The following is a 57,671-nucleotide window of genomic DNA, read 5'->3' on the forward strand; positions in this document are numbered from 1 at the left end:
GGAACGTCGTGATCACTTCCCGTCACAGAATCGTGGATCTCAGCGAGGTCGAGCCCAACACCCGGCGCGGCGGCGACCTGCGCGCCATGCTCACCCCCGCCACGGTCGGCGCCACCAGCGGTTTCATGGGCCTCGCCCTCATCCAGCCCGGCGACCGCATCGCTGAGCACTACCACCCGTACTCCGAGGAGTTCGTGTACGTCGTGTGCGGGCAGCTCGAGGTGGACCTGGACGGCGAGCCGCACCCGCTCCAGCCGGAGCAGGGGCTGCTGATCCCGCTCAACGTGCGCCACCGCTTCCGCAACGTCGGCAAGGTGGAGGCCCGGATGGTCTTCCACCTCGGCCCGCTGGCCCCGAGCCCGCCGCTGGGCCACGTCGACACCGAGGAGACCGTCGCCGAGCCCGTGGTCGTCGGGGCCGAGGCGGCCGGTGGACGTCAGGTCCGGTCATGACGAGACGAGTGGCGGTCACCGGCATAGGCATCGTCGCCCCGGGCGGCATAGGCGTACCGGCGTTCTGGAGCCTTCTGGCGGCCGGACGCACGGCGACGCGTGCCATCACGTTCTTCGACCCGGCCGGTCTGCGCTCACGGATCGCCGCCGAGTGCGACTTCGACCCGGCGGCCCACGGGCTGGACGCGCGCGACGTCGAACGCTGCGACCGCTACATCCAGTTCGCCCTGGTCGCGGGCGACGAGGCGGTACGGGACGCCGGTCTCGACCTGGCCGCCGAGAATCCCTGGCGGGTCGGCGTCTCCCTGGGCACGGCGGTCGGCGGCACCACCCGGCTGGAGAAGGACTACGTCCTGGTCAGCAATCGCGGTCAGCGCTGGGACGTCGACCACCGCGAGGCGGCGCCGGACCTGCACCGCGCGTTCACGCCCAGCACCCTCGCGTCCACGGTGGCGGAGCGGTTCGGGGCGCGCGGCCCGGTGCAGACCGTCTCCACGGGCTGCACCTCCGGGCTCGACGCCGTCGGATACGCCTTCCACACCGTGGAGGAGGGCCGGGCCGACATCTGCATCGCCGGCGCCTCGGACTCGCCGATCTCCCCGATCACCATGGCGTGCTTCGACGCGATCAAGGCCACCTCGCCGAACAACGACGACCCGGCCCACGCCTCACGTCCCTTCGACGCCGACCGTGACGGGTTCGTCATGGGCGAGGGCGGCGCCGTGCTCGTACTGGAGGAGCTGGAGCACGCGAGGGCCCGCGGCGCCCACGTCTACTGCGAGCTCGGCGGGTACGCCACGTTCGGCAACGCGTACCACATGACCGGCCTGACCAGCGAGGGACTGGAGATGGCCCGGGCCATCGAGGACGCCCTCGACCACGCCCGGATCGACGCAGGCTCGATCGACTACGTCAACGCGCACGGGTCGGGCACCAAGCAGAACGACCGTCACGAGACCGCCGCGGTGAAGCGGGTCCTGGGCCCGCACGCCTACGACACCCCCATGAGCTCCATCAAGTCGATGGTGGGTCACTCCCTCGGCGCGATCGGAGCGATCGAACTCGTCGCCTGCGTACTGGCCCTGGCCAACCAGGTGGTACCGCCGACCGCGAACTACGAGACCCCCGACCCCGAGTGCGACCTGGACTACGTCCCGCGCGTGGCCCGCGAGCGCAAGCTCTCCAGCGTCCTTTCGGTGGGCAGCGGGTTCGGCGGCTTCCAGTCCGCGGTGGTCATGAACCGGCCGAGGGAGAAGACACGATGAGCGAACCCCATGCTCGGCGCGCGGCGGTCACGGGAATCGGTGTGGTCGCGCCCAACGGAGCCAGTACCGAGACGTTCTGGAAGTCCACCCGGGAGGGCATCAGCGTCCTCGACCGGGTGACCCGCGAGGGCTGTGAGGAGCTGCCGCTGCGGGTGGCGGGCCAGGTGCGCGACTTCGACCCGTCGGCCGCGATCGAGGAGCGCTTCCTGGTCCAGACCGACCGGTTCACGCACTTCGCGATGGCCGCGGCCGACCTCGCGCTGGACGACGCCCAGCTGCACCGGCCCGAGACCGACGCCGCGCCGTTCTCCGTGGGCGTGGTCACCGCGGCGGGCTCCGGCGGCGGCGAGTTCGGACAGCGCGAGCTCCAGCAGCTGTGGGGCAAGGGCAGCCGGTTCGTCGGCCCGTACCAGTCCATCGCCTGGTTCTACGCCGCCAGCACCGGCCAGATCTCCATCCGCCGCGGCTTCAAGGGACCCTGCTCGGTCGTCGCCGCCGACGAGGCCGGCGGTCTGGACGCCCTCGCGCACGCGGCGCGGGCCGTGCGGCGCGGCACCGACGTGATCGTGGCCGGGGCGACCGAGGCCCCGATCGCGCCGTACTCGGTGGTGTGCCAGCTCGGCTACGACGAGCTGAGCACGGTCGACGACCCGACCCGCGCCTACCGTCCGTTCACCACCGCCGCCTGCGGGTTCGTGCCCGCCGAGGGCGGCGCCATGGCGGTGGTGGAGGCGGAGTCCACAGCCCGGGCGCGTGGCGCGCGGGTGCGGGCCCGGCTGGCCGGACACGCGGCGACCTTCACCGGGGCCTCCCGCTGGGAGGAGTCGAGGCAAGGGCTCGCCGAGGCCGTACGCGGAGCCCTCGCGGAGGCCGGCTGCGCCCCGGAGGAGATCGACGTGGTCTTCGCCGACGCCCTCGGGGTCCCGGAGGCAGACCGGGCCGAGGCGCTGGCGATCACCGACGCCCTCGGCGCCCACGGCAGGCGGGTGCCCGTCACCGCGCCGAAGACCGGGATCGGCCGCGGCTACTGCGCGGCGCCCCTGATGGACGTGGCGGCGGCGGTGCTCACGATGGAGCACGGCGTGATCCCGCCCACCCCGAACGTGTTCGACATCTGCCACGACCTCGATCTCGTGACCGGCCGGGCCCGTACCGCCGAGGTGCGCACGGCACTGGTCCTGAGCCGGGGACTCATGGGGTCGAACGCGGCGCTGGTGCTGCGGCACGGCGCCACCGACGCCTCGTGACGAGGTGTCACGGAGCAGCAGAGGAAGGGAACGGCAATGACGGACCGCATCACTGTGGAAGAGCTGGCTGGTCTGCTGAAGAAGGCCGCGGGGGTCACCGTCCCGCCGGCCGAGCTCACGGAGCGGGCGGACGGCGGCTTCGACGAACTGGGTGTCGACTCGCTGGGTCTGCTCGGCATCGTCGGCGAGCTGGAGAACCGGTACGGCATCGCGATGCCGCCGGACGCCGAGCGCTGCAAGACCCCCAGGGAGTTCCTCGACCTGGTGAACAGCACCCTGCCGACAGGAGCCTGACATGACCGGACACACGCAGAACGAGATCACCATCGCGGCACCCCTGGACCTGGTCTGGGAGGTGACCAACGACCTGGAGAACTGGCCCCGCCTGTTCAGCGAGTACGCCTCCGTGGAGATCCTCTCCCGCGAGGGGCGCCGTACGACGTTCCGGCTGACCATGCACCCGGACGAGAACGGCACGGTGTGGAGCTGGGTCTCGGAGCGCGAGCCGGACCGCGACACGCTCACCGTCAAGGCCCGCAGGGTCGAGACGGGGCCGTTCGCCCACATGGACATCCACTGGCGGTACGAGGAGGTACCGGCCGGCACGCGGATGGTCTGGACGCAGGACTTCGCGATGAAGCCCGAGGCGCCGGTCGACGACGAGTGGATGACCGACAACATCAACCGCAACTCCAAGGTCCAGCTGGCCCTGATCCGGGACCGCATCGAGAAGACCGCCGCCGAGCGCGGCGCCACCCCCGGTCTGACCGGCTGACCCGGACGGAGGACAACCCCATGCACCAGGCACTGATCGTCGCCCGGATGGCCCCGGGATCGGCCCCCGACATCGCCAAGGTGTTCGAGGAGTCCGACCGGGGGGAGCTGCCGCGGCTCGTCGGGGTGCACCGGCGCAGCCTCTTCCAGTTCGGCGACGTCTACATGCACCTGATCGAGTCCGAGCGCGATCCGGGACCCGCCATCGCCAAGGTCGTCGGGCACCCCGAGTTCCGTGACGTCAGCGAGCGGCTGGCCTCCTACGTCAGCGCGTACGACCCCGAGACCTGGCGTTCCCCGAAGGACGCCATGGCGCAGCGCTTCTACCTCTGGGAGCGCGAGCCGGCCGGCTGACCGCAGCCTGCCCTCACCGGTCGCCGGACCCGCCACGCTGCGGGCCCGGCGACCGGTGTTTCGGGGGGAAGAGCTCTCGGTGATCCGGGTCGGGTCCGGATCAGCCGTCCACGTGGCAGTCGAACGCGTGCAGGTACGGGTTGACGGGACTGATGTCGTCGATGACCAGGCCGGCCTCGGTCAGCCGGTCCACCATGCTGCGGGTGGTGTGCTTGGCCCCGCCGACGTTGAGGAGCAGCAGCAGGTCCATCGCGGTGCTGAACCGCATCGAGGGGGTGTCGTCGACGAGGTTCTCGATGACCACGACCCGGGTGCCCGGGCCGCCCGCCTCGCGGACGTTGCGCAGCGTGCGGGCGGTGCTCTCGTCGTCCCACTCCAGGATGTTCTTGATGACGTAGACGTCGGCCTTCACCGGGACGGCCGTGCGGACGTCGCCGGGCACCACGCGCGCGCGGCCGGCGAGGTCGCCGCCCGGGAGCAGGCGCGGCACCGCGTTCTCCACGACCCGGGGCAGGTCGAGCAGCGTGCCGCGCATCGCGGGGTACTTGTCCAGCAGGCTGGCCACCACGTGCCCCTGGCCGCCGCCGATGTCCGCGACCGAGGCGCTCCCCGACAGGTCGAGGAACTCCGCGACGTCGCGTGCCGACTGCACGCTGGAGGTGGTCATGGCGCGGTTGAAGACGTCGGCCGACTCCGGGGCGTCCTCGTTGAGGTAGGGGAAGAACTCCTTGCCGTAGAGGCCTTCCACCACGTTGCCGCCGGTGCGCACCGCCTCGTCGAGCAGCGGCCAGGCGTCCCAGGTCCACGGCTCGGTGCACCACAGGGTGATGGCCCGCAGGCTGTTGGGGTCGTCCTCGCGCAGCAGCCGGGAGACGTCGGTGTGCTCGAACGTTCCGTCCGGGCACTCGGTGAAGACGCCGTAGCAGGACAGGGCCCGCATCAGGCGCCGCAGCGGGCGCGGTTCGGTCTTCACCGCGGCCGCGATGTCCTCCACCGGCATGGGGGCGTCGCCGAGGGCGTCGGCGACGCCCAGCCGGGCGGCGGCGCGCAGGGCGGCGGCGCAGGCCGCCCCGAAGGCGAGTTCACGCAGCCGCATGGACGGCGGAGGGGCGGACTGGGCGGTCGTCATGGGCCGTCTTCCTTCCTTCTCTGGGTTCCGGGTGTTCAGCACAGGCCCGCGGGCTTCGACGACCGGCAGTCGTTGCCCTCGAAGGCGTTGCCCTTGCCGGTGTCCGTGTTGACCAGGTCGGCGGGGGAGTTGTCGCGCAGCAGGTTGTCGCTGATCCGGTTCCGGTCGCTGGTCGTGCCGACGAAGCTCTTGAACAGCACGATGCCGCCGGACAGCGGGGACTTGCCGGCGTTGTCCTTGATCACGTTCCGGGTGATCACGCTGTCCTCGGCGCCGGTCAGGACGATGCCGGACCCCTGGAGGGCGTCCAGCCGGGCCGTCTTCGGGCAGGACTTGTTGTTGTGCTCGATGCGGTTCTCGGTCACGGTCACGAAACCGGCCTTCGGCTTGTTCTCGTCGCCGACGACGAACACCGCGGCGCAGTTGTCCGTCAGGAGGTTGTCCGCGACGGTGAGGTTGCGCAGCCTGCGCACGGTGACGCCGATCCGGTTGCCCGTCAGCCGGTTGTGCTCGACCACCGTGCCGTCGGTGTCGGTGGCGCCCATCTCCTCCTTGACCGAGTTGGCGAGGAAGAGCCCCGCGTCACCGTTGTCGCGGGCGGTGTTGTCGCGGAACTCGCCGTGGAGGGAGCGTTCCGTGGCGATGCCCCACACGCCGTTCTTCACCGCGGTGACCCTGCGCACGGTCAGCCCGTCGGCGTCCGTGGCGTAGACGCCGTTCTTGGTGAAGCCGGTGACCGTCAGGGACGCGAGGGTGACGCCGTCGACGTTGTGGTCCTTCGTGCCCGTGACGCAGATGCCGTTGCCGCTCGCGGCACAACTGCTCGCGGACCTGGCGGGCTTGGGAGCCTTGGCGGGCTTGGCGGGCTTGGCGGGCTTGGCCGGCTTGGAGGGCTTCGCCGGTTTGGGGGCGGGCTTCGCGGTGCCGGTCCCGGCGGCCGGGGCGGTGGTGGCGGTGCCTGCCGCGGGCCGGAGCACCGTGCCGCGGCCCATGCCGCGCAGGGTGAGTCCGGGCGTGCTGATGTCGACGCTCTGGCGGTACGTGCCGGCCGCCACCAGGACGGTGTCGCCCGGCCGCGCGGCGTCCACCGCCTTCTGGATCGACTCGCCGGGGTGGACGATGTGGACCCGGTGTCCGGCGTCCGGCGCGGCGGCGCCGAGTCCCGTCCCGAGGAGCGCGGCCGTGCAGGCCAGATACGCGATATGGCATTTCTTCATATTGTGCACGGTATGACCGTATGGTTCGGTAACCGCCGGGATAGGCCGTCCGGCGGCGTGTCCCGGGCCGGCCGCGTGCCGCACCGGTCGGCGCGGACACGCCGCCGCGGCGTCAGCCGGTACGGGGACGGCGGTCGCGCCGGGGCGCCCGCCGGGACGTCCTGCGCGCGCGGCCGGACGCGGGCGAGGCGGCCGGTGATTTTTCGTCGGCCGGCCGCTTCCCCGCCGCCGGTGACTCCTGGTCGCCCGGCCGCTTCCCCGCCGGCTCGTCCTGCCATGCCTCGTACCCCGAGAAGGCGTCCCCCGGGTCCTCGCCGCCCGACAGGGCGGCCGCGAACCGGGGCCCGGGGACGGTCCTGAGCAGGGCCAGCGCCAGGGTGTCGGAGTCGGGCAGCGCGTTCTCCGGGGGCCGGACCACCGAAGCGGGCAGCATGACGAGGGAGATGGTGCCGGACTCCTCGCCCGAGGGCCGCAGCCGGACGTTTATGCCGTGCCGGTCGGCGAGCCGGCCCACCACGAACAGCCCCATGTGCTGGGCGATCTCGACGTCCACCGTCGGCGGATCGGCGAGCTTGCCGTTGATCTTCGCGAAGTCCTCGGGCTCCAGGCCGATGCCCTCGTCGTGGATCTCGACCATGATCTGGCCGTCGGGGAGCCGCTCGGCGCTCACCCGCACCTGCGAGTGCGGCGACGAGAACACGGTCGCGTTCTCCAGCAGTTCCGCGAGCAGGTGCACGAGGTCGGGCACGACGGAGCCCTCGATCCGCGCCTCGGGCAGACCGGCCGGCCGGATGCGTTCGTACTGCTCCACCTCCGAGGAGGCGGCACGGACGACGTCCACCAGCGGCAGCGGCTGGTCCCACTGCTGGGCGGGCTTCTCGCCGCCGAGCACCAGGAGGTTCTCGCCGTTGCGGCGGACCCGGGTGGCGAGGTGGTCCAGCCGGAAGAGGTTCTCCAGCTGCTCGGGGTCGGTCTCGTTGTCCTCCAGGCTGGTGATCAGGGCCAGCTGCCGTTCGATCAGGGACTGCCCGCGGTGCGAGAGGTTGATGAAGACGGTGTTCAGGTTGCCGCGCAGCCGCGCCTGCTCGCCGGCCAGCCGGACGGCCTCGCGGTGGACGAGGTCGAAGGCCCGGGCGACCTCGCCGATCTCGTCGGTGGTGTCGATCGGGATCGGCGCGACCCGGGTGTCCACCTCGCCCGGGTCGGTCCGGGACATCTGGTCGATGAGCTCGGGCAGCCTGCGGCCCGCGATCTCGATGGCGGCGGCGCTGAGCCGGCGCATCCCGGTGCTCATCGTCCGGGCGAACCAGGAGGCCAGCAGGAAGGCCACGAGTGCCGAGGCCAGGACGAGTGCCGCGTTCACGACGGCGTCCCGGCGTGCCCGGTCGGCGATGTCGTGGGCGTTGCCGAGCGCGGTGTCGGTGAGGTCCACCTGGATACCCCGGTAGGCGTCGAAGCCCAGGGTGGAGGCGGCGAAGAAGGACTCGGGGGTGATGCCCCGCGCGGCGAGTTCCGCGACCGGTGTGCCGTCGCCGATCGCGGTGATCATCTCCTCCATGCCGGGCGGGGCGGTGAACGTGCGTCCCGCCGCCTCGGCCTGCGCCTCGGCCTGCGCGCTCTGCTGCCTGCCCCGCTCCTCGGCGGCGGCCAGTGCCTGCCGCAGCCTGGTCATGTCCTCGGTGGTGCCGGCGCCCGCGTACTCCTGGAGTCCCACCTTCTCCAGGTAGGCGTACGAGCGGAAGGAGGCGAGCTGGGCGGCCAGCTCGCCGGGAGCCAGCCGGTCGCGGTCCTCCACGAGCAGATGCGTGCCGATGGACCGGATCAGCGACTCGGCCGCCTGCGTCAGGGACACCGCGTAGAGCGTGCGGCCGAAGCTCGCCTGGTTGCTGCTGCCGAAGCCCAGTTCGTTGGAGAGCTCCATCAGGGGGTGCTGGACCGTGTGGTAGCTCTCCTCCGTGCTCACCCCGGTCATCCGGGAGGTGAAGGCGTTGGCCCGTACGGCGGCGAGCTGTGCCTCGCCCGCCCGGACCAGCTGGACGCGCCGCAGCAGGCCGCTGGTCTGCGGCATACGGGCGACCGCCGCGTCGAACACCCGGGCGTCCGCGTCGGTGACGGCCCGGGCCCGGGCGACCGTGTCCGACCCCTTGGCGTCCGTCAGCAGGGGGACGACCGACAGGTCGCGCTCGTTGATCGCGTCGCTCGCGTACTTGTTCGCCGCCCGGACCAGTTCGGCGACGCGGACCGCGTCGTCGGCGTCCTGCCAGACGTCGACCGAGCGTTTCACCCGCAGGCCGCCGAGCACGAGGGCGACGAGCACGGGGATCAGCAGGACGGCCCGGAGCCGTCTGGCCACCGGCCAGTTGCCGGTGAGGGGCGTTCTTCGTCTCTCGACCGCGGTGGAGTTGTTCGGCACTGTCGACCTATCGCCTCTGGAGCGCCTCGCGCGTGAGCGCCCGTACCCCTCACTACGCGGCGCCGGTGCCAAGGCGTTCAAAAGTGGTGCAACTTTCACCTAAGTGGGTCGGGTTTCCCCGTCAGGCCCGTCCGTGCACCTCGTGGGAGCGCCGGGACAGCGAGTCGATGACGACCGCGGCGAAGAGCACCCCGCCGGTGATGATGAACTGCACGGCCGGGGGAGTGTCCGTGATCGCCATGCCCGAGGCGATCGACTGGATGACCAGCATGCCGAGCACCGCCGACCAGGTCGTGCCACGCCCGCCGAACAGGCTCGTGCCGCCGATGACGGCCGCCGCGATGGCGTTGACCAGCAGCACGCCGGACCCCGAGCTCTGGCTCACCGAGGTGATGCGCGAGGCCAGGAACAGGCCTCCGACGGCGGCCATCGTGCCCGAGGCCGCGAGCACCGCCGTCTGCACCCACGTCACGCCGAGACTGGCGCGCCGGGCCGCCTCGACGCTGCCGCCGAGCGCGTAGACCTGCCGTCCGTAGCGGGTGCGGCGCAGCAGGAGGTCGAGGCCGGCCACCACCACGAGGAAGATCAGCAGGGCGAGCGGCAGGCCCTGGAACCGGTTGAGGAGATAGGCGGCGCCGAACGCGATCACCGCGAGCGACCCGGAGCGCACGGCGATGGCCCGCAGCGAACGGTGCGGCATGCCGATGGCTCTTCGCCGTCTGCGGTCGTGGTCGCTGACGAGGAACACCGCCCCCGCGGCGACCGCCGCCAGGGCGTAGGCCACCGCGTCGTCGGTGAAGTAGTAGCTCGTCAGCTTGGCGACCAGGCCGTCCTCGTCGAGGTTGAGGGTGCCGCTGTCGCCGAGCACGGCCAGCATGAGGCCGTTCCAGGTGAGCAGCCCGGCGAGGGTGATCACGAACGCCGGTACCCGGGTGCGCGCGATGGAGTAGCCCTGGACGGTCCCCGCCGCGGTGCCCGCCAGGACCGCGATGACGAGCGCCAGCCATTCCGGCACCCCGTGGTTGACGTTCAGCACGGCGAAGACGGCCGCGGCGAGGCCGCTGATCGAGCCGACGGACAGATCGAGCTCGCCGAGCAGCAGGACGAAGACGATGCCGACGGCGATCATCCCCGTGCCCACGATGTCCACGCTGAGGTTGGACAGGTTGCGGGGCGAGAGGTAGTTCGGGTTGAGGGACTGGAAGGTGATCCAGACGACCGCCAGGACCAGGACGACGGGAAGCGAACCCAGCTCGCCCGCGCTCATCCGGTGCCGCAGGGCCGTCGACGCGCTCCGCACGGCACGGGTGGCAGCCCGCGCGCCGGTCACCACCTCGTCTCCCGGGCGCCCGGCCCGCGGGGCGCACCGCGCACGGCGCCGGCGGCGGTCCGGACGGTCCGCTCCCGGGGCGCGGTCCCCCTGCGGCTGCCGCGGCCGTGGATCTCGGCCGGGCCGCGCCTCCTGTGCGCGGTCCGCGCCGCCGGTGAGGGGGGATCCGGCACGGAAACCATCTCCTTCCCGGGGCGTCGGGCCGTGCGGCGCGGGCCGTGCCACGAGAGCCGTGCCCAAGGTCCATGCTGCGACAGGTCGCGGCGGCGCGCAGTCGGTGCGGTGCCCGGCGGGGCCGGTCGCGGCCGGCCGGGGTCAGATCAGTCCGGCCCGGACGCAGGCGGCCCGCAGCTCGGGGGTGCAGATCTGCCGGACGGTGTGCAGGCCGCTCTTGACCACCGTGTCCCGCATGTTGTCCGCGGTCACCGACACCGGGGTGAGCAGGACGGCGGAGACCGCCTTCCCGTCGTGCGTCGGCACCTCGGCGGTGGCCAGGCGGTCCAGGCGCTGCCCGCGGGCCGCGGCCACGGCCATGGCGGCGCCGGCGTCGGCCTCCGGCGCGAACGGCTTGAAGACGGTCATGTACTGCTCGCCGCCGACGATGCGCCGCAGCGCCGAGAGTTCGGCGTCCTGTCCGGTGACCGGCGGCAGCGGGTCCACCTTGTTCGCCTTGAGGGCGGAGATGCTCCCGGCCGCGAGGCCGTCGTTGGCCGCGTAGACCCCGTCGATGGACTCGACGCCGAGCGCCGCGATTGCGCCGGCCATGTTCATGTGCGCCGCTTCCGTACGCCACTGGAGGGTGTCGTAGGCCTTGCCGATCTTCACCTTCGAGCCGAGCACCGACCGGGCACCCTCCTCGAACGACTTGGTGTTCGGGTCGCTGGGATCACCGTTCATCATGACGATCTCGGCGCCGGGCACCTTGTCGCCCATCGCCCGGAGCAGGGCCCGGCCCTGGAGCCTGCCGACCTCCACCCCGTCGAAGGAGACGTAACCCGAGATGGGCCCCTCGGCGAGCCGGTCGTAGGAGATGACGGGGATGCCCGCCTCGCGCGCCTTGGTGACCGAGGGGCCCAGGGAGCGGGCGTCCACGGGCACGAGCACGATGGCGTCGACGCCCTTCGTGATCATCGAGTTCATCTGTTCCTGCTGGAGCGCCACATCACCCTTGGCGTTGGCGTGGTCGACCACGCACTCGGCGCACAGTTCGCCGATCCTCTTCTCCAGCAGGGGTCTGTCCTGGGTCTCCCAGCGGGCCGTGGTGGCGTCCGGCAGCAGCAGACCGATGCTCGGCCGGCCCTGCGTCCGCGGCTCGTCGCCGGTGTCCGCCCCGCAGGCCGCCAGGAGGACCGCGGTGCAGACCGCGGTCACCGCGGCGACCGTGTCCCGTGTACGGGCCTTCATGGGTGGTACCTGCCGTAGACGACAATAAGGTGGGAATGTTCGATTGATCCGTCTATGCGATTCTGGTCGGTAGGTGCCCCGATCTCAACCTGTCGGCACCTGCGGCAGGACGGGAGGTACGGTGCGGACCTGCGTCGACCGGGCCCTGACCTTCGCCGGAGCCACACTGGCAGCGGTCTACGCACCCGGGGCCGGGACAAGGGAACTCCAGTTGGTCGACACGTCCGGAAAGGCTCCTTCCGGATCGGCGCCGCCGGAGCGCCTGCCCCTGTCCGAGGACTCGCCCGCGGCCCGCGCCTTCCGCACCGACCGCTCCCTGTGGCTGACCGCCGGCACCCCGCTCGGCGCGCTGCCCCTCGGCACCCGGGGCAGCAGGCTCGGCTGCCTCGTCGTCCTCGGGGCCTCCGCCGACGGCTTCGAGTCGGAGCAGCGCCACTTCTGGGAGCGGTACGCCGACGCCGTCGCCGCGCTCCTGCCGCCGGACGCCGGCCCGCCGCGGCCGACCCCGCTGCTGGACCCGGCCCTGCGCAGTCTGCGCGTCGGCTTCTTCGTCCTCTCCCCGGACACCGGACTGATCGAGGCCGACGACACCGTGCTCGAACTGGTCGGCATCACACCGGACGACTTCGACGGCAAGGTCGACACCCTGCTCGCCCACGCCCTCCCCGAGGACATGCACGCCCTGATGTCGGTCCTCGAACTCGCCGCCGACCCCTTCGGCCGGCGCGACCTGGAGTTCCGGGTCCGCGGCCCCACGGGGGAGATGCGCTGGCTCAGCCTGAGCTGCCGGGCGGAGGCCGACGGCGTGGACGGAGCGCAGCAGGTCCTCGGCGTGGTGACGGCCACCTCGGTCCTGCGGCGCGGGGGCGACGACGTCTCCAGGATCCAGTGGCTGACGGCGGCCCTCGACGACGCGGCCACGGTCCGTGACGTCGGCCGCGTCGTCGTCGCCGCCCTGCGCGAACCGCTGGCCGCCGACCACGTCGCCGTCGCCGCGCTCCAGGACGACCGGGTCATGGTCACCGCGCTCGACCCGCCGCAGCCCGACGCGTGGCCGCAGGCGTGGCGCGGCGAGTGGCGCACGGAATGGCCCGAGGCGCCCCTGCGCGCCCTGCCCACCCTCCAGGCGGCCCTGGCGGACGGCCGGGTGGACCTGTGGCCCGCGGGAACCGACCTCGAGCCCGGTCTCGCCGGGATCGGCACCGGGGGACTGGCCGTCCTTCCGCTGCCCGCCAAGGGCCAGGTGGCCGGGGTGTGCCTGGTCGGCTGGGACAGGCCGCACGCGTTCGCGCCCGAGGAACGCTCCCTGCTCACCGCCACGGCCGCCCTCGTCGGCCAGGCACTCAAGCGCGCCCACGCGCACGACGCCGAGCAGGAACTCGCGACCATGCTCCAGCGCAGCCTGCTGCCCCGCCGGCTGCCCGAACTGCCCGGCGGGACGGCCGTCGCCCGCTATCTGCCCGCCCGGCGCGGACTCCAGGTGGGCGGCGACTGGTACGACGTGATCGCCCTGTCGGAGGACCGGGTCGCCCTGGTCATCGGGGACGTCCAGGGCCACAGCGCCGGAGCCGCGACGATCATGGGGCAGATGCGTACGGCGGTCCGCGCCTACGCCACCGAGGGCCATCCGCCCGACGTGGTCGTCTCGCACGCCAACCGGCTCCTCGTCGGCATGGAGACCGACCTCTTCGCCACCTGCTGCTACGCCGAACTCGACATGGAGGAGGGCAACGTCCTCTTCGTCCGGGCCGGGCACCTCGCCCCCCTGCTGCGGCTGCCCGACGGCACCACCGAGGAGGTCGAGGTGGCGGGCGGCCCTCCGCTCGGCATCCTGGCGGAGGCCGACTTCCCCATGACGGCCGTCGAACTGGCCCCCGGCACGGTCCTCGCCCTGGTCACCGACGGGCTGGTCGAGGCCTCCGACCTGCCGCTCGACGAGGGCATGCGCCGCACCCGCGTCGCGCTCGCCGCGGCCGACCCCGCCGACCCGGGCCGGATGGCCGACGCCCTCCTCGGCGACGCCGGCCGCCGGGAGGACGACGTGGCGGTGCTCCTGCTGCGCTACGACGGCATGAAGACCCGGCCGGTCAAGGTCGGCTGGATGGTGTGGCGGCTGCCCGACGCCGTCATGCACGCCCGCCGCTTCACCGCCCGCACACTGCGTCGCTGGAAGGTCCCCGAGGCGGCCGACGCGGTGCTGCTCGTGGTCTCCGAACTCGTCACCAACGCGCTGGTGCACACCCAGGGCCCGGTGCGCCTGGACCTGATCCTGCGCGGCGACCGGGTACGGGTCTGCGTCAGCGACTCCTCGCCGCGCGCGCCCGCCAAACCGGTGATCGTGGACTGGGAGTCGACCGGCGGCCGGGGATTGCTGCTGGTCGAGGCGATGTCGGACTCCTTCGGCTCCGTGCCCGTGGCCGGCGGCAAACAGGTGTGGAGCGAGATCACCGTACCGGGAGGAGGCGCACCGTGAGGACCGGCCGCGGGCCCGTCGTCGCGGTGCTCGCCGCGGCGCTCCTGACGGCACCCCTCGCCTCCTGCGGCTCCGGCGAGGAACCGGACCGGGAGGGCTTCACCGTCGGCCTGCTGCTGCCGAGCCGCGCGGTGCCCCGCTGGGAACACGCCGACCGGCCGCTCATCGAGGCCCAGGTGAAGAAGCTGTGCCCCGGCTGCCGGGTGGAGTACGCCAACGCCGAGAACGACGTCACCCGGCAGCGGGAGCAGATGATCTCCATGGTCACCAAGGGGGCCGAGGTCCTGATCCTCGATGCCGCCGACACCCGGGCGCTGCGCTCCTCCATCCAGGAGGCCCGCCGGGCGGGCGTGCCGGTCATCGCCTACGACCGCCTCGCCGAGGGCCCGATCACCGGCTACGTCGGGTTCGACGGCATCCAGGTCGGCAGGCTCCAGGGGGAGGCGCTGCTGCGGGCCATGGAGCGGCGCACCGGGAGCGGCGACGCGGACGTCGTCATGATGAACGGCGATCCGACCAGCCCGAACGCCGACTCGTACCGCAAGGGCGCGCTCTCCGAGCTCGATGGCGAGGTCCGCATCGCCCGCGCCTACAACACGCTCGACTGGAGCACCCAGAACGCCCACACCAACATGTCCGCCGCCGTCGCGGCCCTCGGCCCGGACGGGATCGACGGGGTGCTGGCGGCCAACGACAACATCGCCGCGGGCGTCATCGCCGCGCTCAAGAGCGCCGGGGTCACGAAGATCCCGCCCGTCACCGGCCAGGACGCCGACCTGGACGCGGTGCGGCGGATCGTCACCGGCGAGCAGTACATGACGGTCTACAAGCCGTTCGTGAAGGAGGCCGCCGCGGTGGCCGAGATGGCCGTCGCCGTGGGGCGGGGCGAGGACGCCGGCGACACCGCCACGACGACCGTCGACAGCCCCACCCACAAGCGCATCCCCGCGGTGCTGCTCCAGCCGACCGCGGTGACGGCCCGGGACATCCGGCGGACCCTGATCGACGGCGGCCTGTACACCACGGGCCAGATCTGCACCCGTGAGCTCAGGGCCGCCTGCGACCGGGCCGGGATCACCTCCGGGCCCGGCGGGTGAACGGCCCGCGGATCCTCAGTGCCGGTACGGCTGCTGCTGCGGCGAGCCGTACGCCGGGGCGCCGGGGCCGCCCGTGCCCTGCGCCAGGAGCTGGTCGGCCTGCTCCTTGGTCACCTTCTGCTCCGCGCCGCAGAAGGTGCACTGGGTCGCGTACTTCGTGGAGACCGGGAACAGGGGCACGAAGAACAGCGTGAACTTCGTGACGCGCTTGCGGAGCGTGTGGGCGGCGGGGTTGCCGCAGCGGCCGCACACGAGGGTCAGTATCGCCAGCTGGTAGAGGTACCCCTTGGTGCCGAAAATGATCACGCTGTGTTTCCTTCCGGGTGAGTTTCCGTCCGGCCGGATGCCGTCCGTTCGGATACCGTCCGTTCGGATGGTCGGACGATCCGATCGGCGGACCGGCGCCGGTCGCACCGCACAGTCTGACCCATCGCCGGGCCGACGGGGTGAGCGCCAGGCGGGTCCATGCCCTGGGCCACGCGGGCGACCCCCCGGCCATGACTGCGACCGCCGCCGCGGGACCGGCGTGATGGTCGTCTGGCCGCCGCACGGCGGCGTTCCCGGCTTCCCCGCAAGGAAGGGTCCCATGCCCCGAGTCCCCCGCTCGGCGGGTATCACCGCCGCAGCCCTCGCCCTGGCCCTGTTCGCCTCGGCCCCTGCCGTGGGAGATGCTCCGGTCGTCTCCGATCCGAGCGTCCTCGCCCACTTCGACCTCGCCAAGGGGGAGAGCCCCGAGAACATCGCGCTCGCCTCCGACGGTTCCGCCTACCTGACGCTGTCCTCCGCCCGGCAGGTGGTCAGGATCGACCGCACGGGCCGCAAGCGGGTCCTCGCGACGCTGCCCGCCGTCGCCGACCCGCACACCCCGATCGTCGGCGCGGCCGTCGTCCTCGGCATCGCGCGCGCCCGCAACGGCACCCTGTTCGTCAACTACGCCACCGGTACCGGCGCCACCGGCATCTGGCGGGTGCCCGCCCGCGGCGGCACGGCCCGGCAGATCGCGCAGCTGCCGGCGGACGGCTTCCCCAACGGCCTGGCCCTCGACGAGCGCAGAGGCGTGCTCTACGCCGCCGACTCGGTGCGGGGCGTCGTCTGGCGCGTCCCGCGGACCGGTGGCAGGCCGACGGCCTGGGCGGCCGGAGCCGCGCTGGAGGCCCGCAACCCGCGACCCGCGGCCCGCGTCGGAGTCAACGGACTCCGGTTCCACCGCGGTGCCGTGTGGGTGTCCAACACCAACGCGGGGACGCTGCTGCGCATCCGCGTGCGGAACAACGGTTCGGCCGCGGCGATCGAGACCCGGGCGACCAAGCTGTACGCCATCGACGACTTCGCGTTCGTCGAGCGCCACCGCGACACCGCCCTCGCCGCACTGACCGGCGGCAGCGAGGTCGTGCTGGTCCGCCCGGACGGCACCCGTCAGGTGGTCCTCGCCCGCAAGGACGGGCTGTCCAACCCGACCGCCGTGGCCGTGCGCGGCCGGACCGCGTACGTACCGAGCGCGGCCTACTTCACCCAGCAGGACCCGAACCTGCTGGTGGCGCGCGTGGACCAGCGCGACCGCGGCTAGCCGCACAGCGGCACAGCCGCACAGCCGTCCGGCCCCGTACCCGCACCGGGGTACGGGGCCGGACGGCGTCGGGGGCCGGACTTCGGAGGGCCGGAGTTCTGGGCGGCGGGCCGACGACGTCAGGCCGCCGGGCGGACCAGGCCGTACTCGTAGGCGAAGGCGACCGCCTGGACCCGGGCCCGGGCGCCGATCTTGGCCAGGATGTGGCTGACGTGGGACTTCACGGTGGTGGGGGCGATGGACAGCCGGGTGGCGATCTCCGCGTTGGACCACCCGGAGGCCACCGCGACGAGGACGTCGCGCTCGCGCTCGGTGAAGGCGGCGCGTCCGGGTGCCCGCCCGCCGGGTCGCCGGGGGTGCTCGTGGCGGACGGTCTCGATGAGCGCACGCGTCAGTCCGGGCGTGATGACGGCGTCCCCGGCGGCCACGACCCGCACGGCCGCGGTCAGTTCACGGGGCGTCGCGTCCTGGAGGAGGAATCCGCCCGCTCCCGCGCGCAGCGCGGCGTAGGCATGGCCCTCGTGGCCGGTGGAGGCCAGCACCAGGATCCGCGGGGGTCGCCCGGCCGGACCCTCGGGGCCGGGTGGCGGGGCGGGCCGCGCGGGGTGTGCCGGGGCCGCGGGGTGGGCGATGCGCCGGATGGTCCCGAGGTCGTCCGTACCGGGGCCGACGCCGCCCAGCAGGACGACGTCCGGCCGCAGCGCGGCGCTCAGCGCGACGGCTTCGGCCCCGCTCGCCGTGTCGCCCACGACGGTCAGATCGGGCTCGGCGGCCAGGAGCATGCGCAGGCCGACGCGTTGGAGGGACTGGTCGTTCACGATGAGTACGGAGGCCATGGCTTCGTTCTCCATGCGGTGGGGGAGTACGCCTCACATGAACGAAACGGTTTCGTTCAGTTGCTTGTCAGCGTAGCCCTCCGGGCATCGAAACGGAAGCGTTTCCTTGTGGCTCGGGTCACACCCCGGGGCGCGCCGTCACGGACGCACAGGGGTGCGCCCGGGGGTGCACTCGGGGGTGCCCCGGGAGGGCCGGTCGCCGTCTCCCGGGGTGTCCCTTCGCTACGCCCAGCAGCCGTTCACGGTCGCCGCCAGGCCGTCCATGGCGTCCTTGATGTCGCTCGGGTTGGCCGTGGAGTCGTTCTCGATGAAGGCGAACACCTTCCACCTGCCGTCCTTGCCCTGGGTCAGACCGCTCAGCGCGATGGCCCCGGTGAGGGTGCCGGTCTTCGCGTGCACCTTGCCGACCGCGCACCGGGAGTTCACGTCGTCGAAGCGGCCCCACTCCGGACCGAGCGTGCTGCCGGCCTCCCCGGAGACGGGCAGCCCGTCCAGGATGGAGCCCAGGGTGGCGGAGTTGCGGGGCTGCGTCAGCAGTTCCAGGATCTCCGCGAGCGTGGCGGCCGGGATGCGGTTGGCCCGCGACAGGCCGCTGCCGTCGTGGATCACGAAGTTGTCGAGCGGGACGCCGTACCGGGTGCTCAGTACCTGGCGCACGACGTCCGTGCCGCCCTCGAAGGTGGCCGGGCGGCCCGCGGCGAGGGCGGTCGTCCGCAGCAGGGTCTCGGCGATGTTGTTGTCGCTGACCTTGATCATCGTGTGGACGATGTCCGACAGTGGTGCCGACAGGTGCCGGGCCACGGGGAAGGCGCCGGGGTCCGCTTGCGCGCGGGTCACGGCGCCGTCGACGGTGACCCCGGCCGCGGCCAGCTGCCGGGCGAAGGCCTGTCCGGCGTCGATCGAGGTGTCCTGGACGCCGTGGCCGTCGACGACGAGGGCGCGCACCGGAGCGACGGAGTCCGGGTAGTAGCCGGTGTTCCAGCCCTCCGCCAGGGCCGGTTCGCCGAAGAGGCTGTCGTCCACCGCGACCTTCACCGTCGTCAGCCCCGCGGCCTTGAGCCCGGCGACCGCGGTCCTCGCCAGTTCGGCGAGGTCGGCGCCGGTCAGGGTGCGGTCGCCGCCGCCCACCAGGGTGAGGGTGCCGTTCCCGTACACGACCCGGGTGGTGAACCTGTGGTCCGGGCCGAGCACCGTCAGGGCGGCGGTCGCCGTGGCGAGCTTGGTGTTGGACGCCGGCATCAGCGCGGTCGCCCCGTCGTGGTCCCACAGGGTGGTGTCGGAATCCGGGTCGAGGACGACCCCGCCGACCTTGGAGCCCAGCCGGGCGTCGACGACCCGGGCCTCGAGGTTGGCGACCATCTGCCGGTCGTCCGCGCCGAGCGTCCGGCCCGCCGTGGGGTTCCCGGCCGTCGTGCCGGTGGGGTTGCCGGCGGCGAACGCCGAGGGGCCGGCCAGTGCGGCCGACGTGACGGGCAGGGCCAGCGCGAGCACGAGCGCCCGCCGCAGAGCGGTACCGCCGGGCCCGGTCCCGCGGTGCCGGCGCCGACCGCCCGGGACGAGGGGACGCTCGGGCAAGGACGCCGTCATATCGGTCATGAGGTATCTCAGGACTTTCGTGTGGGGGGTGCGCGAAAGAATTCGGGCGCACCTTATCACCCGTCATATTTGTCCCGGGCGGGCGAGGCCGGGAATTGACGGGAGTTCAACAGCCGTCAATTCCGGGCCTTTTCACCGCGAATTCAGAGTCCCGACCCCAGGCTCTGCGTCGTGTAGGCGCACTCCGTGTAGATGTAGCCCGACTGGAGCTTGGCCGTGTCCGAGGCGGGCGTGGCCAGGCTGTCGCCCTTGGGCTTGTGCAGGAAGTACGTCGTCCCGACCGGCAGGCTGATCGTGCGCTCCGGATAGTTCTTGCCGCTCGGGCACGGCTTGAAGGACGGGTTCAGGGTGCTGCCGAGCGAGTACGCCTTGCAGCTGCCGCAGGCCTTGAGGGTGAAACTGCCGGTGACCGGACCCGTGTACAGCACCGTCACCTCGTCGGGGCTGTCGTTCTGCACGGTGACGGAGATGCTGCCGCCGGTACGCGTCGTCGGCAGCTTCTTCCCGGCGGCCGGCACGGTCTGCGCGACCTCCGCCGCTATCGCGATCTTCTTCGCCAGCGCCGCGTTCTTGGCGGTCTTGTGCGCGGAGGCGTAGTCGGTCATGGTCTTCTGCGCCGAATCGAAGTCGCCGTCCCGGTACTGGTCCACGCCGCAGGTGTACGCGCCGGTGTCGGCGCTCGCCGCGGCCCGCAGGGCGTCTCTGTCGAGAGCCGCGCCCGCGTCCGACTGCCCGGCGTCCAGGCCGTCGATCTGCGTGCCGAGCGTGGTGAGCCGCTGCACCGCGGAGCAGGGCTCGGCCCCGCCGAGGTCCTTCTCCGTGCGCACGACGGCCGCCGCGACGGCCGGTTCGACCTTGGCGGCCTGCTCCGACCGCGGGAACGTGGACAGCAGCTCCCCGTACTGCGAGGCCCAGGTGGCCTCCCCGGCCGTCAGCGCCGTCGAGGCGCACTCGTACAGCGAGGTCGCGAGCCGGTCGTCCGGCCAGGTCCGCAGCGCGCCGAGATCCGTCCCCGGCAGGCTTTTGGGGACCGTGCGCAGGTACTTCAGCGGTTCCACCGCCTCGCAGTACTTGCCCTGCGCGTACGGGGCGCCGACCGTCGTGTAGAAGGCCTTCATCCGCGCGGGCACCTGTTCCGCGGCGCGGGAGCCGGGGTGGTCCGACCTGAGGTCCGCGTAGGCGTCCAGCGCCTTGCGGTAGTCGGCCCGGGCCGAGGTGAACGCGCGGTCCCCGGCCGCGCGCACCAGCCGGTCGGCCTCGTCGAGCCGGTCGAGGAGCATCTGCTGGGTCGCCTCGTCACGCGCGTCGTCGTACAGCACGACGCCCCCGGCCGGTCCGACGAGCAGGAGCAGTCCCAGCCCGAGTGCGAGCGGCGCGTTCCGCAGTCCCGCCAGCGGGGTGCGCAGGCCGACGTACGCGCCGTGCGCCGCCACCGCGGCGAGGAACGCGACGTAGAGGACGAGCGCGACGCCCGGCACGCCGTCCGGGTCGGCCGGCAGCGCCACGAACAGCAGCACGGCGGTGGCGGCCCAGCACAGCACCATCAGCACCCAGCGGCGCACCAGTGCGTAGCCCAGGCCGAGACCGCTGAGGTTGAGCACGGCCACCGCGACGGCCCGCACACCGTCCGCCGGAGCGGGCGGCGGGGACGGCGGCGCCGACGGCATGGGTGGTGCGTACGGGAAGGCGTGATGGTTCGTGTCACCGAATCTGCCGTACTGGTCCCCCGACATGGCGGCTCCCCCCGGTCAACTGCGTCCGCACGTCTACGATTTGTCAGTGTACGGGCGAACGGGACCGGCCGACAGGGGCGAAGGGGTTCCTGCATACGATCTGTGACCTGGGCCGATCCGCGCGGCGGGCACAGGACGCACACGAAACGGCCGGGCCGCCACGCGGGGGCATGCGTGGCGGCCGCGGCTGCGCTATCGCGTCAGGCATGGGTCAGGCCACACCCCCCACCGTCTTCTTGCGGCGCAGGGCGTAGAGGCCGGTGCCGGCGACGGCGAGGATGCCGAGTCCGGCCGCGGTCGTGGTGGGGGTGGCGAGGGCGCCGCCTCCGGTGTGCATGCCGCCGCTGGGCTTGTCGTGCTCCTTGCTCCAGCCGCCTTCGGACTCCTCGTGCCCGCCGTTCCAGGAGTCGTTGCCGTGGCCGCCGGAGCTGTCCTTGTCCTTGTAGGTCTCCGGGTCGAAGCGGGGGTCCTTGGCCGCGCCGCGGTCACCGCTGTCACCGGTCAGGGCCAGGGCCCCGCCGCCGGTGTGCATGCCGCCGCTGGGCTTGCCGTGCTCCTTGCCGTGCTCCTCCTTCTCCTCCTTGCCGTGCTCCTCCTTGCCGTGGTCTTCCTTGCCGTGGTCTTCCTTGGCGTGGTCTTCCTTGGCGGTGGAGTCCTCCTCCTTGGCGGTGGAGTCCTCCTGGCTGTCGTGGTCGGTGCTGTACGAGGAGGTGTCCTCCTTGCTGTAGGAAGAGTCGTCGTGGTCCGTGTCACCGGCTGCGTAGGCGCCCGGGGCGCCGATGGCGAGGGCGGCCGAGGCCGCCGCGGTGGCCAGGATCATGCGAGCTGAACGCATCTGATGGTCCTTCCGTCGCGACCGGGCAGCCGACACCTCGTCAGCTGACACGACCCGGTCCGACGTGATCCACCGTCAGTCAGGGCGTGCCTCTCCACCACTCGGGGCGATCAGCCGGGTGAACCCGGCGGCCCCTGCGCCGCCCACGCCGTCCAACCCTCATTCCCGCGGCGACCACTCCGCCGGAGCAGCGGTACGGCGGTCCCCGGGGTGAACGGCACCGGCGCCCCGGACTCCGCCGGCTCCCTCGTCTCCCGGGCTCAGTCACCGAGGGGCGCGGCGGGCCGGTCCAGGACGGCCAGCAGCCGGTCGGCGAACTCCCGCGGGCACTCGACGGCCCCGAGGTGGCCGCCGGGGAACTCCTCCAGGCGTGATCCCAGGAGCTCCGCGAGGCGGGCGGCCGGCCCGTACAGCGGTGTCTGAAGGCGGGAGTCGCGCCCCGCGGCGGGCACCAGCCGGTGTGCCACGGGCCGCAGGGACGCGAGATCGGGCACGGCCGAGGAGAACGAACGGAGCACCCTTCCCAGGAAGACCGGCAGGTTGGCGTGCATCCGCGGGGCCATCTCCGCTATTGCGGGCGGCAGTTCCGTCGCGGGGACGGGCGCACGCTCGACCGCTCCGTGCGCCAGCCCCTCACCCAGGCGGGCCATGGCCGCCTCGGCGCCCCGGGTGCGGAGCAGCTCGCGCACCTCGGCGAACAGGGCCCGGTGCGGGGCCGGGTCCGGCAGGAGCTCCAGCAGCGGCGGCTCGTGCGCGACGACCCGGCGCAGCCGCCGCGGATGCCTGGCCAGCAGGTCCACCGCGACCACGGCGCCGGAGCTGCAACCGAGGACGACCGCCTCCTCGTCCGGGGCGAGCAGGTCGAGCAGCCTGCGGGCGTCGTCGCTCCACACCGAGACCTCCTCGTCGGCGCCGATCGCGTCCGGCGGGGCGGTCAGCGGGCTGCGGGACAGGCCGCGCGGGTCGTACGAGACCACCGTGTAGCGGGTGGCCAGCAGCGGTGCCATCCCCGCGTACAGTCCGGCGTCCCCCGCGCCGCCGGGAATGAGCAGCAGGACCGGCCCGCTGCCGAGCGTCTCGTAGTGGAGGGTGGCGCCGGGCACGGCCAGAGTGCCGGTCCGCTGCGGATGCATCGCTCGCTCCAGTGAAGGTCGTGGGTCATGGGCCGTGCGGGCTCGCCGCCCCTCGGCTTTTCCTAGTATCCCTAGGTTTTTGACTAGCTCTACCAGGTTTCTGGATTCCGCTGGTTCCATGACCCCTGAACAGGGCGAACGGATTGCCCGTAACTCTGGGTAACTCCTCGGCTGTCGTACAGTCGGAGCCGGGGAGGAAGAGCGGAGGGGGGCGACGTGCCGCTGGAGCCGGTGGAGCCGGTGGAGCCGGTGCGGTTCACGGTCCTGGGGGCCGTGCGGGTCCTCCGGGGCGACGCGGAGCTGGAGCCCGGGGGACCGCAGGAGCGGGCCTTCCTGGCGCTGCTGCTGGTGGCGGCGGGACGTCCGGTGGCCCTGGGCGAGATCGTCGACGTGCTCTGGGGCACCGATCCGCCGCACAGCGCGGTCAACGTGGTCCGGCGGCACGTGGGATCGCTGCGCCGGCTGCTGGAGCCCGGCCTCGCCGCCCGTGCCGAGGGGCGCTGGCTGCTGCGGGAGGCGGGCGGCTACCGGCTGGTGACCGACGCCGGCTCGTCGGACCTGGTGCGGTTCCGCGCGCTCGGCGAGGAGGCGCGGCGGAGCGCGGACCGGTCACCGGCTCGGGCGCTCGAACTCCTCACCACGGCGCTGTCGCTGTGGCAGGGGCCGCTCGCCGCCGGTGTCCCGCAGCGGGCCCGGGCGCATCCCCTGTTCGAGGCGGTGGACCGCGAGCGGTCGGCGGTCCTGCGCCGCGCGACGGACCTCGCCCTGCGCGTCGGCGCGCCGGACCTGGTCCTGGACGAACTGCGGACCGCCGCCGCACGGCACCCCCTCGACGAACCCCTCCAGGCGGGACTGCTCCTCGCGCTCACGGCGGCCGGCCGCCGCCCGGAGGCCCTGGCCGCCTACGAGGCCGTACGCGCGCGACTGGCCGAGGAACTGGGCATCGACCCCGGCGCGCACCTGCGCGAAGCGCACGACGCGGTGCTGCGCGAAATGCCCGGCACCGGCACCGGCACCGGCACCGGCACCGGGCAAGGCGCCCCGGCGCAGGCGGCCCCGCCCGCTCCGCCGCAGCCGTCGCCGTCACCCTCCGCTCTGTCGTCGGCTCTGCCGCCGCCCGCCCAACTGCCGCACGACATCGTGGGTTTCACCGGACGCCGGGCCGAGCTCGACGAGGCCTTCGCGCTGTCCGGAGCGGACGCCCCGGGAGCCGGGACCGTCGTGATCAGCGCCATCGGCGGTATGGCGGGCATCGGCAAGACCACCCTCGCGGTGCACTGGGCGCACCGGGTCGCCGACCGGTTCCCCGACGGGCAGCTCTACGTCAACCTGCGCGGCTTCGACCCGTCCGGTGCCGTCCTGGACCCCGGTGAGGCCGTACGCGGCTTCCTCGACGCGCTCGGCGTGCCGCCCGAACGCATCCCGCACGGCGTCGACGCGCAGGCCGCGCTGTACCGCGGCGTGCTCGCCGGCCGACGGGTCCTCGTCGTGCTCGACAACGCGCGGGACACCGAGCAGGTACGGCCGCTGCTTCCGGCGTCACCCGGCTGTCTGGCCATCGTCACCAGCCGCGACGAGCTGGCGGGCCTCGTCGCGGCCCACGGCGCCCGCTCACTGACCCTGCGTCCGTTCGACGCCGTCCAGGCACGGGCGTTCCTGGAGCGCCGGCTGGGCGCGGAGCGGGTCGCGGCCGAGCCGGGGGCGGCCGACGAGATCAGCGAGCTGTGCGCGGGACTGCCCCTCGCCCTGGCCTGCGTGGCCGCCCGGGCCGCCGCGCACCCGCACTTCCCCCTCGCCTCCGTCGCCGCCGAACTGCGTGAGGCGCACGGCAGTCTCGACGCCTTCGCCCGCACCGACGCCTCGGTGGACGTCGGCACGGTCTTCTCCTGGTCCACGCGCGCGGTCTCGCCCGCGGCCGCGCGGCTGTTCCGGCTGCTCGCCCTGCACCCGGGCCCGGACTTCTCCCTCCCCGGCGCGGCCGCCCTCGCGGGGCTGACCGTACGGCGGACGCGGCCCCTGCTGGCCGAGCTGACGGGTCTGCACCTCGTCACCGAACACCAGCCGGGCCGCCACGCCTTCCACGACCTCCTGCGCGCCCACGCCGGTGAACTCGTCCACGAACGGGACACCGCGGCCGACCGCGCGGCGGCCCTGGAACGGCTGCACCACCACTACCTGCACACCGCCCACGTCGCGGACCGGCTGCTGGCGCCCAACGCCGATCCGCTGCCCCCGCCGCCCGCACCCGAGGGCGTCCACCCCGAAGCCCTCGCCGACGACGACCGGGCCCTGGCCTGGCTCACCGCCGAGCACGCGGTGCTGCTCGCCGTGGTCGAGTCCGCCGCGGCGTCGCGGCACCCCGCGCAGGAACGTATCGCCTGTCAACTGGCCTGGTCCCTGGAGCCGTTCTTCGACCGGCGCGGACACTGGCACGACGGGCTCGCCGCGCAGCGCACCGCGCTGGACGCCGCCCGGCGGCTCGCCGACCCGGCGCTGGAGGCCCGCGGCCTGCGCGGACTGGCCCGCGTGGAGGGCCGGCTCGGGCTGCACGCGCGGGCCGTCCCCCGGCTGGAACGGGCCCTGGACCTGTTCGCCGAGCTGGGCGACGACACCGGCCGCGCGCACACCCACCGGAGCCTCGGCTGGGAGTGCGACCAACGCGGCGACCTGACCGGCGCCCTGCGTCACAACCAGGTCGCCCTGGAGTTGTTCCGCGCCCTCGGCGACCGCGCCGCGCAGGCCAGTGTCCTGAACTCGGTCGGCTGGTACCACGCGCTGCTCGGCGAGTACCGGCACGCCCTGACGCACTGTTTCGAGGCGCTCACCATGCTCCAGCAACTCGGCGACCGCTACGGCCAGGCCGCCACCTGGGACAGCATCGCCTACGCCCACCACCATCTCGGCCGCCACCCGCACGCGCTCCTCGGCTACCGCAACGCCCTCGCCCTGCTGCGCGACCTCGGAGTGCCGTACGTCGAGGCCGACATCCTGGTCCGGGTCGGCGACACCCACCTCGCCACCGGCGACCACGAGAGCGCCCGCGCCGCGTGGCAGGAGGCACTCGTCCTCCTGCGGGGCCTGGACCACCCCGACGCCGAGGCGGTCGAGGCACGGCTCGCCGCACGGGACGGTCACGCCGGTGCCGTCTGATGCCCGGGCCGCGTCCCCCGCGGCCCGGCCCCGGCAGGGGATGCGCTTCGAACTGCTGGGCCCCGTACGGCTGTGGCGGGACGGGCACGAGCTCGATCCCGGCTTCCCCCAGCAACGCGCCCTGCTGGCCCTGCTCCTGATCCACGCGGGCCGGCCGGTGCCGACGGCCGAGATCCTGGACGTGCTGTGGGCGCAGCGGCCGCCCGTGAGCGCGCCGAACGTGGTGCGGCGCTACGTCGCCGCGTTGCGGCGGCTGCTCGAACCGGGGTCGCCGCCGCGCACCCCGGGCCCGCGTCTGCCGCGCCGCACCGGGGGCCACCTCCTGGAGGCGGACCCCGACGAGGTCGACCTGCTGCGCTTTCGCGAACGGACCCGGGAGGGCAAGCGGGCGGCGGCCACCGGACGTGCCGGGACGGCGGCCCGGCAGTTCGTCCTGGCGCTGGGGGAGTGGCGGGGGCCCGTCGCGATGGGCGTGCCGGCCTCCGTGCGCGACCACGCGCAGTTCGCCGCCGTGCAGCGCGAACTCCTCGAGACGGCCCGGCTGGCGGCCGACGCGGCGCTGCTGTGCGGGCGCGCGGAGCAGGTGCTCCCCGTGCTGCGCCGGGCTGCCGTGCACGATCCTCTCGACGAGCCGCTGCACGCCAGGCTGGTGCTGACCCTCGCCGCGAGCGGGCTCCAGGCGGAGGCACTGCGGGCCTACGACGACGTCCGCCTCCGCCTCGGCCGCGAACTGGGCCTCGCGCCGGGGCCGGAACTGGCGGCGGCGCACGCGCGCGTCCTGCGCCAGCAGGCGGGACGGCGATCAGCCCACGCCCCCCTCCCCACCCCGCCCACGCCCTCGAACCCTCCCCCCGCCACCCGGCCCCCGGCGAACGCCGCCCCACCCCCGACCCCACCGGCACTGACTCCCGCCGTGCGGCCCGCCTGGCTGCCGTCGGACCCGGCGGTCTTCGTGGGCCGCGAGGCCGAGTCGCGTCGGCTGGACGGTGCCGCCGGTGCGGGGGTCGTGGTGGTCGCCGGAGCGCCGGGCGTCGGCAAGAGCGCCCTCGCGCTGCGCTGGGCGCACCGGACCGCCGGCCGTTTCCCGGACGGGCGGTTGTTCGTGGCGCTGCACGGATCCGATCCGGCCCGGCCGGCCGTGCGGCCCGCCGACGCGCTGCGCGCGATGCTGGCGGCGCTCGGCGAGGACGGGCCCCGTCTGCCGGACGGTCTCGACGCCCTCACCGGCAGGTACCGCACCCTGCTGGCCCGCCGCCGTGTCCTCGTCGTCCTCGACGACGCGGCCGGCACCGCGCAACTGCGCCCGCTGCTGCCCGCCGGGCCGGGCTGTCTGGCGCTGGTCACCGGCCGCCAGGCCCTGCCCGGCCTGCTCGCCTCGGGAGCACGCCAGCTCCGCCTCGGACCGCCGTCCGCCGAGGAAGCGCTCGCGCTGCTGGCCGCACGGGTCGGCGCCGGGCGGGCGGCCGCCGAACCCGGGGCCGCCGACGAGATCGTCGCCCGCTGCGGCAGGTCACCCCTCGCGCTGACCCTCGTCGCCGAGCGCCTCGCCGGCCGGCCGGACGTCCCGCTCGCCTCGGAGGCGGCCGTCCTGCGCGACACGCACGGGACCCTCGACGCCCTGGACGCCGTCCGGGAGGCCTTCCTCGGCTCCTACCGGCTCCTCCCGCCGGAGCAGGCGCGGCTGTTCCGGATGCTGCCCCGGCTGGGGGACGACGGCATCACCGCGTCCCGGGCATCGGCACTCACGGGCCTCCCGGTGCGCCGGGCCCGGCTGCTGCTCGGCGCCCTCGCCGACGCCCACCTGCTCACGGAGGCCGCCCCGGGCCGCTACACCCTGCACGTCCTGCTGCGCGTGTTCGCCGCGGAGCGCGCCGCGGCCGAGGGCGGCCTGCCCGGCACGTGACGGCGACGTCACTTCGGCGACGTCACTTCGTTGTCACTCTTTTTGCACATCCGCCGAACTACCGTCCGAGCACGTGATCGACGGTCCCCGGAGGCTATGGCGGAAGATGCCCAGCACCAGCACGCGTACCTGTGACAACGCCCGCACGACCGACCCGTCCGCGCACCGGTCCGCGCCCGGCGTCGAGATCGTGACGGGCACGCGGACCCCGGACCGGCTGCCGGGTGATGCGGACGCGCACCCCGCGCACCGGCTCCTCGCCCGCGACGGCGGCGAGTACCTCTTCGTCGGCCTGCGCGCCGGCGGCCGGCCCGCCCCCGCCGTCCGGGAAGCGCCCGCCCCCGCCGCCGACGAAGTGTCCGCCGCGGCCGTGTCCCTCGAGCCGCTCGACATCCCGCGCCTGCGTCTGGCACCCGGGGACGTCTGCTTCTACGCGACGGACCGCGCCCCGGCGCTCGACTTCCGTGAGCCGTTCCGGGCGACGACGTTCCTGCTCCCGGCCGACCTGCTCGGCCTGACGGACTCCGACGTGCGGCGGATCGCGCGGACACCGGTGGCCCGTTCCTCCCGGCTCGGCACCCTGCTGTCGCCGCTGCTGTCCGACCTGGCCGAGGCCGCCGCCGAGGCCGGACCGCCGGTCGGCGAGATGCTCGCCCGCAACGCGGTGAACCTGCTGGCGACCCTCGCCGCCGAGCAGTTGGGCACGGCGCCCGCCACGGCGGACGGGGAATCCGGGACCCTGGGGCCGGCCGCGGCGGCGGGCCCGGCCGACGGGCGGCCTCCCGTGCTCGGGCGGGTCCTGGAGTACGTCGAGCTGCACCTGACCGACCCGGACCTGTCGCCGGAGGCCGTCGCCCGGGCCCAGCACATCTCCGTGCGCTATCTGCACAAGCTGTTCAAGGACGAGGGGACCACGGTGGGCCGGTGGATCCTGCGCCGCCGGCTGGAGGAGTGCCGGCGCGATCTGGCGCGCCACGGCCGCGGCGGCCGCACCATCGCGGCGGTCGCCGCCCGATGGGGTTTCCTCAGCGCCACGCATTTCAGCCGGGTCTTCCGCTCCGCCTACGGAATGTCGCCCCGTGAATGGCGGGACACCGCGGGGAACGGCCCCCGGCCGGTATCCCGTTGAACGGATCGAATTCACCGGGAATTCGACCGGATCGTATACAGCGAATTACCGCGGTGCGCCGGGTTGCGGAACCCGGGTTCTGTGCACTGTGAGCACAGCGTCCGTGCACGGGTGGACAAATTCCACCCGCATGGCAGATTTAGCGTGACGGAGCAAGACAGCGCACATCGATAACAGCAGGAGATGCCATGTCCGACGTCGTCGAGCCGGTCACGCCGGTGCTCGAACCGGAGGCCGCGGCGTTCGCCGAGGCGACCGCCAACCCGCCGTACCTCTTCGACCTGCCGCCGGCGGAAGGTCGCAAGGCCGTCGACGAGGTCCAGTCCGGCGAGATCGACAAGCCCGCCGTGGACGAGGAGTGGATCACCGTCTCCGGCGGCCCGACGGGCAGCGTCCGGGCCCGCATCGTCAGGCCGGCCGGTGCCGAGGGCACCCTGCCGGTGATCCTCTACATCCACGGCGCGGGCTGGGTGTTCGGCAACGCCCACACCCACGACCGGCTGGTGCGCGAGCTGGCCGTCGGCGCCGAGGCCGCCGTCGTCTTCCCCGAGTACGACCTCTCGCCCGAGGCCCGCTACCCGGTCGCCATCGAGCAGAACTTCGCGGTCGCCCGGTGGATCGTCGAGGAGGGCGCTTCCCAGGGTCTGGACGCCGCCCGGCTGGCCGTCGCGGGCGACTCCGTCGGCGGCAACATGACCGCGGCCCTCACGCTGATGGCCAAGGAGCGCGGTGGCGTGCCGCTGGTCCAGCAGGTGCTGTTCTACCCGGTCACCGACGCGAGCTTCGACACCGGTTCGTACCACCAGTTCGCGACCGGCTACTTCCTGCGCCGCGACGGCATGCAGTGGTTCTGGGACCAGTACACGACCGACGAGGCCGAGCGCGCCCAGATCACCGCGTCCCCGCTGCGCGCCACCACCGAGCAGCTCAGGGACCTGCCCCCGGCGCTCGTGATCACCGGCGAGGCCGACGTGCTGCGCGACGAGGGCGAGGCCTACGCCAACAAGCTGCGCGAGGCCGGCGTGCCGGTCACCGCGGTGCGCTTCCAGGGCATCATCCACGACTTCGTGATGCTGAACGCCCTGCGTCCGACGCACGCCGCCGAGGCCGCCATCACGCTGGCCGTCGGCACCCTGCGCGACGCCCTGCACGTCTGACCCCGAGGAGACAGTCCCGTCATGACCACCACCCCCACCGTCGTACTCGTCCACGGAGCGTTCGCGGACGCGGCCAGCTGGTCCGGCGTCGTCGCCGAGCTCCAGGCGCACGACGTCCCCGTGATCGCCCCGCCGAACCCGCTGCGCGGCCTCGCCTCCGACGCCGCGTACGTGGCCTCCGTCGCCGCCCAGATCGACGGTCCGGTGATCCTCGTCGGCCACTCCTACGGCGGCGCCCTCATCACCGTGGCCGGCACCACGGAGAACGTCGTCGGCCTCGTCTACGTGGCCGCCTACGCCCTGGAGGAGGGCGAGAGCCTCGGCGAGCTCCAGGGCCGGTTCCCGCTCTCGCCGCTGGTGAGCAACCTCAAGCAGTGGACGTACCCGGTGCCGGGCGGCGACCCCGCCGTCGAGGTCACCATCGCCGAGGACGCCTTCCCCTCGGTGTTCGCCGCCGACCTCCCCGCGGGCGTCACCAAGATCCTCGCCGCGAGTCAGCGTCCGCTGGCAGCCGCCGCGTTCGAGGAGACCGCCGCCGCGGCCGCCTGGCACACCAAGCCGTCCTGGGCGCTGATCGCGGGGGCGGACGAGGCCATCAACCCCGAGGTGGAGCGCTTCGGTGCCAAGCGCGCCGGGGCGACGGTCGTCGAGCTCGACGGCGCCTCGCACGCCGTCGCGGTCTCGCAGCCGAAGGCCGTCGCGGACCTGATCCTGGAGGCGGTCCGCGCGACGGGCTGACGCCCGGGCCCACGGCCCGCGCGGACGCGACCCCTGTGCGCGTCCGTGCGGGCCGTGGTGTCAGCGGCCGCGTGCCCGCCGCACGAGGTCGGCGGCGGCCGGGGACCACTCGGGGTGGTCGAAGGCGAAGCCCGCGTCGAGCAGCCGACCGGGCACGACCCGCCTGCTCTTGAGCAGCAGTTCGGTGTCCGTGCGCAGGGCGAAGGCGCCGATCTCCGCCATCCACCTCGTCGCCGGCAGGCCCACCGGCACTCCCCACGCGCCGCGCAGCGCGCGCATGAAGTCCCGGTGGGGGAGGGGAGCCGGAGCGCACAGGTTCACCGGCCCGCTCAGGTCGTCCCGGTCCACGAGGAAGCCGACCGCGCGGACGAAGTCGTGGTCGTGGATCCACGAGACGTACTGACGACCGCCCGCGACGGGGCCGCCGAGCCCCAGGCGGGTGAGCCGCGACAGGACGTCGAACACCCCGCCCCGGTCCGGGCTCATCACCATCGCGGCCCGCAGCGCCGCCTTGCGGGTGTGCGGGGTGTCGGCCGCCTCCTGCTCCGCCTCCCAGGCGGTCGCGATGTCCACGCTGTGGCCCCAGTAGCCGGGTACGCCGGGCTCGGTCCCGCCGATCACGCCGGTGGCCTCGTCGTGGGGGGCGTCGAACCGGTGGGCGTACACGGTCGCGGTGCTCATCTGGAGCCAGACCCGCGGAGGCCGTGCGGCGGCGGCGATCGCCCGGCCCACGACCCGTGTCGAGTCCACCCGCGACTCCATCATGGCCCGCAGGTTGTCCGGGGTGTAACGGCAGCCGACGCTGCGGCCGGCCAGGTTCACGACGACGTCGCTGCCGTCGATCGCCCCGGCCCAGGGGCCGAGGGTACGGCCGTCCCACGGGATCTCGCCGTCGCCCGCGGGCCGTCTGCTCAGGACGACGACCTCGTGTCCGGCCGCGGTCAGCGCGCGGCGCAGGACGGTCCCCACCTGTCCGGTCCCGCCGGGCAGCACGATCTTCATGACGGGCATCCCCTCCCTCTCGGAACGGGACCCTACTCCTCTTTTGAACATGTTCAAAACGCGGTGCGGGCGACGCTTCACCGTCCGGGGCGGGCCGGCGGCGGGCAGGGGCCCGGACCGCGCGCCCGGTCAACCGGGAGGCGGAGGTGGCGGGTTCGGGTCGCGGACCGTGCGCAAGGGTGATCGCAGGGGCGATCAGGTCAAGCGTCCCGGACTATTGACTCGGTAGGGGATCCGGCTCGATCCTCGTCCCACTGTCTTGCGCCGGTCATGACAATCCCAAGGGTGGTACAAAAGCCCTCGTCGACCGAGCGTTCCCCCCGACCGAGGGACGTGGGCTGTGACCATGACCGGACGCCCGTACCGCAGACGCCGGGATGTCACCGTCGTCTCCCTGCTCCTGCTCGTCCTCGCCGCGCTCGTCGGGCCGACGCCCAGTTCGGCGGCCGGCGCGGACTGGTGGACCCCGACGGCCAGGCCGAACCCCGACTCCGGGATCGACGTCACCGGCGAACCGTTCACCGGAACCGACGCGGCGGGCGACGTACGGGGATTCGTCGACGCGCACAACCACCTGTTCTCCGACGAGGCGTTCGGCGGCCGGCTCATCTGCGGCAAGGTCTTCTCCGAGGCCGGGGTCGCCGACGCGCTCAAGGACTGTCCCGAGCACTACCCCGACGGCACGCTCGCGATCTTCGACTACATCACCCACGGCGGTGACGGCAAGCACGACCCGGCCGGCTGGCCGACCTTCAAGGACTGGCCCGCCTACGACTCGATGACCCATCAGGCGAACTACTACGCGTGGGTCGAGCGGGCCTGGCGCGGCGGCCAGCGGGTGCTGGTCAACGACCTCGTCACCAACGGCATGATCTGCTCCGTCTACCCCTTCAAGGACCGCAGTTGTGACGAGATGACGTCGATCCGCCTCCAGGCGAAGCTGACGTACGACCTCCAGGCCTACATCGACCGGATGTACGGCGGCCCCGGCAAGGGCTGGTTCCGGATCGTCCTGGACAGCGCGCAGGCCCGTGAGGTCGTGAAGCAGGGCAAACTGGCGGTCGTCCTGGGCGTCGAGACCTCGGAGCCCTTCGGCTGCAAGCAGATCCTCGACATCGCCCAGTGCAGCCAGCAGGACATCGACAAGGGACTGGACGAGCTCCACGCGCTGGGCGTCCGCAGCATGTTCCTGTGCCACAAGTTCGACAACGCGCTGTGCGGCGTCCGCTTCGACGAGGGCGGCCTCGGCACGGCCATCAACGTCGGCCAGTTCCTGTCCACCGGCACCTTCTGGCGGACCGAGAAGTGCACCGGACCCCAGCACGACAACCCCATCGGCACCGCCGCCTCCGCCGCCGAGTCGGACCTGCCGGCCGGCACCGAGGTCCCCTCGTACGCCGCGGACGCCCAGTGCAACACCCGGGGGCTCACCGACCTCGGCGAGTACGCCGTGCGGGCCATGATGAAGCGCAAGATGATGCTCGAGATCGACCACATGAGCGTCAAGGCGGTCGGCCGCACGCTCGACATCCTCGAGGCCGCCTCCTACCCCGGCGTCATCTCCTCGCACAGCTGGATGGACCTCGACTGGACCGAGCGGGTGTACGGGCTCGGCGGCTTCGTCGCCCAGTACATGCACGGATCCCAGGGCTTCGCCGCGGAGGCCGCGCGCACCGACGCGCTGCGCGACAAGTACCGCGTCGGGTACGGCTTCGGCACCGACTTCAACGGCATCGGCGACCACCCCGCCCCGCGCGGCGCCGACGCCGCCCCGAAGGTCACCTACCCCTTCCGCAGCGTCGACGGAGGCTCGCTCGTCGACCGGCAGACCGTCGGCCGGCGCACCTTCGACTTCAACACCGACGGCGGTGCGAACGTCGGCATGATCCCCGACTGGATCGAGGACGTCCGCCTCGTCGGCGGCCAGGACGTGGTGAACGACCTCTTCCGGGGCGCCGAGTCCTACCTCGGCACCTGGGGCGCCTCGGAGCGGCACCAGGCATCGGTCGACCTCGCCGCGGGGCGTGCCGCCACGGCCAGTTCGTCCGAGTCCAACCCGTTCACCAGCTACCGGCCCGGCCGGGCCACGGACGGCGACGGCTCGACCCGCTGGGCCAGCGACTGGAGCGACGACCAGTGGTGGCAGGTCGACCTGGGCTCCACGAACCTGGTCTCGCGCGTCACCCTCGCCTGGGAGCGCGCGTACGGGAAGTCCTACCGTGTCGAACTGTCCACCGACGGCGCCACCTGGACGACCGCCTGGTCGACCACCTCGGGCGACGGCGGCCTGGACACGGCCCGGTTCGCCGGCACCCCGGCCCGGTACGTGCGCGTGCACGGCCTGGACCGGGGCACGGATTGGGGATACTCGCTCTACGAAGTGGGCGTCCACAGCGCCTGACGGGCCGTCACGGGGGAACGCACATGGCACGGATGCCGTCGGCGCAGCGGCGCCGGCAGCTGACCGAAGCGGCGATCAGGGCGATGGCCCGGGACGGCGTCCCGAAGACGACGACCCGGTCCATCGCCGCCGAGGCCGGGGTGTCCCTCAGCGTCTTCCACTACTGCTTCGACTCCAAGCAGGCACTGGTGGAGTCCGTCATCACGACGCTCACCGACCATTCGGTGAGCGTCGTGAAGGACGCGCTGCGCCCGAGGGCCACGCTGGAGGAGACCGTCCGGGCCGGTTTCCAGGCGTACTGGGACCACGTCCGGGCCCATCCCGACGAGCACATGCTCACCTACGAGCTCACCCAGTACGCCCTGCGCGAGCCCGGCTTCGAGCAACTGGCCCGGCGCCAGTACGAGTTGTACGGCGACGCCTACACCGAGCTCATCGAGGAGCTCGGCGCCCGCATGGACCTGCGGCTGCGGGTCCCCGTGTCGGTGCTGGCCCGCTACCTGGCCGCCATGACCGACGGCCTGACCCTCAACTACCTCGTGCTCGGGGACACCGGCGCCTGGACCGACGTCCTCGACACGGTCACCGCCCACGTCGCGGGTCTGGTCACGGCCGACGCCCCCTGAGCGGCTGTGCGGCCCGTACCCTCACGCGGTCCGGGCGATGAGCAGGGCGACGTCGTCGTGGTCGTCGGGGTGGCGCAGACCGTGGAGCAGCAGGTCGCAGATCTCCTCCAGGGGACGGTCGGGCTGGTCGAGGAAGGTCAGGAGTACGGCGAGCCGGTCGTCTATGGGGTGCTGGCGGGTCTCCACGAGCCCGTCCGTGTACAGCACCAGCAGGTCGGCGGGGGCGAGTTCGACCGTGGTGGTCTCGAAGGCGATGCCGCCGACACCGAGCGGGGCGCCGGGCGGCAGGTCGAGCAGCCGGGCGTCGTGGCCCGGGCCGGCCAGCGCGGGCGGCATGTGACCGGCGTTGGCGACCCGGCACTGCCGGGTACGGGGGTCGTACACCGCGTACAGGCAGGTCACGATGTAGTGCTCCAGATCGCAGGTGATCTTGTCCAGGTGCCGCAGCACGGCGCCCGGGTCCAGATCGAGATCCGCGTAGGCGCAGGTGGCGGTGCGCAGCCGGCCCATGGTCGCGGCGGCGTCGATCCCGTTGCCCATGACGTCCCCGACGACCAGGGCGGTCTTGTCGTCCGTCAGCGGGATGACGTCGTACCAGTCGCCGCCGACCTCGCTCGTCGCCTGGGCGGGCTGGTAGCGGGAGGCGAGCTCCAGGCCCGTGTGATGCGGCGCGTGGTCCGGCAGCAGACTGCGCTGGAGGGTGAGGGCGGTGTTGCGCACGCTCTGGAACCAGCGCGCGTTGTCGATGGCCACCGCGGCGCGGCCGGCCAGCTCGCCCGCCAGGATGACGTCGTCCTCGTCGAACGGGAGCGGGTTGCGGGTCCGCTTGAGGTCCAGGGCGCCGAGCACCTCGCCGTGGGCGATCAACGGCACGGCCAGGTACGAGTGGACGCCCGCCTGGGCCAGCAGCGCGCCGGCTTCGGCGTCCCGGGCGATGCGGGGGATGTCCTGCTCGCCGACGTGCTGCACCAGCACCGGCCGGCCGGTGTGCACGCACAGGGTGACCAGCCGGTCGCCGTCGTACGCCGTCACGTCGCCGGGCGCGTCGGCGGCCCGCAGTGCCACGGTGGGGTGGGCGGCCTTCAGCGCGAGGGCCCGGAAGAGCTCCGGCCCGTTGTCCGGTCTGCGCGAGCGGCGCAGGGCCAGCGCCGAGTCCAGGATGTCCACGGCGACCACGTCGGCGAGTTGGGGGACGGCGATCTCGGCCAGCTCGTGCGCCGTCCGGTCCACTTCGAGCGTGGTGCCGACCCGGGTGGAGGCCTCGGCGATGAGTGCGAGCCGCCGCCGGGCCCGGTCGGCCTCCGCGGCGGCGCGGTGCCGTTCGGTGACGTCGACGACCGAGGCGGCCGCGCCGAGCACCCGCCCGCCGGGGTCCTCCAGCCGGTAGAAGGACAGGGACCAGGCGTGCTCGTGGTCGGGGTCGGTGGGCGGGCGGCCCACGTGGTACTGGTCCAGCAGCGGTGTGCCGGTGGTCAGCACCTGACGCAGGGCGGACTCGACGGTGTCGATGTCGGGCAGCAGCCGCGCCTCCCGGAGCCGACGGCCGACGTGCTCCTCGGCGGGGATGCCGTCGATGCGTTCGAGCGCCGGGTTGACCAGGAGGTAGTGCAGCTCCGGGTCCAGGAGGGCGAGGCCGATCGGGGACTGGTTGATCAGCCGTTCGCACAGCGCCAGATCGGTCTCGACGCGCTGGAGGAGGTTGTGGTCGGCGGCGATGCCCAGGGCGTAGACGTCCCCGAGATCGTCCTGGAGGCGCATGTTGCGGAACTCCATCAGACGGCTGCTGCCGTCCTTGTGCCGGATCGGGAAGGCCCCGGCCCAGCTCCGGCCCGTCTCCAGCACCTCGGCGAACAGCCGCACCACGGACTGAAGGTGCTCGGGGCGGATCAGCAGCCGCGCCGCGTACCGGCCGAGGGCCTCCTGCGCGGTGTAGCCGAACAGCTCCTCCGCCTGAGGGGTCCAGAAGACGATGCGTCCCTCGGCGTCGACGACCATCGCGGACACGCTCAGCACGTCCAGCAGACCGGTCGGCGGGAGCGTGTCGGGACGGTAGGCGCTCCCGTCCGGCAGGATGGGTTCGGCTGTCATCTGGGCCTCCTCCGGTACCTCCATGCTGCCCCCGCACCGGCGCGGGCGGAAGCGGGGCGGGCCGCGGGGCCGGTGCGGCGGCGCCGTGCACATCGGGCGGACAAGCAGGAACATGGTCCTGTAAAGGACGGCAGCCATGGATTCTGCGCGAGAAGCATCCGACGCCCCTGCGCCCGCGGGACCGCGCGACCTCCTCGACGCGTCCACGGACGCGGCGGCGATCGTGACCGCGGACGGCGTCGTGATCGGCTGGACGCGCGGTGCCCAGGCGCTGCTCGGCCTTCCCGCGTCGGAGGTGGTCGGCCGCTCGGCCGCGGAGCTGGTGGCGATGGCCCGGGACCCGGCCCGGGTGGCGGGGATCGCCGAGCGCTGCCGGGCCGGCATGGGATGGAGCGGTCTCATCGCCCTGCGGCATCACGACGGCCGGCCGGTCGACGTCGATCTGCGGGTCTCCGCGTCCTTCCGGATCGGCGACGAGGAGTGCTTTCTGCTCTCGGCCCGTGGCCAGAGCCTGCGGGGCACGGTGGGGCAGTCGGTCCTGGACGGGTTCCTGACCCGTTCCCCCGTCGGGATGGCGGTACTGGACCTCCAGCTGCGCTACGTGTGGCTCAACGACACGCTGGAACGGTTCGGCGGTGTGCCCCGCGAACAGCGGCTGGGGCGCCGGCTGAGCGACCTGCTGCCCGGACTCCAGGCGGTCGCCCTGGAGAAGCTGATGCGCAAGGTGCTGGAGACCGGGATCCCCGTCACCGACTACGAGTACCTGGGATGGAGCTGGGCCGATCCGCACCGCCGGCACGCCTACTCGACCTCGTTCTTCCCGCTGGTGGGCGACGACGGCTCGGTCACCGGGGTCTGCTACATGGTCCAGGACGTCACCGAGCGCTGGGACGCCCGCCGGCTGCTGTCCCTGGTCAACGAGGCCGGGACCTGCGTCGGCACGACCCTGGACGTGATGCGCACGGCCCAGGAACTGGCCGACTTCGCCGTCCCGCGCTTCGCGGACTTCGTCATCGTCGACCTGCTGGAGCCGGTCCTCAGCACCGAGGGGCACGGCACCTGGCTCACCGACGCGGGACCGGCGCCCGCGCGGCCGGTGATGCGGCGCGCCGGACTGGCCTCGGTGCGCGCGGGCTGCCCGGAGGCCGTGGCGCGCATCGGGGACCGGGTGGACTTCCTCCCCCCGCCGCACGACGCCGGCCTGCTCATCGACGGCGAACCGATCCTCATGCCCGTCCTCGACCCCACCGACGACCTGTGGACCGCCGAACCCGAACGGACGGCGAGCATCCGGGCGTACGGACTGCACTCCCTCATCTCCGTGCCCATGCGGGCGCGGAACACGGCACTGGGCCTGGCCACGTTCGTGCGGTCCCGCAACCCCGTCTCCTTCCGCTCCGACGACGTCCTGCTGGCCCGGGAGCTGGTGGCGCGGGCGGCGCTGTGCGTCGACAACGCCCGCCGGTACACCCGGGAGCACACGGCGGCGGTCACCCTCCAGCGCAGTCTGCTGCCCCACGCCCTGGCGGGCGGCTCGGCACTGGAGGTGGCCTCCTCCTACCTGCCGGCGGACCCCACCGACGGGGTGGGCGGCGACTGGTTCGACGTGATCCCCCTGTCGGGCGCCCGGGTGGGCCTCGTCGTCGGCGACGTGGTGGGACACGGCATCGCCGCCGCCGCGGCCATGGGCCGGCTGCGCACCGCGGTGCAGACCCTCGCCGACATGGAGATGCCCCCCGACGAGCTGCTCGCCCACCTCGACGACCTGGTGCTCCGGCTGAGCGGGGAGCGGACCGACGGCGCGGCCGCTCAGCAGAGCGCCGCCGCATTCCTGGGGGCGACCTGCCTGTACGCCGTCTACGACCCGGTCACCAGGCGGTGCACGATGGCCCGGGCCGGGCACCCGCCGCCGGTGGTCGTCGGCCCCGACGGGCGGGTGTCCTTCCCGGAACCTCCGGCCGGGCCGCCGCTGGGTCTGGGCGGGATGGCCTTCGAGGCCACCGAGATCGAGCTGGCCGAGGGCAGCCTGATCGGTCTCTACACCGACGGTCTCGTCCAGTCGGCCGACCGGGACGTCGAGGAGGGCATGGCGCGGCTCGGCGAGGTGCTGGCCCGGTCCCGGGCCGACCTGACGGACCTGTGCGCCTCGGCGGTGCGGCAGCTGGTGCCGGCGCCCCGGCCCGACGACATCGCCCTGCTCCTGGCGCGCACCCATGCCCTGCCCGCCGAGCACGTCGTCTCCTGGGAGGTGCCCGTGGACCCGGCCGCCGTCTCCGAGGTCCGGGCCCGCGCGACCCGTCAGGTGGAGGCCTGGGGCCTGGGCGAGCTGGCGATGACGTCCGAGCTCATCGTGAGCGAGCTGGTCACCAACGCCATTCGCTACTCCACGCCCCCGGTGCGGCTGCGGCTGCTGCTGGACACCCGTCTGACCTGCGAGGTCTCCGACGCCAGCAGTACGGCCCCGCGGCTGCGGCACGCCCGGATCATGGACGAGGGCGGCCGCGGCCTGTTCCTGGTGGCCCAGCTGGCCCACCGCTGGGGAGCCCGGTACACGGCCGACGGAAAGATCATCTGGGCCGAGCAGGAGATCCCCTGAGCCGTCCGGCGCCGGCTCCGCCTCCGCTCAGGCGAGCCAGTCCGGGTAGCGGGTGGGGGCGATGCGGGCACCGCTCGGGGCGGTGAGGACGTCACCGTGGACGGCGGCGAACATGCCGGCGGTGTCGTCGGTGACCACGGTCCGTCCGTCGTTCCTGGCGGCGAGGGTGAGGCGACCGAGTTCGTCGAGCGGGTAGCGGTCGGGGCCCGCGATGTCGAGGACGCCGTCGAGCGGGGCGCCCTGGGCCGTCTCGGCTACGAAGCGGGCCACGTCGGCGGCGGCGATCGGCTGGACCGGCGTACGGGGCAGCCGGACGGTGTCCCCCTCGGCGGTCCAGGACAGGACCGCCTCCATGAACTCCATGAACTGGGTGGCCCGGACGATGGAGTACGGCACGGACCCGGCCTTGAGGAGGTCCTCCTGGAGGACCTTGGCCCGGTAGTAGTCCAGTCCGGGCACCTGGTCCACTCCGACGATGGAGAGGATGACGAAGTGCCCCACCCCGGCCTTCTCGCTCGCGGCCAGCAGGTTGTCCATCGAGGTCCGGAAGAAGGCGAGCGAGGCTTCGTCGAAGGTGGGTGAGTTCGTCAGGTTGACGACGACGTCGGCGCCCTCGACGGCCTCCGCCAGGCCCTGGCCGGTGATGATGTCCACGCCCGTGGACGGGGAGTGCGGCACCGCCTCGTGCCCGGCCGCCCTGAGATCCTCCACGACCTGCGAACCGATCCGGCCGGTTCCGCCGATGACCGCGAACTTCATGGTGCTGTCCTTCCCTCGATGTCGTCGCCGGTGCGGGACCTGTGGGCGCCGAGCGCTGCCGTGCCCTGTGCGCCGGTGCGTCCCCGCCGGACCGTCACTCGACTCGGACATTTGTTGTCCGGGTTCCTTGCCCCGATGATACTCGGACATCACATGTCCGAGTCAATGGCGCGCCGGTAGGGTGAGGGGGTGAAGATGTCCGGTGGCGTGGAGTGGGCGCTGCACTGCTGCGTGGTGCTGACGTCGGTGGGGGAGCCGGTGCCGGCGGCACGGCTCGCGGAGCTGCACGACGTGCCGCCCACCTATCTCGCCAAGCAGCTCCAGGCGCTCTCCCGCGCCGGCCTGGTGCGGGCGGTGCAGGGGAAGTCCGGCGGGTACGTCCTGACCCGGTCCCCCGCGTCGATCACCGTGCTCGACGTCGTCCAGGCGATCGACGGCCCCGGACCCGCGTTCGCGTGCACGGAGATCCGTCAGCGCGGCCCGATGGCGTCCGCGCCCGAGGCCTGCACCGCGCCGTGCGCGATCAGCCGTGCCATGGCCTCGGCCGAGTCGGCGTGGCGGGCGTCCCTGGCCGCCGTCAGCGTCGCCGACCTGGCCCGCGACGTCGAGTCCGACTACGGCGGCGGCGCCCTCGCCGGTATCGCCGCCTGGCTGAACACGGCCCGGGGATAGGCGGCCCGGCCTCCTCTCCCACGACGGGAGCGCCGGGGCCGGGGCGTCAACGGCCGCCCCTGTCACCGGGCTTGGCGCAGTGTTGACCCGGAGGTTGCCCGGAGCCGGTTCGCACGGCCGGGTTGTTGGCTAGGGTGGCGGACGGAGACCGGAGCGCCGGTGGGGGAGCCGGCGCCGGAGGAAGCCGAGGGCCGCACCGGCCGGCGTGCGCGGCTCCGGTTCCCGGACCGGCCGACGGCGGCGGGCCCCGCAGGGGGCACGGCAGCGCGCCCGCGGCGGGTGACATGGCTTCGGCCCCGACGGGAGGGTTCGTGCGTCGCATCTGCCGGACGATCCGCGGCCGTACGGGGGCTCACCCCGGTACCGGCCACGAGCGGGGCGAGGCGCGCGTGGCGGGCCGCACGGACACGGTGGGCCGGTGAGCGGGCGCCCGGCGCCGCACCCGGTGCTGCCCCCCGCGCTGCGCGTGCCGCTCGCACTGACGGCGGTCCTCGCCGCGCTGGTGGTCCTCGTGCTCGGTGTCCGGTACTCCGGCGACGGCGAGCCCGGCACGGTGGACACAACGGTCTCGGACGCCGTGTACGGGGTGGACGGACCCTGGCGGCACGTCGCCCTGGCCGTCGACTTCCTGGGGGAGCCCGCGGGATCGGTGCTGCTGGTCACGGCCGTCCTGGCGGGCTGCCTGCTGCTGCGTGCTCCGCGCGCGGCGGTGCTGGTCGTCGCCTGCCTCGCCCTGACCGTCGGCACGGCGACGCTGCTCAAGCCGCTGGTGGGACGCACCATCCACGGCGACGGCAATCTGTCCTACCCGAGCGGGCACACCGCCTTCGCCACCGCGCTCGCCCTCGCGGTGGCGCTCCTCGTGACCGGCCGCACCGGCCTCGGCAGGACGGCCGGCACCCTGTGCGTGCTCGGCGCGGGGCCGGCCGCCGGCGCGGCCATGGGGTGGGCGCAGGTCGCCCTGGGCGCGCACTACCCGACCGACGTCCTCGGCGGCTGCTGCACCGCGCTGGCGGTGGTCCCGCCGACCGCGTGGCTGATCGACCGGACCGCCGGCCGCGCGGCCCACCGGGACACCGGCGACAGGAGCACCGGCGGAGGAACCGGCCCGGACACCGGAGCGGCGGCGGACCGGGACACCGGCGGGACGGCCGGGCACGGCGCCGACCGCACGGCCGAAGCCGGCCGGCCATGACGTCGCCGACGCCGTGTCACATCACCCCGGACGGCGCCGTGCCGTGCGGTCCCGGCCGGTGCCGTGCCGCATCACGCCAGGCGGCGGAAGACGGGCTTCACGGGCCGTCCGGCCAGCCAGGGCGTGGGATCCGCGGCGTCCAGGGCCTTGCGGTACACGGCGCACGCCTGGGCCACCACCTCGACCGTGTGGTCGATGTCGGCGTCGTCGAGCGCGCTGCTGACCACGAACGACGGCGCCAGCACCCCGCCCGCCAGGAGCTGACGCAGGAACAGCGTGCGGTAGCGCTGCGACGGCTGCCCGTTCTCGTCGAGGGTGGCGAAGACGAGGTTGCTCGCCCGGCCCCGGACGACGAGGTGGTCGCCGACGCCCAGGGTGGCCGCGGCCTGGCGGACACCGGCCGCCAGCCGCTCGCCGAGGGCGTGCAGCCGCGCGGTGATGCCCTCTTCCACGTAGGTGGAGAGCACCGCCATCGAGGCCGCCAGCGAGTGCGTCTCCGCGCCGTGCGTGGTGGACAGCAGGAACACCCGGTCCCCGGAGTGGCGCAGCCCGCCCCGCTCCATCAGGTCCCGGCGCCCGGCCAGCGCGGAGACCGCGAAACCGTTGCCGAGCGCCTTGCCGAACGTGGAGAGGTCGGGGACGACGCCGTACAGGCCCTGGGCGCCCGCCTCGGACCAGCGCAGGCCGGTGATCATCTCGTCGAAGACCAGCACACAGCCGTGCCGGTCGGCCAGCTCGCGCAGTCCGGCGAGATAGCCCGGCGGCGGCTCGGTGTGGGTGGCGGGTTCCAGGATCAGACAGGCGATCTCGCCCCGGTACCGGCCGAGCAGCTCCTCCGTGGCGGCCAGGTCCCCGTACGGGAACGCCACCGTGAGTTCGTTCGTCGTGGCCGGGATGCCCGCCGACATCGGGGTGGTGCCGATGAACCAGTCGTCGACGGAGAAGAAGGGATGGTCGCCGCAGAGGGCCACCCGCTGGCGCCCGGTGGCGGCCCGGGCCAGCCGCACCGCGGCGGTGGTGGCGTCGGAGCCGTTCTTGGCGAACTTCACCATCTCGGCGGTCGGCACGGTGGCCAGGAAGCGTTCCGCCGCCTCGACCTCCACGATGGACGGCCGCACGAAGTTGCTGCCGCGGTCGAGTTCGCGCCGTACCGCCTCGATCACGCGCGGATGGGCGTGACCGAGGCTGACCGACCGCAACCCCGAGCCGTACTCGACGTAACGGTTGCCGTCGACGTCCCACACATGGGCACCGCGGCCGTGGCTGATGACCGGGGCCAGGTTGTCGGGGTACTGGTCGTCGCCCTTGGCGTACGTGTGCGCACCCCCGGGGATCAGGGCGTGCAGCCGCTCGTTCGCCTTCCGCGACCGGGGCAGGAGAAGCTCTGCGGTGTCCACTGTGTCCACACCGACCTCAACTTTCTTGTTGCTACTGGTGCTTCAGGACCTCGGCGAGGCTCGGTGCCTCCCGGTCCCGTCGGGACATCGAAGTGACCGGCAGCGGCCAGGGAACGGCGAGCTCCGGGTCGTCGAAGGCGATCGTCACGTCCTCGGACGGATCGTGCGGCCGGTCGATCCGGTACGAGGTGTCGGCGGTCCCGGTCAGGGCCTGGAAGCCGTGCGCGCAGCCCGCCGGGATGTACAGCGTCGTCTGTGTCCCGCCGGACAGCTCGAAGGTGGCCACGGTGCGGTACGTCGGCGACTGGGGCCGCAGGTCCACGACGACGTCGAAGATCCTCCCGTACGAGCACCGCACGAGCTTGGCCTCGCCGGCGCCGGAGCGCAGATGCAGACCGCGCAGCACGCCCTTGACCGAGCGGGACAGGCTGTCCTGGACGAAGGCGTCCGGGTCCAGGCCCACCGAGCGGACCACGTCGGCGTCGAACGTACGGCAGAAGAAGCCGCGTTCGTCCGCGTAGGGCGTCGGCTCGAAGAGGTACGCGCCCGCGACGGCGGGGACGGGGATCGCTTTCATCGGGTCTCCCGAGGGGCGTGGGCGGGGGTGCGGCCGGCCGCCGGGAACAGGGCCGCCGTCAGGACGGTGAACTGCTGCTCCAGGCGCCGGACGGCGTCCCGGTTCCGCTCGGCGAGGATCTGCCGCGCGTCCGCCGCGTTCTTCTCCAGTGCCCGGAACTGTTCGAGCAGCCGGTCGGCGTCGACCTCGCGCGCCGGGTGGCAGTACGCGCCAAGACCCATGTCGGCCATCAGGGCGTCGCTCTTGGCCGCGTAGCTGAGCGCGAGCGTCGGCGTGCCGGCCTTCAGCGCGCAGATCAGGTTGTGGTAGCGGGTCGCCACCACGGTGTCGGCGGCCGCGGTCTCCTTCATCAGGTCGTCCAGCGAGGCCGTCACGGCGGCCGTGACCAGCGGCGAGTCCACCGCGCCGAGGATCGCGGCGACCACCGGCGCGTCGCACTCGTCGCCGGTGAGCAGCCGCACCGCCCTGCCGTCCTCGACCAGGGCGCGGACGAACCGGGTCGTCCCCTCGAGGTAGCGCCGGTGGATCTCCCCGGCCGCGGCGCGGTCGTCGTCGCCGCCGTGGAAGTCCATGACGCCGACGCAGACGTGGCCCGGCGTGTCCGGGGTCCGGCCCGCCGGGGGCGTGGGCAGGGCGAACGCGAGGTCCGGGTGGACCTCGTCGCGCCGGGTGTCGACGCCCATCGCCTGCATCGCGTCACGGGACGGGGCGTCCCGGTACGACCGGTGGGCGGCCAGCCGCGCCGACCAGCGCACCAGTGTCCGGGTGGCCCGGTTGCCGATCGGGGCGGCGCCCACGCCGACCAGCGCGACCGGGGTGCCGGTCAGCCGGCCGGCGGCGCACAGCAGGAACAGCGCGTAGGGGAAACCCCACGGCCGCAGCGGCAGCGTGGCCTCCAGGACGCCCATGCCGGGGACGATCACCACGTCGTGCCGGCGCACCCAGGCGGCGGTGCGGAAGACGTCGACGAGTTTGCCCAGGCCCTTGCCCGCGACCGCGCCCGCGCGCGACGCGGTCCGGTACTCCCCGCGGTACCAGTGCAGCCGGGTCGCGGGGATCCCGTACCGGGCGGTGACGTTCTCGGGCCCGCCGCACAGCGCGTCCACGACGGCGTCCGGCCGCTCCCGCCGCAGGTAGCCGAGCACGGCCTCCAGCGACCCGTCGTTGCCGAGGTTGCCGGAGCCGAGCAGGCCGAACACCCCGACCCGCACCGCGGTTCCGCTCGCGGCCGTCATGTGCGCCTCCCCTCGCGGCCGGCGACCAGGGAGTCGACGGAGACCGCGAGCCGGTCCGGGTCGACGGGCGCCCGGTCCTCGACCCGTTCGCCGGCGCCCGGCCGGGCCCGGCTGGTCATCCAGGCGGCCAGGTGGCGGAAGCACGCCCGCCGGTCGGCCGGGGACAGCGGCGCCCGCCGGATCGCCGAGGCGAAACCCCAGACGTACTCGGCGAGCAGCCGGGGCGTCGGGTGCAGCGGACCCGCCCGGCGCGGGTCCAGGTTGACGCAGCGGGAGCGCTTGGAAGGGTTCGCCCGCTCGGCCCGGTTGGGGTGGTCTCGGCGGAAGTACAGCAGTTCCGGAACCTGGTGGAAGCGTCCGTGCAGGGTGATCTCGGCGACGTACGTGCGGTCCGCGTGGTGGTAGCTGTCCATCGGCTTCACCCGGCGCAGCACGTCGGTCCGCATCACACCGTAGAAGTCGTCGCCGCCGGGCTCGAACAGCAGACTGCGAAAGCGCTCCGGCGCGTGCGGCGAGTCGGTGGCGAGGGTGTACTCGTAGGGCACCTTCACCCGGCCCTCGCCGTCGATGACCGCCTGGCCGGTGTGCGCGAGGATCATCTCCGGCCGCTCGTCCAGCGCCTCGACGCAGCGCCGCAGCAGGTCCCGGCCGTACAGGTCGTCGTGCGAGGCCCACTTGAACAGCTCGCCGCGCGACTCGGCGAGGACGAGGTTGTGGTTCGGCGTGGCCCCGATGTTGCGGGGCAGCCGCAGGTACCGGATGCGCGGGTCCTTCGCCGCGTACCGGCGGCAGACGTCCTCGGTCCCGTCGGTCGAGGCGTTGTCGGAGACGACCAGCTCGAAGTCCTCGTAGGTCTGGCCGAGCAGGGCGTCGAACGACTCGGCCAGGTACTCCTCGCCGTTGTACACGGGCAGGCCGATGCTCAGCCTGGGACGGTCGGTCATGGGGTCCTCACTTCGGGAACGGAGTTGTGGTGCCGCTCGCGCAGGGCGGACCGCAGCTGGAGCCACCACACGGCCGAGCCGCTGACGGTCGCCGCGGCGACGCCCCAGGCCGAGCCGACCGTGCCGGCCGCGACCGCGCCGCCGAGCCCGCCGCCGACGTAGCCCGCGGAGGCGAACAGCTGGCAGCGCAGACTGCGCCGGGCCGCGCCGAGCGCGCGCAGTCCGGCCGCCGCGCCGGTGCCGAGGCCCGCGCCCGCGACGCCGAGGGTGATCGGCAGGATGAGCAGGGACGCGGAGTGCCAGACGTCGCCGAGCGCCAGCTCGCCGAGCCGGTCCGGCATCAGCAGCAGCGCCCCGCCCCACAGCAGCGCGCCGGCGGCCTGTCCACCGCCGAGCATCAGACAGAACGTGCCCAGACGGTGCGGGGCCTGCCGCAGCACCCGTGCCGCCTCCGGGACGGTGACCAGGGACAGCCCCATCAGCACCGCGAGGAACGGGCCGAGCAGCAGTTCGGCGCCGCGCACCGCCCCCACCGCGCCGACCCCGGCGATCGCGCCGAGCCCGTAGGCCCGCAGCTGGCTCGCGCCGCTGAGGCTGACGTTCTCGACCAGGTACCGGTAGCCGAGGTCGCGCTGCTCGCGCAGCCAGCCGCGCGCCCCGGTCACCCGGGGCGCGATCCCGGACTGGACCCATCCGTACGCGGCGGCCACGGCGGCGGACGCGCCCCAGGCGAGCACGAAGGCCGCCACGCTGCCCACGCGGGCGGCGACGACCATGGCCGGGACGAGCGCCACACCCCACACGACGTCGTTGACGAACGCCTTGCGGCCGGCGCCGGCGGCGAAGAACGAGAACCGCCACGCGTCCTGGAGCAGCAGCCCCGGCAGCAGGACGCCGAGGCAGGCGAAGGCGGGCCCCACCCGGCCGCCGAGCGCCAGCCCGGCCACCAGGCACACCGCGCCGATGACGGTGCCGACGCCGAGCGCGGTACCTGTCGAGCGGGCCACCGCCCCTCGCCAGGAGGCGTCCGGCGGGCCGCTGAAGCGCACCACGAGGGGGTCGGTGGCCAGCCCCCGCGAGACGTTGAGCACCACGCCGTACGTGACCCAGGCCAGGCTGAACACGCCGAACGCGGTCACCCCCAGCGAGCGGGCCACGTAGATGCCCACCGCGAAGTTGGAGATGCTGGAGGCCGCCTGGTCGGCCAGCCCCCAGGAGAGCCGGCCGAGGAGGGCCCGCTTGGCGGATCCGGCCGGTGGCGCCGTCGTCTGCGGGGTCCCCTCCCCGGTGGTCATCGGTCTCACGCCTTGATCAGCTCGGCGTCGCGCAGGGCGTCGGCCGCGGCGGCGACGGTGTCGAACGCCAGCCCGGACCGCTCGGCGACGTCCAGCAGACTGTGCTCGCCGTCGGAGAGGCTGAGCACCCAGAGCATGGCCATCTGGGCCTGCTGGGCGTCGCTGCGGCCGCCGAGCGAGTCGTACAGCCCGCGCCGGCCCAGCTGCGGCTCGCCGTACGGACTGAGGTTGACGTAGCGCCGGTTGCGGTCGAGGACGGCGAACGCCTCCCGGCACACCGCGAGGGTGTCCTCCATCGCCTCGGGAGAGACGAAGTCCGGGTTGTCCGCCGAGGTGTGGTACTCGGGATATCCGGCGTACGGGGTGCGGCCGAGCGAGCCCACACCGAGATCGAACCCCGGCGAGCAGTACTGCCGCTCGTCGTAGCCGTACGGCGTGAACTCCTGGATCCGGTGCGGGCGTTCGGAGACCTTCAGCACGTGCCGCAGCACCCTGTCGATCTCCGCGTCGCCCCGCCTGCTCTGCTTGTACGTCACCTGCCCCCGGTCGCCTGCGCAGGCCAGCACGAGACCGTGCCGGACCCGCTCGACCCGCTCCGCGTTGCGGGCCAGCCAGGTGATCGCCCCGATGGTTCCCGGCGCGAAGATGAACCGGTAGGTGTAGTACGGCGTCAGCTCGGCCAGCGCCCGCGCCAGGAACACCGCCACCGCGACACCGGCCAGGTTGTCGTTGGCCAGCGAGGGATGGCAGATGTGACAGGAGACGATCACCTCGTCGGAGACCTGCCCCGGCACCACGTGCTCGGCGTAGGTGAGGTGGCCGTCGGCGAGCGTGGAGTCGATGCGCACCTCGTACTCGCCGTCCGGCATCGCGTCCAGCGTCTCCTGCGCCAGGCAGAAGCCCCACTGCGGCTTGTAGTAACTGGTGCGGTACGGCACCCAGGACGGGTGGTCCGGCAGGGTGTGCAGGTGCTCGCGCAGCTCGGCCAGCGGCATGGTCGCCGACACCGGCACGCTGTAGCCGAGCACGTGCAGGCTGGACGCGGCGAAGTCGACGACCCGGTGCCCGTCGGGGCCGGCGACGTACGCGTCCCGGATGTTCCACTCCTGCGGCACCGTCCAGTCGAGCACCCGGGTCCCGGTCGGCACCTCGTGCACCCGCAGCGGGACGTACTCGCCCACGATGTCCAGGGTGGCACGCACACCGTCACCGGTGATGCTCCGGCACAGCGGGTACAACCGCTCCACCAGCGCGTGCATCTCCTCCCCGGGCGTGGTCATCGGCGCCACCGCAGGGTGTCGTCGACGGAGCCCGCCTCGGACGCCGCGCGCAGCACGGCCAGCCGGGTGAAGCGCCGCTCGAAGTCCTCGCGGGTCAGGCCGTGCTCACGGTAGGCGTCGGCGAGTTCGAGAGCCCCCCGCTTCACCGTCCACTCGCACTCGAAACCGGGGATCGCCGCGCGGAACCGGGAGAAGTCCACCCGGTAGGACCGCGGATCGGCGCCGTTCTCCCCGGTGATCACCACCTTCGCGCCGGACACCGCCTCGGCGACCTGCTCGGCGATCTCGGCGACCGTGACGTTGTTGGTCTCGCTGCCGATGTTGAACGCCCGGTCGTGCACCGCCTCGCGCGGCGCGGTCAGCGTGGCCGTGAAGGCCCGCGCGATGTCGGCGGCGTGCACCAGCGGGCGCCAGGGCGTGCCGTCGGACAGGACGAGCACCTCGCCGGAGAGCAGGGCGTGGCCCACCAGGTTGTTCAGCACGATGTCGGCGCGCAGCCGGGGCGAGTAGCCGAAGGCGGTGGCGTTGCGCATGTACACCGGGGTGAAGTCGCCGTCGGCGAGCTGGTGCAGGTCGTCCTCCACCCGCACCTTGGACTCCGCGTACGGCGTCACCGGCCGCAGCGGGGCGTCCTCCGCCACCAGCTCGTCGCCGCCGGCGGCGCCGTAGACGGAGCACGTCGACGCGTACAGGAAGCGCCGCACCCCGGCCTCGCGGGCCAGCCGGGCGAGGCGCACGGACGCGTGGTGGTTGATGTCGTAGGTGAGCTCCGGCGCCAGCGACCCCAGCGGGTCGTTGGACAGCGCGGCCAGGTGGATCACGGCGTCCACCCCGGCCACGTGCTCGGCCGTGACGTCGCGCAGGTCGACCCGCGGCCCGGGCGGGTCGGCGGGCGCCGGTCCCAGCACGCAGTCGGCGAACAGGCCGGCGTCGAGACCGACGACCTCGTGCCCGGCGGCCGCGAGGACCGGGGCCATCACGGTGCCCAGATAGCCCTGGTGTCCGGTCAGCAGTACGCGCAAGGTTCATTCCCCCAGGTCGAGAGTGAGTTTGGTGACGGCGAACGCCTCGGCGTAGCGCGTCTGGCTTTCGATGCCGCGGATCCGGGCCAGCCCGAGGAAGGCCTCCCGGTCGTACCAGGGCCGGTGCCGCTGCGAGGCGTAGTGCTCCTGGAGCAGCCGCACCTTCTCCTCGGCGATCTCGTCGGACAGCGGCTGGTACGCCGTCGGACGGCCGAGGTCGCCGTCCCACTTGACGATCTCGTAGCCGAGCACGAGGTGGTCGCGGAACGCCGTGGGCACCAGCTTCGCCAGGCCGCGGTGGTCCTGGTGCGCGTCCTCGGTGCGCGGGGCGAGCACGAGTCCGGGGTCCGTCTGCGCGCGGAGCTCCTCCACCGCCGCCTTGGCCTCCTCCCAGTGCGCGGGCAGCCGGCCGTCCGGCAGCTTGTGCACGGTCAGCCGCAGGTCGGCGCCCGGGCAGAAGGCGGCGAGCGCGGCCCGCTCCTCCTGCTCCCGCTCGCCGCCCCCGCCGGTGAGCACCAGCGCGTCGACCCGGATGCCCGGCCGCGCCCGGCACAGCGTCAGCAGGGTGCCGCCGGCGCCGATGGCGATGTCGTCGCAGTGCGCGCCCACCGCGACGATCCGGTCGAGGCGCCCGGCCCCGAGCCGGATCACGCTCCCGCTCCGGCGCCGGCCGTCGCGCCGGCCCGTTCCCACACGGCCCACGGGCGGTCCCCGCGGGTGTAGGCGTCGTCGAGCGCGGCGCGTTCCTTCACGGTGTCGGTCGGCTTCCAGAACCCGCGGTGCTGGTGGGCCACCAGCCGTCCCTGCTTGGCCAGTTGGGCGCAGCCGTCGGCGACCAGGTCCCCGTTCTCCGGGATGTGGTCGAAGACCTCCTGGCGGAGCACGAAATAGCCGCCGTTCTCCCACAGCGGCATGTCGCTCACCGCGGTGATGCCCCCGACCAGGCCGTCCTCGCCCAGGTCCACGCAGTGGAACGAGGACTGCGGCGGCACCACCATCATCGACGCGCCGGCGTCGCGCCGGGCGAAGTTGGCGATCATCTCCGGCAGCGGGGCGTCGGTCAGCACGTCGGCGTAGTTGGCGAGGAACATCTCGTCGCCGTCCAGGTGGTGCCGCACCCGGCGCAGCCGTTCACCGATCGGCGACTCGATGCCGGTCTGCGCGAACGTGATCGTCCAGTCGGCTATGTCGGTGGACAGCAGCTCGGTGCGCCCGCCGCGCAGCACGAAGTCGTTGGACGTGGTCTCCTCGTAGTTGAGGAAGAAGTCCTTGATGTGGTGCGCCCCGTAGCCGAGGCACAGGACGAACTCCTTGTGCCCGAAGTGCGCGTAGTAGCGCATGACGTGCCAGATCAGCGGCCGGGGGCCGACCATCGCCATCGGCTTGGGCACGTCGTCGGACGATCCGTTGCGCATCCGCATCCCGTAACCGCCGCAGAACAGTACGACCTTCACGACTCGACCTCGACAATGCTCAGTTCCGGTATGGGGAAGACCAGCCGGCCGCCCCACTCGTGCACGTAGGACAACTGCTCCACCAGCTCGTCGCGCAGGTTCCACGGCAGGACGAGCACGTAGTCCGGCCGGTCGGCGGCGATCCGCTCGGGCGGCAGGATCGGGATGCGGGTGCCCGGCGTGAACCTGCCGTGCTTGTAGGGGTTGCGGTCGACCGTGTACGCCAGCAGGTCGGGCCGGATGCCGCAGTGGTTGAGCAGGGTGTTGCCCTTGCCGGGAGCGCCGTAGCCGACGACCGTCTCGCCGCGCTCGGCCGCGTCGATGAGGAACCGCAGCAGATCGCGGCGCACCTTGGCCACCCGGGCGGAGAACTCGGTGTACCCGGACAGCTCCTGGAGTCCGGCGGCCTTCTCCCGGGCCAGCACGTCGGCCACCCGCGCGGTAGGCTCGCCGGCCACCTCGGCCGGCCGCGCCCACAGCCGGATCGAGCCGCCGTGGGTGGGCAGCAGCTCGACGTCCACGAGCGCGAGTCCGCCGCTCGCCAGCGCCCGGATCGCGGAGTCGACCGTGTAGTACTGGAAGTGCTCGTGGTAGATCGTGTCGTACTGGTTCTCCTCGATCAGGGTCAGCAGGTGCTGCACCTCGACGGAGACCCAGCCGTCGTCGGCCACCAGGGCGCGCAGCCCTCGAGTGAACCCGACCACGTCGGGGATGTGCGCGTACACGTTGTTGGCCACGACCAGGTTCGCCGGGCCGTGCTCGGCACGGACGGCCGCACCGGTCTCGGGGCTCAGGAACTCCGTGAGCGTGGGCACGCCCGCGTCCCGGGCCGCCGCGCCGACGTTCACCGACGGTTCGATGCCCAGGCAGCGGATCCCGCGGTCCACCACGTGCTTCAGCAGATAGCCGTCGTTGCTGGCGACCTCGACCACGAAGGCGTCGGCGCCCAGCCCCAGCCGCTCCACGGCGCCGGCGACGAACGTGCGGGCGTGCTCCACCCACGAGGTCGAGAAGGAGGAGAAGTACGCGTACTCCTTGAACGTCTCCTCGGGCGTGATCAGCGGCGGGATCTGCGCGAGCCGGCAGTCGGTGCAGATCCGCAGGTGCAGCGGGTACGCCGGTTCGGGCAGGTCGAGTCGGTCCGCGGAGAGGAAGCTCTCGCACGGCGGGGTCGCCCCCAGGTCGACGACGCTCTCCAGCGCCCCCGAGCCGCAGAGTCGGCATCGTGTCATCTACTGCCCCCATCCCGCTCGCGCCGGTGCTCCCGGCGCGGGCCAGTGCTGTGTTCCCCTACCGGCTGCGGGCCTTCCCCGCCGCCGGACCGCACCGCGATCGCGGCGCGGTACCCCTCCACCAGGCGCTCCAGGCCGACGGCCGGGCTGAAGCCCTGCTCGTAACGGCGCCGGGCCGCCCGGCCCATCTCCTGGTTGTGCGCCGGCCCGGCCGTGATCCGGCGCAGGCAGGACGCGAGCGAGGCGCTGTCGCCCGGCCGGTGCAGCAGCCCGGTCACCCCGTCGTCGACCAGTTCGACGAACGCGCCGTGACCGGCGGCGACGGTCGGGACCCCCGCAGCCATGGCCTCCACGACCACCAGGCCGAAAGCCTCCAGCCAGGTCGAGGGGGCCACCACGGCGGCCGAGCGCGCGAGGGCGCGCCGGCACTCCTGCGGGTCGTACAGACCGGCGTAGCGCACGTCGTCGCGGCCCGCCGCCCAGGCGGTGACCTCGCGCTCCAGCGGCCCCGCGCCGGCGATCACGAGCGGCAGGCCCACACCGCCCTCGCGGGCGAGTTCGTCCCACGCGGCCATGAGCAGCCGCACTCCCTTGGCCTCTGCCAGCCGGCCGAGGAAGAGCAGGTGTTCCCCGTCGCCCTCCCGCCGCACCCCCGGTTCGGGCACGAAGTTGTGCTTCACCGCCAGCCGTTCGGCCGGCATGCCGGCCCCCACCAGGACGTCGCGCTGCGCGGCGGAGATGCAGAAGAACCGCTCCACGCCGGACCACCACCGCCGCCGGTTGACGGACAGGCCGACCGCGAGCGGCACCGTCGCCAGCCGGGAACCGCGGTAGCAGCCGTGCCGGACGGCGGGCAGCGGGGTGGCCCCCACGCACTCGGTGCAGGGCCGGCCGTCGCGTTGCAGCGTGCCGGGCGGGCAGACCTGGGTGTAGTTGTGCAGCGTGGCGACGGCGGGCACTCCGGCGTCCGCGCAGGCGGCCAGCACCGCGGGGGACAGCAGCGGGAAGACGTTGTGCACGTGCACCACGTCCGGCCGCTCGGCGCGCAGCCGGGCCGCGAGTTCCTTGCGGACGGCCGGGTTCCACGGCACCAGCAGCGGCACCGCGGCCTTCGCCGGCAGGGAGCGGGCGGCGATGGAGTCGCTGCGCCGCTCGAAGACCCCGACCCGGTGGCCGGCCTCGCGCAGCAGCGCCGTCTCCTGGTCGACGACCTTGTTCTCCCCGCTCGGCTGTGCCGAGGAGTAGTGGTTGTGCACCACGAGGACGTGCATGCTCAGGTCACCTCCGTTGTGCGGGCCCAGCGCGGGGCGGGGCGTCGGCGGACGTCGGGCGCCGCCGGGGGAGCGGTCTCGGCGGGCGCCGCCAGCAGCGAGGCGGCCACGGCCAGATGCAGCAGGTACGGCGAGGCGTCGCCCAGCCCGGCCTCGGTGTACGACGCGATCGCGCAGTAGCTGATCAGGAAGATCGCGCAGGCCCTCGACAGCGACGGCGGCCGCAGCAGCGCCACCCCGCCGAGCACGACGATGATCGCGGCCACCAGCACGATGCCGGTCACGCCCTGCTCGTTGTAGACGGCCAGCCAGCTGTTGTCGATCGGCAGCCCGCCGAACGACTTGTCGCCCAGGCCGGTGCCGAACAGGTGCTCCGTCGTCGTCCGGGGCGCCGCCAGCAGGGCGTGCCAGACCTTGGCGCGGCCGGTGAGACTGGCGAAGTTCTCCTGGCTCTGCCCGCGCAGGAACCACGCCTGGAGCGCGGAGCTGAACCCGACCGCGGCCACCGCGCCGCACAGCACCGTCCAGGAGAAGACCCGGCGGGCCGCGGCGCTGGTCAGGACGAGCGAGGTGATCGCCAGCACCAGCGCGATGATCAGGCCGAGGGTGGCGGTGCGGGTGTGGGTCAGCGCGAGCAGGAAGAGGGAGGGCACGACGACCACCGCCGCGCTGGTCCGGTCGGTCCTTCGCCCCAGCAGGAGCAGCACGGTGAGCCCGATGATCACCGCGGCGTACTGTCCGATCTGCGGCGGGGTCAGCGGCCACAGCGCGCCCACCAGCCGTCCGCCGTAGAGATCGGGCAGGGCGGTACCCGGGGAGACGGCCAGTCCGGCGGCCACCGAGGCGAGCACCGCGAAGTACATCCGGATGTGGTGCCGGACGAACGTCGTGCCGCCGTCCCACCAGCGGCTGAGCAGCCACAGCGTGCCGACGAAGAGAGCCAGCCGGGTGCAGCGGAACAGCGCGCCGAACCCGGCCCCCTGGTCGACGCTGGAGATCAGGCTCGGCACCAGCAGGAGGGTGAGCAGGAACACGTAGGCGCTGGCCCGCACCCGCACCCGGGGGTTGACCAGGAGCGCGAGCGCGAACGCGGCGACCAGGGAGCCCATGGTGACCATCTGGATGAGCGAGCGGGGCAGCGGGACGATGGTCACCGCCCCGGCCGAGCCGAGGGTGTTGAGGACGAGCAGTCCCCAGACCGTCCCGACGATCTTCGCGGTGTGGTCCGTGCCGGAGTTCGCGGACATCCCTCAACCACCGTCCCGGGCGCGCAGGGTGCTGCCGCCGTCCTGCCGGTACGGCGAGGCCCGCCACTGCTTGAAACCGACCGTGCGGCTCGCGTCGTGGACGACGAAGGTCCACGGTCCGACGTAGACGTTGTCGCGCCAGCGGTTGTGCTGCTCGCGGGTGATCGACTCGGCCACCCGCTCGCCCTGGTACGGCGACCAGTCCGGGAAGGTGCCGTAGTTGGACAGCACCGCCATCCGGTCGCATTTCACCGTGCAGTGCAGGACGGACTTGTCCAGCACGAAGCGGTTGTCGTGGATGTCCACCCGCTGGGTCCTCCACCGGCAGTCGGAGTACAGCGGTGCGCGCGCGATGGCGGGCTGCACGCAGCGGGCGGTGTTCTTCACCAGCAACGTGCAGTCCCCGGAGGAGGTGTTCGCCGGGCTGTTGCAGAACCGGTCGGCGTTCTCCCACAGGGTGATCCCGGACCAGTTGTTCTCCAGCACGTTGCGATAGACGTCGATCTTGTTCGTGCGGGCCCGGATCCGCGGTTCGCCGCCGGACTCGGACAGGTACACGGTCGCGAACGGGAAGGTGTCGCCGGCGGCCGCGTAGGCGCGGCCCTCGACCCAGTTGTTGCGCCGGATCGTGTTGTCGCGGACGACCGCGTTGTAGCTGATCTCGTAGATCAGCGCGGCACCGTCGTTGTCCTCGATCAGGTTGTCCTCGATGAGGAAGTCGTTGTTGTTGGTGTCCGCCCACAGCCCGGTCCCGCGGTTGCCGTGCACCCAGTTGCCGCGGATGTCGGCGCCGTCGACGGCCCAGAACTTGACGCCCCCGCTGCACCCGCAGTCCGGCCGCTGCCGCTCCCAGTCGTCCGTGTTGTTGCCCACGATCTCGTTGCCCTCGACCACCAGGTCTTTCAGCGGGCCGCCGCCCTTGTAGGCGTTCATGCCGTACTGGCCGTTGTCGCGCAGGCAGCTGTCGCGGACCTGCTGGCGCGCGCCGGCCATCAGTCCGGCACCGGAGTTGTCCTTGATCGTCGCGTGCTCGATCACCCACCCGTCGGCCGAGTCGTGGTTGACCACGCCCTCGTCGCGGGGCGCGACGAACTTCTGCACGGTCAGATAGCGGATGGTGACGTCGGGGGCGGACCCGCCGAACGCGTAGTGGTTGCTCCCGCGCCCGTCGAGCACCGCGCCGGGAGCGCCGACGTAGACGTCCCCCTCCTTGGGGATCACCTGGTCGTAGCGGTCCGACATGAGCGTGTGCCGGCCCGGCCGCAGCCAGAAGGTGGTGTGCGGGGGGCTGCTCTCGGTCTTCGCGGCCAGGTCGCCGGGCACCGCGGGGTCGACCGTCACCGCACCGGCCGGCGCCTTCGACGGCCCGGCGGCGGGGACGGCGCACACTCTGACCGCGGACGTGGAGGGCGCGGCGGTCGGCTTCGGTGTCGCGTCCGTCGTCCCGCTGTCACAGCCGGTCGCCGCCAGCAGGACGAGCGCCAGCGGTGCCGCCGCCCGCGCCCGGTGCCGCCACTTGATCCCCACCACGCGCCCTCCTCTCCTCAACCGCGGAACCCGAGCACGGTGGTGAACTGCTCCGTGCCGTCGGCGAAGCCGCTGCCGACCAGCGTGGTAGCGGGTTCCTTGCGTCCGAAGCCGGCCGAGTACCAGCCCAGCGGCGGGTCGCTCTCCCCGCGGTGCGCGGTCCAGGACAGCCCCTCGGGCAGCTCCAGCACCGCGGAGCGGTCCTCCCCGTCCCGGCTCCAGCTCAGCGCCGCCCGGTGGCCCACCAGGTCCGCGGTGATCGCCGGGCCGAGGTGGAACGCCAGGCGCACGGCCCGGCGCGGACCGCCGCGCACCTCGTCGACCACCGTCAGCTCCCGGCTCGCGGGCGTCAGTTCCACCCGGCGGCGGTGCACGCCGGGCCCGTAGCCGTCGTGCTCGGCGGCCCAGCGGACCGTGCCCCCCTCGCCGGCGCCGGCGGTGTCCGCCACCAGGACGCGGCTGCGGGCCTGACGCGTCCACAGGAACGGGCCCCCGGAGACGGACTGGTCGGCGCCGTCCAGTTCCAGCGTGTTGTGGCCGAGCGTCGAGCGGAAGTAGCGGCGCCACTCGGGCTGACCGTGGTAGCAGAAGGTCCCCGGGTCGGCCAGCACGTCGACCCCGTCGTGCCGGACCTCCACCGACAGCGCGTCCGCGTGGGCGTGCGCCGCGATGGACAGGAAGCCGTGCGGGCCGCCGTCGCAACGGCACCAGATCTCCTGCGGACCGCGCAGGACGGTCATGCCCGCGTCGGCGAAATGGCTCGGCCGGTTCGCCGGACGGGACACGGCCGGGGCGCCCGCGTGCTCCGGGTACGGCCGCAGGAGCGCGGTCAGCAGCGCGGTGCGCACATCGGTGCCGGTCACCGCCGGCCACCAGTCGAGCCGGCCGAACACGGCGTCCCCGGTGGCCAGCAGGGAGG

At 73.4% G+C, this 57,671-nt stretch carries 47 protein-coding genes (1 of these 47 only partly in view); 19 read left to right on the forward strand and 28 right to left on the reverse strand.

The features are described 5' to 3' along the window. Positions 1-32: 32 nt before the first annotated feature. The 6 genes from Saso_RS07495 to Saso_RS07520 are packed head-to-tail and all read left to right on the forward strand — an operon-like array spanning position 33 to position 4,092. A complete protein-coding gene (locus Saso_RS07495) occupies positions 33-452 on the forward strand; it encodes a cupin domain-containing protein (protein ID WP_189928694.1) in 420 nt (139 codons plus the stop codon). Beyond that, positions 449-1,717 carry a beta-ketoacyl-[acyl-carrier-protein] synthase family protein gene (locus tag Saso_RS07500; protein WP_189928680.1) on the forward strand — a complete coding sequence of 423 codons (1,269 nt, stop codon included), beginning with the start codon at positions 449-451 and terminating at the stop codon, positions 1,715-1,717. The genes Saso_RS07495 and Saso_RS07500 overlap by 4 nt, the downstream gene beginning before the upstream one ends. Further along, positions 1,714-2,964, forward strand: coding sequence for a beta-ketoacyl synthase N-terminal-like domain-containing protein (locus tag Saso_RS07505; RefSeq protein ID WP_189928681.1), 1,251 nt, complete (start codon positions 1,714-1,716; stop codon positions 2,962-2,964). Before Saso_RS07500 ends, Saso_RS07505 begins: the two co-directional genes overlap by 4 nt. A 36-nt stretch (positions 2,965-3,000) precedes the next feature. Continuing rightward, a complete protein-coding gene (locus Saso_RS07510; protein WP_189928682.1) occupies positions 3,001-3,258 on the forward strand; it encodes an acyl carrier protein in 258 nt (85 codons plus the stop codon). Between the two features lies 1 nt (position 3,259). Further along, positions 3,260-3,739: an SRPBCC family protein gene (locus tag Saso_RS07515; RefSeq protein ID WP_189928683.1), complete on the forward strand. Its 480-nt coding sequence runs from the start codon at positions 3,260-3,262 to the stop codon at positions 3,737-3,739. A 20-nt stretch (positions 3,740-3,759) separates the two neighbouring features. After that, complete coding sequence (locus Saso_RS07520; RefSeq protein WP_189928684.1) at positions 3,760-4,092, forward strand: TcmI family type II polyketide cyclase; 333 nt, start codon at positions 3,760-3,762, stop codon at positions 4,090-4,092. Between the two features lie 100 nt (positions 4,093-4,192). Here the strand turns inward: Saso_RS07520 and Saso_RS07525 are convergent, their stop codons facing one another. The 5 genes from Saso_RS07525 to Saso_RS07545 all read right to left on the reverse strand — a co-directional run bounded on the left by Saso_RS07525 (position 4,193) and on the right by Saso_RS07545 (position 11,585). Continuing rightward, complete coding sequence (locus tag Saso_RS07525) at positions 4,193-5,221, reverse strand: methyltransferase (protein ID WP_189928685.1); 1,029 nt, start codon at positions 5,219-5,221, stop codon at positions 4,193-4,195. Positions 5,222-5,256: 35 nt separating this feature from the next. Then, positions 5,257-6,438 (reverse strand): right-handed parallel beta-helix repeat-containing protein, encoded by a 1,182-nt coding sequence (locus Saso_RS07530; protein WP_189928686.1) that lies wholly within the window; start codon positions 6,436-6,438, stop codon positions 5,257-5,259. 112 nt (positions 6,439-6,550) lie between these two features. Then, the gene (locus tag Saso_RS07535; RefSeq protein WP_229901627.1) at positions 6,551-8,851 is read right to left on the reverse strand and encodes a sensor histidine kinase; all 2,301 of its coding nucleotides are present in this window, start codon (positions 8,849-8,851) and stop codon (positions 6,551-6,553) included. A 121-nt stretch (positions 8,852-8,972) separates the two neighbouring features. Next, a complete protein-coding gene (locus tag Saso_RS07540) occupies positions 8,973-10,184 on the reverse strand; it encodes a sugar ABC transporter permease (protein ID WP_372442409.1) in 1,212 nt (403 codons plus the stop codon). Positions 10,185-10,496: 312 nt separating this feature from the next. Beyond that, a complete protein-coding gene (locus tag Saso_RS07545) occupies positions 10,497-11,585 on the reverse strand; it encodes a sugar ABC transporter substrate-binding protein (RefSeq protein ID WP_189928687.1) in 1,089 nt (362 codons plus the stop codon). A 121-nt stretch (positions 11,586-11,706) separates the two neighbouring features. Between Saso_RS07545 and Saso_RS07550 the strand changes: the two genes are divergently transcribed. Next, a complete protein-coding gene (locus tag Saso_RS07550) occupies positions 11,707-14,058 on the forward strand; it encodes a SpoIIE family protein phosphatase (protein WP_189928688.1) in 2,352 nt (783 codons plus the stop codon). Next, positions 14,055-15,155, forward strand: a complete 1,101-nt coding sequence (locus Saso_RS07555) for a substrate-binding domain-containing protein (protein ID WP_189928689.1) — start codon at positions 14,055-14,057, stop codon at positions 15,153-15,155. Before Saso_RS07550 ends, Saso_RS07555 begins: the two co-directional genes overlap by 4 nt. A 15-nt stretch (positions 15,156-15,170) precedes the next feature. On the opposite strand, the gene Saso_RS07560 is transcribed toward Saso_RS07555, so the two are convergent. After that, positions 15,171-15,461 (reverse strand): zinc-ribbon domain-containing protein, encoded by a 291-nt coding sequence (locus Saso_RS07560; RefSeq protein ID WP_189928690.1) that lies wholly within the window; start codon positions 15,459-15,461, stop codon positions 15,171-15,173. Between the two features lie 280 nt (positions 15,462-15,741). On the opposite strand from Saso_RS07560, the gene Saso_RS07565 reads away from it, so the two are divergent. Further along, a complete protein-coding gene (locus tag Saso_RS07565; protein WP_189928691.1) occupies positions 15,742-16,722 on the forward strand; it encodes an NHL repeat-containing protein in 981 nt (326 codons plus the stop codon). Positions 16,723-16,841: 119 nt separating this feature from the next. Here the strand turns inward: Saso_RS07565 and Saso_RS07570 are convergent, their stop codons facing one another. From Saso_RS07570 to Saso_RS07590, 5 genes are all read right to left on the reverse strand, one after another. Continuing rightward, on the reverse strand, positions 16,842-17,558 hold the full coding sequence (locus Saso_RS07570) for a LuxR C-terminal-related transcriptional regulator (protein ID WP_189928692.1): 717 nt from the start codon (positions 17,556-17,558) through the stop codon (positions 16,842-16,844). Between the two features lie 222 nt (positions 17,559-17,780). Then, positions 17,781-19,133, reverse strand: a complete 1,353-nt coding sequence (dacB, locus tag Saso_RS07575) for a D-alanyl-D-alanine carboxypeptidase/D-alanyl-D-alanine endopeptidase (protein WP_372442410.1) — start codon at positions 19,131-19,133, stop codon at positions 17,781-17,783. A 164-nt stretch (positions 19,134-19,297) separates the two neighbouring features. Next, complete coding sequence (locus Saso_RS07580; RefSeq protein WP_189928693.1) at positions 19,298-20,887, reverse strand: hypothetical protein; 1,590 nt, start codon at positions 20,885-20,887, stop codon at positions 19,298-19,300. Between the two features lie 211 nt (positions 20,888-21,098). Further along, the gene (locus tag Saso_RS07585; RefSeq protein WP_230426617.1) at positions 21,099-21,722 is read right to left on the reverse strand and encodes a hypothetical protein; all 624 of its coding nucleotides are present in this window, start codon (positions 21,720-21,722) and stop codon (positions 21,099-21,101) included. A 260-nt stretch (positions 21,723-21,982) separates the two neighbouring features. Then, complete coding sequence (locus Saso_RS07590) at positions 21,983-22,855, reverse strand: alpha/beta fold hydrolase (protein ID WP_189928414.1); 873 nt, start codon at positions 22,853-22,855, stop codon at positions 21,983-21,985. A 216-nt stretch (positions 22,856-23,071) separates the two neighbouring features. Here Saso_RS07590 and Saso_RS07595 point away from each other — a divergent pair, with 216 nt between their 5' ends. The 5 genes from Saso_RS07595 (at position 23,072) to Saso_RS07615 (ending at position 30,932) form a co-directional block, all read left to right on the forward strand. Continuing rightward, positions 23,072-26,005 (forward strand): AfsR/SARP family transcriptional regulator, encoded by a 2,934-nt coding sequence (locus tag Saso_RS07595; protein ID WP_229901606.1) that lies wholly within the window; start codon positions 23,072-23,074, stop codon positions 26,003-26,005. Beyond that, positions 25,995-27,908, forward strand: coding sequence for an AfsR/SARP family transcriptional regulator (locus Saso_RS07600; RefSeq protein WP_229901605.1), 1,914 nt, complete (start codon positions 25,995-25,997; stop codon positions 27,906-27,908). The genes Saso_RS07595 and Saso_RS07600 overlap by 11 nt, the downstream gene beginning before the upstream one ends. A gap of 106 nt (positions 27,909-28,014) precedes the next feature. After that, positions 28,015-29,037: a helix-turn-helix domain-containing protein gene (locus Saso_RS07605; RefSeq protein WP_189928412.1), complete on the forward strand. Its 1,023-nt coding sequence runs from the start codon at positions 28,015-28,017 to the stop codon at positions 29,035-29,037. A 188-nt stretch (positions 29,038-29,225) separates the two neighbouring features. Further along, complete coding sequence (locus tag Saso_RS07610) at positions 29,226-30,194, forward strand: alpha/beta hydrolase (RefSeq protein ID WP_189928410.1); 969 nt, start codon at positions 29,226-29,228, stop codon at positions 30,192-30,194. Positions 30,195-30,215: 21 nt separating this feature from the next. Further along, positions 30,216-30,932 carry an alpha/beta fold hydrolase gene (locus tag Saso_RS07615; protein WP_189928408.1) on the forward strand — a complete coding sequence of 239 codons (717 nt, stop codon included), beginning with the start codon at positions 30,216-30,218 and terminating at the stop codon, positions 30,930-30,932. A gap of 60 nt (positions 30,933-30,992) precedes the next feature. Here Saso_RS07615 and Saso_RS07620 read toward each other — a convergent pair whose 3' ends face one another. Beyond that, entirely contained in the window at positions 30,993-31,934 is a 942-nt protein-coding gene (locus tag Saso_RS07620) for a DUF1731 domain-containing protein (protein WP_189928424.1), read from the reverse strand. A gap of 346 nt (positions 31,935-32,280) precedes the next feature. Here Saso_RS07620 and Saso_RS07625 point away from each other — a divergent pair, with 346 nt between their 5' ends. After that, positions 32,281-34,335, forward strand: coding sequence for a galactose-binding domain-containing protein (locus tag Saso_RS07625; protein ID WP_189928406.1), 2,055 nt, complete (start codon positions 32,281-32,283; stop codon positions 34,333-34,335). Positions 34,336-34,358: 23 nt separating this feature from the next. Further along, positions 34,359-34,961: a TetR/AcrR family transcriptional regulator gene (locus Saso_RS07630; RefSeq protein WP_189928404.1), complete on the forward strand. Its 603-nt coding sequence runs from the start codon at positions 34,359-34,361 to the stop codon at positions 34,959-34,961. Between the two features lie 21 nt (positions 34,962-34,982). Here Saso_RS07630 and Saso_RS07635 read toward each other — a convergent pair whose 3' ends face one another. Beyond that, entirely contained in the window at positions 34,983-37,049 is a 2,067-nt protein-coding gene (locus Saso_RS07635; protein ID WP_189928402.1) for a SpoIIE family protein phosphatase, read from the reverse strand. Between the two features lie 136 nt (positions 37,050-37,185). Between Saso_RS07635 and Saso_RS07640 the strand changes: the two genes are divergently transcribed. After that, complete coding sequence (locus tag Saso_RS07640; RefSeq protein ID WP_189928400.1) at positions 37,186-39,645, forward strand: SpoIIE family protein phosphatase; 2,460 nt, start codon at positions 37,186-37,188, stop codon at positions 39,643-39,645. 27 nt (positions 39,646-39,672) lie between these two features. On the opposite strand, the gene Saso_RS07645 is transcribed toward Saso_RS07640, so the two are convergent. After that, positions 39,673-40,404 (reverse strand): SDR family oxidoreductase, encoded by a 732-nt coding sequence (locus tag Saso_RS07645; RefSeq protein WP_189928398.1) that lies wholly within the window; start codon positions 40,402-40,404, stop codon positions 39,673-39,675. Between the two features lie 195 nt (positions 40,405-40,599). Between Saso_RS07645 and Saso_RS07650 the strand changes: the two genes are divergently transcribed. Together Saso_RS07650 and Saso_RS07655 are read left to right on the forward strand one after the other, a co-directional pair. Next, a complete protein-coding gene (locus tag Saso_RS07650; protein ID WP_189928422.1) occupies positions 40,600-41,076 on the forward strand; it encodes an RrF2 family transcriptional regulator in 477 nt (158 codons plus the stop codon). Between the two features lie 418 nt (positions 41,077-41,494). Further along, a complete protein-coding gene (locus tag Saso_RS07655; RefSeq protein WP_189928396.1) occupies positions 41,495-42,271 on the forward strand; it encodes a phosphatase PAP2 family protein in 777 nt (258 codons plus the stop codon). 71 nt (positions 42,272-42,342) lie between these two features. Here Saso_RS07655 and Saso_RS07660 read toward each other — a convergent pair whose 3' ends face one another. The 14 genes in view from Saso_RS07660 to Saso_RS07725 are tightly spaced (at most 31 nt apart) and all read right to left on the reverse strand, a layout consistent with a single transcriptional unit that may run on beyond the window. Beyond that, entirely contained in the window at positions 42,343-43,668 is a 1,326-nt protein-coding gene (locus Saso_RS07660; RefSeq protein WP_189928420.1) for a glutamate-1-semialdehyde 2,1-aminomutase, read from the reverse strand. 31 nt (positions 43,669-43,699) lie between these two features. Beyond that, complete coding sequence (locus Saso_RS07665; RefSeq protein WP_189928394.1) at positions 43,700-44,245, reverse strand: dTDP-4-dehydrorhamnose 3,5-epimerase family protein; 546 nt, start codon at positions 44,243-44,245, stop codon at positions 43,700-43,702. Further along, on the reverse strand, positions 44,242-45,480 hold the full coding sequence (locus Saso_RS07670; protein ID WP_189928392.1) for a polysaccharide pyruvyl transferase family protein: 1,239 nt from the start codon (positions 45,478-45,480) through the stop codon (positions 44,242-44,244). The genes Saso_RS07665 and Saso_RS07670 overlap by 4 nt, the downstream gene beginning before the upstream one ends. Next, entirely contained in the window at positions 45,477-46,424 is a 948-nt protein-coding gene (locus Saso_RS07675) for a glycosyltransferase family 2 protein (RefSeq protein WP_189928390.1), read from the reverse strand. Before Saso_RS07675 ends, Saso_RS07670 begins: the two co-directional genes overlap by 4 nt. Next, a complete protein-coding gene (locus Saso_RS07680) occupies positions 46,421-47,719 on the reverse strand; it encodes an MATE family efflux transporter (protein ID WP_189928388.1) in 1,299 nt (432 codons plus the stop codon). Before Saso_RS07680 ends, Saso_RS07675 begins: the two co-directional genes overlap by 4 nt. A gap of 5 nt (positions 47,720-47,724) precedes the next feature. Next, positions 47,725-48,999: a DUF4910 domain-containing protein gene (locus tag Saso_RS07685; RefSeq protein ID WP_189928386.1), complete on the reverse strand. Its 1,275-nt coding sequence runs from the start codon at positions 48,997-48,999 to the stop codon at positions 47,725-47,727. After that, positions 48,996-50,021, reverse strand: a complete 1,026-nt coding sequence (locus Saso_RS07690) for an NAD-dependent epimerase/dehydratase family protein (RefSeq protein ID WP_189928384.1) — start codon at positions 50,019-50,021, stop codon at positions 48,996-48,998. The genes Saso_RS07685 and Saso_RS07690 overlap by 4 nt, the downstream gene beginning before the upstream one ends. Positions 50,022-50,024: 3 nt before the next feature. Then, on the reverse strand, positions 50,025-50,672 hold the full coding sequence (locus Saso_RS07695) for a PIG-L deacetylase family protein (RefSeq protein ID WP_189928382.1): 648 nt from the start codon (positions 50,670-50,672) through the stop codon (positions 50,025-50,027). Then, positions 50,669-51,475, reverse strand: a complete 807-nt coding sequence (locus Saso_RS07700) for a glycosyltransferase family protein (protein WP_189928380.1) — start codon at positions 51,473-51,475, stop codon at positions 50,669-50,671. Before Saso_RS07700 ends, Saso_RS07695 begins: the two co-directional genes overlap by 4 nt. Next, positions 51,472-52,707 (reverse strand): class I SAM-dependent methyltransferase, encoded by a 1,236-nt coding sequence (locus tag Saso_RS07705; RefSeq protein ID WP_189928378.1) that lies wholly within the window; start codon positions 52,705-52,707, stop codon positions 51,472-51,474. The genes Saso_RS07700 and Saso_RS07705 overlap by 4 nt, the downstream gene beginning before the upstream one ends. Then, entirely contained in the window at positions 52,704-53,978 is a 1,275-nt protein-coding gene (locus Saso_RS07710) for a glycosyltransferase (RefSeq protein WP_189928376.1), read from the reverse strand. Before Saso_RS07710 ends, Saso_RS07705 begins: the two co-directional genes overlap by 4 nt. Positions 53,979-53,980: 2 nt before the next feature. Continuing rightward, on the reverse strand, positions 53,981-55,225 hold the full coding sequence (locus Saso_RS07715; protein WP_189928374.1) for an O-antigen ligase domain-containing protein: 1,245 nt from the start codon (positions 55,223-55,225) through the stop codon (positions 53,981-53,983). 3 nt (positions 55,226-55,228) lie between these two features. Then, on the reverse strand, positions 55,229-56,752 hold the full coding sequence (locus Saso_RS07720; protein WP_189928418.1) for a right-handed parallel beta-helix repeat-containing protein: 1,524 nt from the start codon (positions 56,750-56,752) through the stop codon (positions 55,229-55,231). Positions 56,753-56,769: 17 nt separating this feature from the next. After that, on the reverse strand, positions 56,770-57,671 hold the final stretch of the coding sequence (locus Saso_RS07725; protein WP_189928373.1) for a heparinase II/III family protein. It continues 1,078 nt past the right edge of the window; only the last 902 of its 1,980 coding nucleotides appear in the window; its start codon lies off the right edge, out of view; the stop codon is at positions 56,770-56,772.

It is taken from the genome of Streptomyces asoensis (assembly GCF_016860545.1).
Classification (GTDB): domain Bacteria; phylum Actinomycetota; class Actinomycetes; order Streptomycetales; family Streptomycetaceae; genus Streptomyces; species Streptomyces asoensis.

Coding starts and splice junctions, on each gene's coding strand:
- Saso_RS07530 (WP_189928686.1), bottom strand. CDS start 6,438: ATGAAGAAATGCCATATCGCGTATCTGGCCTGCACGGCCGCGCTCCTC.
- Saso_RS07605 (WP_189928412.1), top strand. CDS start 28,015: ATGCCCAGCACCAGCACGCGTACCTGTGACAACGCCCGCACGACCGAC.
- Saso_RS07715 (WP_189928374.1), bottom strand. CDS start 55,225: ATGTCCGCGAACTCCGGCACGGACCACACCGCGAAGATCGTCGGGACG.
- Saso_RS07650 (WP_189928422.1), top strand. CDS start 40,600: ATGTCCGGTGGCGTGGAGTGGGCGCTGCACTGCTGCGTGGTGCTGACG.
- Saso_RS07625 (WP_189928406.1), top strand. CDS start 32,281: ATGACCGGACGCCCGTACCGCAGACGCCGGGATGTCACCGTCGTCTCC.
- Saso_RS07640 (WP_189928400.1), top strand. CDS start 37,186: ATGGATTCTGCGCGAGAAGCATCCGACGCCCCTGCGCCCGCGGGACCG.
- Saso_RS07525 (WP_189928685.1), bottom strand. CDS start 5,221: ATGACGACCGCCCAGTCCGCCCCTCCGCCGTCCATGCGGCTGCGTGAA.
- Saso_RS07680 (WP_189928388.1), bottom strand. CDS start 47,719: ATGACCACCGGGGAGGGGACCCCGCAGACGACGGCGCCACCGGCCGGA.
- Saso_RS07515 (WP_189928683.1), top strand. CDS start 3,260: ATGACCGGACACACGCAGAACGAGATCACCATCGCGGCACCCCTGGAC.
- Saso_RS07565 (WP_189928691.1), top strand. CDS start 15,742: ATGCCCCGAGTCCCCCGCTCGGCGGGTATCACCGCCGCAGCCCTCGCC.
- Saso_RS07675 (WP_189928390.1), bottom strand. CDS start 46,424: ATGACCGACCGTCCCAGGCTGAGCATCGGCCTGCCCGTGTACAACGGC.
- Saso_RS07670 (WP_189928392.1), bottom strand. CDS start 45,480: ATGACGGCCGCGAGCGGAACCGCGGTGCGGGTCGGGGTGTTCGGCCTG.
- Saso_RS07710 (WP_189928376.1), bottom strand. CDS start 53,978: ATGCACGTCCTCGTGGTGCACAACCACTACTCCTCGGCACAGCCGAGC.
- Saso_RS07570 (WP_189928692.1), bottom strand. CDS start 17,558: ATGGCCTCCGTACTCATCGTGAACGACCAGTCCCTCCAACGCGTCGGC.
- Saso_RS07620 (WP_189928424.1), bottom strand. CDS start 31,934: ATGAAGATCGTGCTGCCCGGCGGGACCGGACAGGTGGGGACCGTCCTG.
- Saso_RS07545 (WP_189928687.1), bottom strand. CDS start 11,585: ATGAAGGCCCGTACACGGGACACGGTCGCCGCGGTGACCGCGGTCTGC.
- Saso_RS07685 (WP_189928386.1), bottom strand. CDS start 48,999: ATGACCACGCCCGGGGAGGAGATGCACGCGCTGGTGGAGCGGTTGTAC.
- Saso_RS07510 (WP_189928682.1), top strand. CDS start 3,001: ATGACGGACCGCATCACTGTGGAAGAGCTGGCTGGTCTGCTGAAGAAG.
- Saso_RS07645 (WP_189928398.1), bottom strand. CDS start 40,404: ATGAAGTTCGCGGTCATCGGCGGAACCGGCCGGATCGGTTCGCAGGTC.
- Saso_RS07505 (WP_189928681.1), top strand. CDS start 1,714: ATGAGCGAACCCCATGCTCGGCGCGCGGCGGTCACGGGAATCGGTGTG.
- Saso_RS07635 (WP_189928402.1), bottom strand. CDS start 37,049: ATGACAGCCGAACCCATCCTGCCGGACGGGAGCGCCTACCGTCCCGAC.
- Saso_RS07615 (WP_189928408.1), top strand. CDS start 30,216: ATGACCACCACCCCCACCGTCGTACTCGTCCACGGAGCGTTCGCGGAC.
- Saso_RS07665 (WP_189928394.1), bottom strand. CDS start 44,245: ATGAAAGCGATCCCCGTCCCCGCCGTCGCGGGCGCGTACCTCTTCGAG.
- Saso_RS07630 (WP_189928404.1), top strand. CDS start 34,359: ATGGCACGGATGCCGTCGGCGCAGCGGCGCCGGCAGCTGACCGAAGCG.
- Saso_RS07705 (WP_189928378.1), bottom strand. CDS start 52,707: ATGACACGATGCCGACTCTGCGGCTCGGGGGCGCTGGAGAGCGTCGTC.
- Saso_RS07610 (WP_189928410.1), top strand. CDS start 29,226: ATGTCCGACGTCGTCGAGCCGGTCACGCCGGTGCTCGAACCGGAGGCC.
- Saso_RS07590 (WP_189928414.1), bottom strand. CDS start 22,855: ATGCATCCGCAGCGGACCGGCACTCTGGCCGTGCCCGGCGCCACCCTC.
- Saso_RS07580 (WP_189928693.1), bottom strand. CDS start 20,887: ATGTCGGGGGACCAGTACGGCAGATTCGGTGACACGAACCATCACGCC.
- Saso_RS07585 (WP_230426617.1), bottom strand. CDS start 21,722: ATGCGTTCAGCTCGCATGATCCTGGCCACCGCGGCGGCCTCGGCCGCC.
- Saso_RS07520 (WP_189928684.1), top strand. CDS start 3,760: ATGCACCAGGCACTGATCGTCGCCCGGATGGCCCCGGGATCGGCCCCC.
- Saso_RS07500 (WP_189928680.1), top strand. CDS start 449: ATGACGAGACGAGTGGCGGTCACCGGCATAGGCATCGTCGCCCCGGGC.